Origin of the sequence: Hymenobacter mucosus, assembly GCF_900188255.1 — a bacterium.
Lineage (GTDB): Bacteria > Bacteroidota > Bacteroidia > Cytophagales > Hymenobacteraceae > Hymenobacter > Hymenobacter mucosus.
This window is the reverse complement of sequence record NZ_FZNS01000008.1, coordinates 115,344-171,389: the sequence shown is the minus strand read 5'-3', so window position 1 is coordinate 171,389 and position 56,046 is coordinate 115,344. Positions and strand designations below refer to the sequence as shown.

The window sequence follows — 56,046 nt, the reverse complement described above, 5'->3', positions numbered from 1 at the left end:
GGCAGAGAAGTTAGCTCTGCACCAGACAGATAGTTATTCTTTAGCCCTAGCTAAAGAACGCCTGCTTATGTAGTTCACAGGCAACAGGTCGCACGCAGCCGTCGTTGTTGCTGAGTACGACCACTGGCTTGCCCACCAAATTGGGCTGAAAAACCCGCTCGCAGGACACGTAAAAGTTGTTGCAATCAACTAGGGCATACATGGCAACTGGGACTGAGGCGTATGTTGCGTAGTACCTGTAGCTCTACCATCCAGAAAAGAAGCGTAGCGCCAATCTGTTAGCGCCGCCGCCACTGCCCTAGTGTTTGCGCAGCGGCGCGTCCTTCCAGGGCGTGTATTACGTGCGTTACCACGCCCCAGACCTGTAGCGGATTACCAGGAATAAGCTCTAAGGGCGCATAGGCAGGATTAGCCGCTTCGAGCCACTGCCGCCCAGCTTGCTGACGAAGACGCTTAACCGTGTGCTCGCCATCTACTACCGCCACTACTATACTACCATCGCACGGTACCATAGCCCGATCCACGGCAATTAAGTCTCCGGCGTGGATGCTACTGCCCACCATAGAGTCGCCCACTACGCGTGCGAGGAAGGTAGAGGCCGGATTCCGAAATAAGTGGCGCGTCAAATCCAACGGCGCATCTTGATGATCATCGGCGGGCGAGGGAAAGCCTGCGGGTATTGGGCAACCGTATAGAGGAAGCTCGGCGGGTAGCAGTTGGGAAGCTGGAATGAGGTAGGGCAACAGAAATGTCATAGGAAAGGCGCATACAAGGAAAGAAAGCAAGCCGTGCATATTTACTAATTATTTTAGCAAATATGCAAATAATGCATTCTGATTCCCGTAATATCTAATCCCTACTTCGAGAAATTAGGATGGCCTAAAAAACCTATTTTACCCCACTAAAACCTAGTTTAGAGGTCCAAAATCCAAGTAATATTCTCCCAAATTTTTTAGTCAAATAGAGATAATATTCTTATCTTTGGATATGTCGAAAACGAAGCTTCCTGTTCCGATTCCCGTCCAGCAGTATGCCCGATGCGTGGACGCTAGCCACCGCCCTACCGACCATATTGGTGACTGGCCCGAGGCTGGCCGCGTATATCCCGTGCAAATCCGCCGCAATGCTCATACGAAGCAGCCGCAGGTACACGTACTGGGTTTCTATGCGGAGCGCCCCTATGGTGCTTTTGCCCCTCACCGGTTTGAAACGGTGGCTCAAGTGTGGCTAAACTAGCCACACTTGAGCCCTCTCTTACGCAGCTCCTCGGCTGTTTCTGCTAACCACAGAAACAGCCGCTTTTATTTAAGGGAGTCCTGTAGCCGGTCCGCTTCGTCTTTTGCTTTGCCAATTTGCTCGGCGGGCGAAGAGTCAGCCTCGCCAAACAGGGGCTGCTCGCTCAAGTCATAAATAGCCTGGATGTCGTGCAGGATGTGCTCGAAATCAAGTTTCAAGTCCTTTAACAAGCCACTTTTCAAATCAAATACCCATCCGTGCACTTGGGGGTAGCCATTGCGCAGGTAGCTCTGCTGCAACACAGCGGTTTTGATGACATTAACGCACTGCTCTTGTACATTCAGCTCGACTAGGCGGTCGTAACGGGCCGTGGTGTCTTCTATAGCGTCTAGCTCGACGTGGTGCAAGCGGTATACGTCCCGAATGTTGCGAAGCCACGGGTTCATAATACCTAGGTCTTTAGCCTGCATAGCGGCTTTCACGCCCCCACAGCCGTAGTGCCCGCATACGACGATGTGCTTCACTTTGAGGTGGTCCACGGCGTATTCGATTACCGACATGGCATTCAAGTCAATATTGTTGACCAGATTGGCAACGTTGCGGTGCACAAATACTTCGCCCGGAGCTACTCCCATTAAATCTTCGGCCGTCACGCGGGAGTCACTGCAACCGATGTAGAGGTAGTCAGGGTTCTGATCGGCGGCTAGGCGCTTCAAAAAGTCGGGTGTGGCAGAGGCCACCCATTGCCGGTTGTTTTCGAAGATTTCGTCGTAAGCTGTCATGTGGTGTGGAGTAAGTTAGAACGTGTAGTTGTGGTAAAGATGCCTATTTACGTAACTACACCATATAGGCTTATGCATACGGACGATTTTCCTTGCCCAAACCCTAATTTGTAGATTTAGCGTGTATTAGGCTGGTTATCTTTGCGGCTCCCCATTCGTCTCTATGGAACAGCCAGCCGATCAGGTTTATAGCATCCCCGCGCCCTACCGTCGCATGGAAAACATGCACATTCTATTCTGGCTGCTCAAGGATATTGGCTGGTGCATGATTTGGAAACCTCTGGGTATCAGCATGATTTTCCCTACCCTGCTAATTGCGGTCCTCATCACCTGGCGCACGCGCGACATCAAGGCTGAGTTGGCGCATAATCTTGCCATTGTGTTCTGGATAACGGCCAACTCGTACTGGATGGTGAGCGAATTTGTAGGCTTCGATACTGTGCGAGTGTGGGGCACCATCACCGGCAAGCACTTAGCTCTATTGCCTTTTCTTACCGGCCTCACTATTCTACTCTACTACTACTTGGTGCAGAAGCCCCAAGAGCACCGAGCAACGCACGGCGCAACCTTATGAGGGTAAGGGGAGAATGATCTTCAGTTGAGTTTGCTTAATTCCTTCGTGCATCAATCTAAGGAAGGAAACAACTTAGAGTTGCTATGCCCCTGCCGATACCGCTTTACCAGCCAGTAGCTTCCCAGCATCAGCAGAAGCAGCCACTCCTCCGGCTCCGACATTCGTTGTGTGTCCTCACCTACATCTAAAGCAGAATTTCCGGCCAGCACTTTATCCTGCTTACGACGAAGCGCTGCTTTCTGCGCCTCATTTTCTAGGGCAATGTAGGAGGTTAGGGGAGTCATAATACCCGATTGGAAGCTGGCTCGAATAGAGGCTGCTCGCATAGTTTCCGCAGCGGCGGGGTAGAGTGCCTGATATACTTGATACCCTTGCTGCCATAAGCCGTCTTCCCAGCGGTGGCCCGTGTTGGCAGGTACATGCAGGGTTTGCGTAGCTAGCACTACTGCGGGTTGCCCGTCGTTGGGCAGGTAGGCCAGGGGGTGGGTAGCAGTAGGCCACGCTCGCACCGCCTTTACTGCATCCACCGGCAAGGCAGCCAGGGGTACTTGCGACTGATGTTGAAGCGAATACGCAGTCAGGCGTTCGTTGGTAGTAAGCGAATAGAAGACGGACTGTTCGGGGGTTGATAGCTGCAGGTTAGAAAAATTATCGGGCATTATTGCGCGGGAAAAGTCATCTGTTACCGCAACGAGTATAGGATACTCAGCACTAGGATTCATCTGAGCCTCGGCCAATACTTGGCGTATAGCTCCTTCTAAGTAAAAGCCTCCTGCCCCCGGGGCAGAGGTAAGGGCTACTTGCCAGTTTTGTCCTTTGGCCACATGGCTTACGGTAGCACTTACCATACTATAGCGGGCTGTAGCTGCTGCGTTGGGCCGCTGCTGCAGAAATTTTGCAACCTGCTGGGCGTAAGCCAGTCGATGACCTGCTGACTTAGCCGAGGCGTCGAGCAGAAAATGAAAGTAGGGCCGACGGTGCACCAATGCAAGCTTGCGTTTTGCCTGAGCACTGAGGTATACTACTTCTCCGCCAGGGGTAGTAACTGGAGCACTTACTTCTGAGCGAACAGAATCGCCTAGCACAATGGTGTGGTTAGCTAGCCGCAATGTCACGGCTTCCTTATGAACTATCTCAAAGCCAGTGCGCCGCATTTCCTGTGCAGCAAAGGGAAACACACGCAGCGCTACCCTATTGCTGGTAAGATAATACAGAATTCCAGGGTCTCGCTTCGTGTCTTGAATTTGTGAATACACCCAGGTAGCCGCTTTTTTCTCGGCAAGCAGCCCTTTTTCTCGGCGACCTTGTATGTCTAGGTAATAGCCTTGCACCCAACATCCCGCAGGCAGGTCAAGCGTTGTAGTGAATTCCTCATCGCCGCGAGCAGTACTATTGGTAAGCTCTAGGTCTACCCAACTGGTCCACGCTGCTCGGCTGGAGTCGTAGGCACTGCGGCTGGTGAGCTTCGTGAGTACGGGACTATTCGGTGAGGCGTTGGGTGGTTCTTCGCGCCCATTCCTAGGTGCGCGGGGTAATTTGCCCAGGAATACTTCGTCAATGTGTTCAAGCTTTTCGTTCGACAGGGTGAGGTTATCGAGCACTAGCCAGTTAAAATACATAGACAGGTAAGGCAAGTGGCTACCCAATACATTGAGGCTTGGGCGCTTATGAGCTCGCACCTCGACTAAGGTAGGCGCCAAAGCTGCTGCGTTGATGCGCTGAGATGCGGCGTAATCTGGAGTATACAGGTAAGCTAACGCCTGATGCAGTACGTGGCGACGATATAGGTAAGTGGCTGTGATACCTATAGGCAACAGTAGCGTGCTACCTACTAATACACTTATTACTATCCGACGCGGAAAGTATTGAGCCAATACCCTAAAGTCAGAACTCAGTTCCTGCAGATGCACCAGCAATACAAACAGTGGTGTCAGCATCAGGAAACCAATCCCAAGTGCTACTACTACTAGCACCGATAAGGGTAGAAAGGGCAGAAAGACCAAAAAGAAATAGAGGGTGTAGGCTAGCGTGAGCCCTCGGCCAGCAAACAATGCTAACCGGCTCCACTTCCCCCTAGGACCTGGACAGCACAGCAGCAACCCATTCAACACGGCTAATCCATAAAACCAAGGGCCATCGAAGTTACCAAATATTCCTTCCTGCTCTGTACTTGCCAAGCTGAGAAAGTGCCCATTATTGATAGCCAATCCTACTAAGGGCAACACAAGAGCAATCAGAACTTTCCAGACAGGTCGGTACTTAATCCATATTGTTGTTCTACTAGTAACTAGAATGTAGACGCTACGGGCTAGAAAAAACAGGAAGGCAAGAGTGACAGCTACTAGTAGCACTAGTAGCACATGGCCCATAAACTCTCCGCTAGGAATTTGCCAAAGCGGCAATATCAGCTGACTGAATAAGTACACCAAGGCTGGTATAGCTAGCGCAACACCAAAGTTTGGCAGAGCATGTTGGGGCCGATCGGTGGGCGTGAGCCGGATGAGAAGAACCAGGGCTGCATGCGCCAGAGTTGGCATTAGAAAGGTGCCGGCGTAGAGTGGCATCTCGCTTGGAACTATCCAACGAGGTAGCTGGGCAGGAAATAATTCAGTTATGAAATAGCAGTAGATATAAAGAAAGGCAATGTATACGCCTAGCGCCCCTACCCCATATAGTGCGGAAAGAGAATGATTACGACGCATCTGCCACAGAGCATAACCAGCATGCAGGAACAACAGCACTAATAGGATAGCGCCGAGTCCTAGCCACAGTCGTTGGTTTGGGGTAGGTAGCAAGGTGTGAATGACAGCATATTCGGCGCTAAGCAGAGCTAACAGAACCGCTACAGGCAATGTATGCAGTAGCAGTAGCCATTTCGGGTTAAGCAGATTTTGCATTGCGAAGTATTAGATAGTGACACAAGAGAGTAAAACCAGTGTAGATGAGAAATAGAAAAATCAGATAGACTACTACACCTTCTGCTTGGTGTAGCCAGGTGAGGCGCTGAGCAGCTTCCGGCAAGAGTCGTTGAAGCGCTACCGCCGTGAGAATACGCGAAGTGTTGACCACCACCGTCAGGCCATAGCCTAGCACCGCCAAGGCCAATAGTGCCCAACCAGCCCCTGCGCGCTTTGGCCCCCAGTACTGCAGGCACTTGACGCAGAGCAGGGCACTACAAAGCACCCAGAAGTTGAAGCCCGAGCAGGATTTATCAACACTGATGTGCAGGTCCGTGTGGACAAATCCACGGGACGGATCGAATGTAGAAGGCGACGATAGTATACTACCTATTAAGGCATCTGTAGGCCGCAGGAGCCAAAGCAAATCAGTAGTGGTAGAACCTGCATAGCCAAACTTGAGCGCAATACACGTGATACCCAAAGTGTAATAAAGCAGTGCTTGCCGGGAAAGCTGCATAAGTATACAGTAGATGTTCAATGAACTGTGACAAACATATGTCAAAGAACTTTGTATTGCAAAGTTTAATTCAAAGTTGTACCAGCATTAAGGAAAACAGCTTAGCCTGTAAAACAAAGAGGCCACTTCCCGCAGGAAGTGGCCTCTTTGTTTTACTCAGAATCAGAATTACTTCTGCGACAATTGCGCTTCACCAGACTCCTTCAGGCGAATCAGGTTCAGAGCTGAACCGGCTTTAAACCACTCAATCTGACCTTGGTTGTAGGTGTGGTTTACCGTGATAAGGTCCGTATCACCATCGGCGTGGTGCAGGCGAATCTGCAGAGGCTTGCCAGGGGCAAACTCGGTCAGGCCTAGGATATCGAAAGTGTCGTCCTCTTCAATCAGGTCGTAGTCGGCCTTGTTAGCGAAGGTCAGGGCCAGCATGCCCTGCTTCTTCAGGTTGGTCTCGTGGATACGAGCAAAGCTCTTCACCAAGATTGCACGCACGCCCAAGTGGCGGGGCTCCATAGCCGCGTGCTCACGCGACGAACCTTCACCGTAGTTTTCGTCTCCCACTACAATTGACCCAATCCCCTGGGCTTTGTAGTTACGAGCTACCTGCGGTACAGCCGAGTAGGGTGTACCTTGGGTCATGCCATCCTTCACCGAGTTAGCTTCACCATTAAAGGCGTTGATAGCTCCGATAAGCATATTGTTGGAGATGTTATCCAAGTGGCCGCGGTACTTCAACCAAGGGCCAGCCATGGAGATATGGTCGGTAGTGCACTTGCCCTGGGCTTTGATGAGCAGGCGCAGACCTTTCAGATCGGTACCTTCCCATGGCTTGAAGGGGTCGAGCAACTCCAGACGGTCGGAGGTAGGATCAACGATTACCTGTACACCTGTGCCATCGGCGGCGGGAGCTTGGAAACCGGCGTCTTCTACTGCGTAGCCTTGGGGAGGCATCTCTAGGCCGTGTGGCTCATCTAGCTTCACTTGTTGGCCGTCTTTAGTAGTTAGCGTATCAACCAGCGGGTTGAAGGTCAAATCACCAGCAATGGCGAAAGCCGTCACGATTTCGGGCGAGGCCACGAAGGCGTGGGTGTTCGGGTTGCCGTCGTTACGCTTGGCGAAGTTGCGGTTGAACGAGGTAATGATGGAGTTGCGGCGCTTGGGGTCGTCGGTGTGACGAGCCCACTGCCCGATGCACGGACCACAAGCGTTAGCTAGCACTACACCACCCATTTGGGCGAAGGTATCCAGCAAACCATCACGCTCCACGGTGTAGCGCACCAGCTCCGAGCCGGGCGTTACGGTGAATTCGGCGCTAACTGTCAGGCCTTTCTGTACAGCTTGTTCTGCTACCGAAGCCGCACGGGTAATGTCTTCGTACGAAGAGTTGGTGCAAGAACCAATCAGGCCTACCTCTAGCTTCTCGGGCCAGCCATGCTCACGCACAGCAGAAGCAAACTGAGAAATTGGCCAGGCAGCATCCGGCGTGAACGGACCATTCACGTGGGGCTCTAGTTCAGAAAGGTTGATTTCGATGAGCTGATCGTAGAAAGCCGCGGGGTTGGCGTACACTTCTTCATCGGCGCGTAGGTGCTGACGCACGCCATCGGCCATGGCAGCCACCTCGGCACGCTCCGTACCGCGCAGGTAGTCGCTCATCTTATCGTCGTAGCTGAATACCGACGTGGTAGCCCCAATTTCAGCACCCATGTTGCAGATGGTAGCCTTACCAGTGCACGACATGCTCTCGGCACCTTCACCGAAGTATTCTACGATAGCACCCGTACCGCCTTTTACGGTCAGGATGCCAGCTACTTTCAGGATAACGTCTTTGGGAGCTGTCCAGCCCGAAAGCTTACCAGTCAGCTTCACGCCAATTACTTTAGGGAACTTCAGTTCCCAAGCCATGCCAGCCATTACGTCTACGGCATCAGCACCGCCTACGCCAATGGCAATCATGCCCAGGCCGCCCGCATTGGGAGTATGCGAGTCCGTGCCGATCATCATTCCGCCGGGGAAGGCGTAGTTCTCGAGCACTACTTGGTGAATGATACCAGCACCGGGCTTCCAGAAGCCGATGCCGTATTTATTGGAAACCGAAGCCAGGAAGTCGTATACCTCGCGGTTTTCGGAGTTAGCAATGGCCAAATCCTCGTCGGCCCCTTCTTTTGCCTGAATCAAGTGGTCGCAGTGTACAGTGCTAGGCACGGCTACCTGCGGCTTGCCAGCTTGCATAAACTGGAGCAGGGCCATCTGGGCCGTTGCGTCCTGCATAGCTACGCGGTCCGGAGCGAAGTCGACGTAGGAAACGCCCCGCTCATACGCCTGCGAAACAGAGCCGCCGTACAGGTGAGCGTACAGGATTTTTTCAGTCAGGGTAAGCGGGCGGCCAACGGCGGTACGGGCGGCCTCAATGCGAGAACCCATGCCATCGTACACGGCCTTGATCATTTCTAAGTCAAACGCCATAATGCGAAAGGGAAAAATGTGGAGAGAACATGCCTATGTAAGACAGGTACGCAAATATAGTTGCCAGTCGTTGCGTAGCCCAAATTTTCGGGCCTCTGAGGGCCCTGGTAGCCAGCATTTAGAATCATTCCAAATGCCTCTGAGTGGATGTGGGCTAGGATAGTGCACAACGGGCGCTACATTCGTATCCCTAGGTATTAAACTAATAGTCCCCAGCAGTAGTTTAGCCCCGAACTAACATTTACATTTCCCTATGCCCGTTGCCTTCTCATTTCGCAAGGCCATAGCCGGGGCCGGACTCGCGCTGGCTGCGGTGGCCTGTCAGTCTAACTCTGCTTCGTCGGAAAAACCGGCGCCCGGTGAAACCGCCGGCACAAACTCTAACTACCTGCCCGCTGGTCCGTGGCGGGGTGTACTCTCGGCCCAAGGCCAAGAGATTCCTTTCTTATTTGACATTGAAACGGGTAATAACAACCAGCCCGTAGCCGTAACGCTGCGCAATGGCGAAGAGCGCCTGAAGCTGGACGAAATCAAAACCGTTGGAGACTCTACTACCATTCGCCTCGGCGCATTTGATGCAGCTTTGGTAGTGTACCGCGACGGAGAAACCAACCTGAAGGGCGCCTGGGTGAAGTACGATGGTAAGACGCCTTACCGAGTGCCATTTTCGGCGCGGAAAGGCTCCGGCAGCTTATTCGGCGCAAAATCCGGTCAGGAAAACCAGTCGTTTGACGGCACCTGGAAGGTAACATTTAAGGGTGACGATGGCGAAACCTATCCAGCCGTGGGAGTTTTCAAGCAACAAGACCGCAACATAACCGGCACTTTCCTCACCTCCACTGGCGACTACCGGTACCTAGCGGGCAACGTTGATGGAAACACCATGAGGCTCTCCACCTTTGATGGCAGCCACGGCTTCCTGTTCACCGCTCAGAAGCAGGGCAATACATTGCAAGGTGATTTCTACAGCGGCAAGTCGGGTCACGAAACCTGGACGGCTACCCTCGACCCGAACGCCAAACTGCCTGATGCCAACGCCCTCACCGGTATGAAACCTGGCCAGAAAAAGCTCAACTTTACGTTTCCTAGCATCTACGAGGGAGGCAGCATCTCCCCTTCTGACCCAAAATACAAGGGCAAGGTAGTAGTGGTGCAGATTCTGGGTTCCTGGTGCCCCAACTGCATGGACGAAACCAACTTCCTGGCTCCTTGGTACGAGAAGAACAAGCAGCGCGGCGTAGAAATCATTGGCCTGGGTTACGAGCGTACGGCCGACCAGAAGCTAGCGTCGCAGAAGCTGCTGAAGATGAAGGAACGCATGAAGGTAGGCTACGATCTAGCCGTGGCGGGCCAGGCCTCGGCGGCCGAAGCCAGCAAGTCATTGCCGCAGCTTGCCAAGGTTATTGCCTTCCCTACCACTATTTTTCTGGACAAAAAGGGTGAGGTACGTAAGATTCATACGGGCTATTCTGGCCCAGGCACGGGCAAATACTACGAGCAGGAAGTGGCCGAATTCAACAAGACCATTGACCAGCTTCTTGCCGAGTAAGCAACCCTTGGAGTAACTTAAAGCAGCGCCCTTCTCGTACAAGACCGAGTGGGGCGCTGCTTTTTGTAGGCGTGCCCGTCACCTCGCTCTCCCTATCTCTCCATAACCAACCTCCCTTACTATGTGGATTCAGCAGAAACCCGATGCCCTTGCCCCCATTGACGAATTACAAGGCCACACGGTAGGCTTGAAGTTTGAGTGCAATCAGTGTCATACCGAAGTGTTCACCGACTCCATTGGTGTGCCAGCCCCCGATCATCTGGCCAACTCCATGGAGGACGACGGCCAGTTTGAGAAAGAAGAAATCAAATGCCCAGGCTGTGAAATGACGCACGAAATCACCGTAAAGAGTACCTTCGACGGCGTAAAATTTGATGTATCGGAAGTTGCTCCTGGTAGCGTATCCTACCAAGTACAGCACTAAAATAAACAAATCAACGGTCGGATAGACCGTATGGCTACGAAAACAGAACAGGCGCCTCTCAGGCGCCTGTTCTGTTTTCTGGTAGTAGACGTTGACCGCCTAACCCGTAGGCAAATTTTTACTTTTCCCGCTCGATTGTGTAGTTGATGAGCTGTTCCAGAGAAGTGCGGGAAGGAGAAGCAGGGAAAGTCCGTAGCACTTGCAATGCCTCGTCACGGTAGCGTTCCATTACTTTGATGGCGTAGTTGAGACCTCCCGATTGCTTTACAAAGTCGATAACAGCCTGCACTCGGTCTTTGCGGCCATCGTTGTTTTTCACGTTGTAGATGACGCGGCGCTTAGTCAGCCAATCAGCCTGACTTAGAGCGTAGATCAGGGGCAAGGTCATCTTTTTCTCCTTGATGTCGATGCCCACGGGCTTTCCAATTTCAGCCGTGCCGAAGTCAAACAAGTCGTCTTTGATTTGGAAGGCCATCCCTACCTTTTCGCCGAAGAGGCGGGCCCGTTCAATAGTTTCCTTGTCGGCGCCGGCAGAAGCGGCCCCCACGGCGCAGCAGGATGCAATCAGCGAAGCCGTTTTCTGACGAATGATATCGAAATACACATCCTCCGTGATGTCGAGGCGGCGCGCTTTTTCAATTTGCAGTAGTTCACCCTCACTCAATTCCTTCACGGCATTGCTCACAATTTTGAGCAACTCGTAATCGTCATTTTCCAAGCTCAGGAGCAAGCCTTTGCTGAGCAAGTAGTCGCCCACAAGCACGGCAATCTTGTTTTTCCAGAGGGCATTGATGGAAAAGAACCCGCGGCGGTAGTTGCTCTCGTCTACTACATCGTCGTGCACCAAGGTGGCTGTGTGCAGCAGTTCAATGAGGGCCGCGCCCCGAAACGTAGCTTCGGGCAGAGGGTCGCCCCCGCTTATTTTGGCCGTGAAGAACACAAACATGGGCCGGATCTGCTTACCCTTGCGCTTCACAATATACCCCATGATTTTATCGAGCAGCAGTTGCCGCGTTTGCATGGACTGGCGGAATTTCTTTTCGAATTCCTCCATCTCGGCGGCAATAGGAGCCTGTATTTGGTCCAGCGTAACGGTCATGCGGGTATTTTGGGCGCTGCAATGATACGGGGAAAAAGGTAAAATGGTGAGATGTTGAAAGCGGGAGTTTGATGGGTTGTGGCTTAACACGTGCCCAGAGCCCTAGCTGAACAATAAACTCCTCCTCTCAAGCCGTACCTTCGCCCCTATGCCAGTTCAGCCAGTTCACCTCGATTTCTTACTCAGCAGTTCGCACCATTCCCGGCCATTTGCCGCCGATGCGCACTACCTGCCTACTGGGCAGCCCAAGCCTCTTGTGGTATTTGTACATGGGTTTAAGGGCTTCAAGGACTGGGGGCATTTTAACTTGTTGGGCGAATGGTTTGCTCAGCAAGGCTTCGTGTTTGTGAAGTTGAACCTCTCCCACAACGGGGTAGTAGTGGGTGGCACCGGCGACCTTGAAGATTTGGAAGCTTTTGGGCAGAATAACTTCAGCCTGGAATTGAACGACATTGGCACCCTTCTCGACTGCCTAGAAGCTACCTCTCCCCTACCCGACAGCGAAACGGATTTTTCCCGGCTGGCCCTGATTGGACACAGCCGCGGCGGCGGCTTAGTGCTACTAAAGGCGGCCGAAGACGCCCGTGTAAAGGCCGTAGTAACCTGGGCCGCTATTAGCAATGTGAACCCGGGCTGGACGGAGGAACTCATGCAGCACTGGCAGCAGCAGGGAGTATATCACGTAGAAAATAGCCGTACCAAGCAACAACTTCCCCTTTACTTCCAAATGGTGGAAGACTACCAGCAGAACCGTCTGCGCCTTGATATTGCGCACAACTTACGCCGCAAAATCTCGCAGCCGCTGCTACTGCTGCACGGTGACCAAGACGAAACCGTACCCGTGGGCCGGGCTCACGAGCTGCACACTCACAAACCCGATGCGGAGCTAGCCATCCTCCCCGGCGTGACCCACAATTTTGGGGGTGCCCATCCGTGGTCGGGTAGTACGCTACCCACCCAGGCTCAGCAAGCCGCCGAAGTAACCCGCGACTTCTTACGGCGCGTGCTGTAGCTCTATCATGCCTACTGCCTACCTGCTGCTTGGCTCCAACTTAGGCGACCGGTTTGCGCTGCTACAGGAAGCAGTGCGCCATCTCACCGCCGTAGCGGGTCCCATCGAGGCGCTGTCTCATTTCTACGAAACGGCGGCGTGGGGCCTCGAAGATCAACCCGCGTTTCTCAACCAGGCGGTGCAACTACGCACTTCCCTGCCCCCCGAGCAGCTGCTGGACGCGTGCCTCGCTACTGAGCAGCTCGCTGGACGACAGCGCTTAGTTCGGTGGGGAGCTCGCACCCTTGACGTGGACATTCTGCTGTACGATAACCTTATACTAGATACCCCGCGCCTACAGGTGCCCCACCCGCGCCTACCCGAACGACGCTTTGCCCTGGTCCCATTAACTGAAATTGGAGCGGAGGTAATGCATCCTACCTTAAGGTGTACTGTGGCTGAACTCTTAACAGCGTGTACAGATGCGTTAGAAGTACACCAGGTTGCGGAGGATTATCCTACCTGATAGCAAAACAAGAAGGCCTCCTGAACTGCAGTCAGGAGGCCTTCTTGTTGTACCCAGGAAAGCATGTTTACACCGCAGCTGAGCTAACGGCTGCTTCCGGTGCAATCTTCTTCACAAGTCCCTGTAGCACTTTGCCGGGGCCGCATTCCACAAACTCAGTGGCGCCATCCTGAGCCATGCGCTGCACGCTTTGGGTCCAGCGTACCGGAGCCGTCAGCTGACGCACTAGGTTCTCACGAATTTCATCGGGGTCGGTGTGCGGAGCCGCATCCACGTTCTGATACACTGGGCAGATGCCAGCCGAGAACGTGGTGGAAGCAATGGCCTGTGCCAGCGCGGCCTCGGCCGATTGCATTAGTGGGGAGTGAAACGCGCCACCTACGGGTAGCGGCAGGGCCCGCTTGGCGCCTGCAGCCTTCAGTTGCTCACAAGCCAGCTCAATACCGCGCTGGGAGCCAGACACGACCAACTGGCCGGGGCAGTTGTAGTTGGCTGCTACTACTACATTACCCTCCTGGCTGATTTGCTGACAGATGCGGGCTGTAGTTTCATCGTCGAGCCCCAAAATGGCGGCCATAGTTCCGGGCTGCTCCATGCAGGCAGCCTGCATAGCTTGGGCGCGCTGTGCTACCAGTTGCATGGCGTCCTCGAACTTAAGAACCTTAGCTGCCACTAGTGCCGAAAACTCCCCTAACGAGTGACCTGCCACCATATCGGGGTTGAGGCTAGGTACTACTGCGGCCAAGGCTACTGAATGCAAGAAGATAGCCGGCTGCGTTACGTTGGTACGGCGCAGATCTTCATCAGAGCCGGTGAACATAACGTCAGTGAGCGAGAATCCGAGTAGCTCGTTGGCTTGGTCCATCAAGTGCTTGGCGGCAGGGTGCTGCTCGTACAAGTCGCGGCCCATGCCACTGAACTGGCTGCCTTGGCCTGGAAAAATAACTGCTTTCACTAGAGCGAAGAAAGTATGGCGGGTGGAAGGATAGCAACAGACCTTGCTGCTGCTACGCAGCGAGGCCGTTTAGCCTGCAAGCTGCACAAAATGGCGGGCTCCGGCAAAATAGTCTTGGCTCCTATGCTATTTCAGAGGCACGCCGCTCACTTCTCCGGTAAGCTTATCCACCTCAAACGCGGCCCGATTGGGCATCCGATCAGCCCAGTCTCGGCGTGGCACCAGTATTTGCCACCGTGTTTCTACCTCAAGTACGCTGGCCGAGTCGGGCACGTACAGCGCAGCGTTGGGCTGAGCCTGCAAGTAACGCTTGACGGCCGCCCGCGCTTGTTCTTCAGTAGCGGCGGAATGCACCGTAGTCGGCGCAGTTTGCTGCTGGCAACCTAGTAGGATGCCAACCAGCCCTAGGATAGTGAATAGACGTTTAATCATGTCACAAAATAAAAGGAGCAGACGAATGTACGTCTGCTCCTTTTATTTATGCAGTAATGATAAAAATGGGCTTACCGGTTGATTTGCACCCAGCCTTTGAAGGTACGCTTCGTGCCACCAGCATCACCAAACTCTACGTCGGCCAGATAGTAGTACATACCCTCCGACACCCTCGGACCAGAACCAGATTCAGAAGCGCTTCCGCCGCCATTCCAGTTAATGAATGGGTCTTTGTCGCTTTCATAGATCTTAACACCCCAGCGGTTGAAGATCTGCACTTTCGTGCGCTTGATGGGACTAAACACCTTCGGCCGGAAGGTATCATTCTTGCCGTCACCATTCGGGGTGAAGATATTAGGCAGTAGGAACAGTAAGCAGTCATCCTTGCATTCCTTATTGCTCAAGGCACTGGTAGCGCCCGTGGCATCTACGGCTTGCACTGCATAGCATCCTTGAACTGAGCGCAGCCCAGTATGGGCGTAGCTAGTTTGCGTGCCGGGCAAGGTTGTCAGCACCCGCAACGAATCAGCAGCCGTGGGTGCGTAGTACAGCACGTAAGATGCCACGTTGCGGCTACAATCGGCGGTGGGTTGGTTGCTTAGCGTCCAGCTAACGTTGTTGGTGTAAATTTCACCGTTGGCGGGAGTAGTAGGCAAATCAAACAAACGACTGGCCAAACTGTCGCAGTTTGTGGGCTTGAGCGTAAGTACCGGTGTACACAGAACAGGCTGTAAGGCCACGCACCGCTGCTGACTAAGGTTAATTAAAGAGTCAGGCAGGGCTGGGTTGTAAGTGCCATTCGTTTTTACGTAGTAGCAGTAGGTGGTGCCTACTACCAAAGGATTGGCAGTAGTTCCGCGGTCTACGTACGTGCCACCAGTAGCGGTACCGGTTACTTTCGCAATGGGCAAGAACTGGCTGCCTACCTGCCGGTAGATAGTAGTTGGCCGCCGGGTATTATCCCATGGCACATTGTAGGTCCAAGACAGCGCAACTGTTTTAAGCAACGGATCTGGCGTAGCATTCAGTAGTACACTCGATGCAGGCGCAGCTATTTCCACCAGCACCGGTGCCCCTGGAGTAGGCAGCGAGTTGCTGAAGAATTCCAGCTTATATGTATATGCGTTAGTGAGCGTGTTCAGTCCTACGTTATCAATAAATGTGGTGTCGTTGATATTGTTAATGACGCGAGGGGCATCATACGCAGTAGCAGCCGGACTCTGGCCCACTGCCCGGTACAACCGGTAGCCAGTGGGAGCATTGAAGTTGCTAACCGGAGCCGGACGGGTCCAGCGTACGGTGATCTGGCCGTTGGTGGCAGCCGTGCGGTCAACCGTCACGTTTGTAAAGCGAGCCGAGCGGCCTACTAGCGTCAAGCATGCTTCTTGAGAAGCTATACTAGCACCACCAGCTGGACGTGGGAACTGTACATAGATGCGGTAGCAATACGTCTTACCACGCTCTAAGCCTAGTCCGTTGCGGTCATCAATGTAGTTGCGCGTGCCCACCGATACACTTCCAATTTGCGTGTAGCCAGCCGAAGCAGGAATGCCGGTTTGACACGCATCCGTTGGCACGTTACCGGAGCCTTCCTTACGGAAAATGAGAATCTGGGCGCCTGGCACCTGGCAGATATAACTATCCCAGCTGAGTTGGGCATTGTTACCAGTTTGCGCAACGCGTAAATTTTGTGGAGCAGGGCCTATTACCGTTACTCGCCACGCTCGTTCGTCAATAAGAGTAGCCCCACAGTTGTTGAGAGGCCTGTCTTCCGCTCTAAACAGAATTTGGTGCGGATCAGATTGGATGTTTTCACAAGTAGGCGTCCATGAGAAAGTAGCGCGAGTTGGAGGACCAACTTGAGTCTGGGTGAAAATGGCCGGACGTGGCAAAATACCACCGAAGGCAGTAAGAGTGACGCCTTGATTTTCGGGGTCTGTGGCAGTAATAATGCGTCGAATAGGAGTACCAGCAATAACACAGGTGTCGTTTGGTATCCGGATAGTAGGCCGCAGGTTATTATTAGCTCCTACCGTAATCTGCAGGTCACGAATAACAATGCCAATACGACGAGCCCGCGCCCCCGGTATCCGGCGCCATTCTTCTACTACGTAAGCAATGTTATAGTCTCCAACTTCAAGTGGAGCGTTCCAAACAATTTGGCCCCGAGAGTCAATTTGAAAAATGGCAGGGGCATTCGGAACGCCTACTGGTGGGCCTTCATAGGCTACCTGTCGTGGTGAACTGCCTACTCGCTCAGGCGTTACATATCCTGTACATACTTGTGGCCGCGGGGTGTTGAGGTTAGCACCCGTTTGCGTCAAGACTGCATCTACCCCACCGGGTACCTGTTGGCTGGGGGTTAGGCGGTATACAAGTGAATCCCCATCTGCATCGGAAGCACCTGGGTTCTGCAAAAAAACTTGGTTACGCCCCGCCCGATCATACGCAGGAGCATTGAGCACCGGTGAGTGGTTTACAACCAACGTAGGGTCTATAACAATAGTAGTTGAGATATAGAAAGACTGATTAGCCGACTCAGCCATGTTGCGTACATCTCGGCTACGGTTTTCTCCAATGTAATGCACCGTGTAAGTACCAGTCGCATCATAGGTATGCTCAAAATAGTACACCATGCGGAAGGTAGTACCATCGCAGCCGACGGGAGTTTTGCTTACTCGACGGATAGCATTGCGGCCAGAAGTCTTTCCATCACCATAGAAAATAGTGACTGCCTCTTCATCCACATTCGTGTTTACATTGCTCTGGTAGAGCACCATCTTAAAGAAGATCCGGCGCGGATTGCGGGCAGCAGTGGTATCCGTCTTCGCCTGAATGTCGCCAGCGCGTAAGTGCGTAGCAAACGCACCAGGCGCGAGGCCCCAGGAAGTTAGAACAAGGATAGCAAGTGCCAGCACCAGCCGCACGGCGCGGTTTGGTAACTGAAGGTTCATACTGTCAGGTTATTGGGAGGGCAGAGAAACTAAGAAGAATGTCGGCAGAAGTAGGCTAAAATGCTAACAAAAAGCGAGTGGCTTGGGTTATTACGGTGTCGCAAAGTACTAACGGAGTTGTCAGGGGATAGATTCACTACAACGGTAAAGCTCCGTCCAGATTGTTTCCTATTGGGTTGGACCCTACCTTTGACCGCTATAACCGTCCTTCCCAAACCCTTCAGTAGCTCATATGAGTTGGATTACCAAAACCTTCTCCAGCAGCATCGGCCGTAAGATAATTATGGCCCTTACTGGCCTGTTTCTCTGCTCGTTCCTGGTAGTGCACCTGCTCATCAACTTGCAGATGCTGCGCCACGACGGCGGCGCTTCTTTTAACTTCTGGGCCGAGTTCATGGGTACTAATCCCGTCATCCGTGCCATGGAGGTTGTACTGATGCTAGGCCTGTTGATTCATATTTATCAGGGCCTCGCGCTGGCAGTAAAAAACAAGAAAGCACGCGGCACCCAGGGATACGTAGTGAACCACTCCGAACAGAACTCTCAGTGGGCTTCGCGCAACATGGCTTTGCTCGGCACACTACTGCTTATCTTCCTGATTGTTCACTTGATGAACTTTTGGATCCGTTCACGTTTTGATGCAATGGGCGGACTAGCTGAAGTAAAAGTACCGAACCTAGATCATCCCGTGGGCGACCTGTACTCAGTGGCGGCTGCTTCTTTTAAGATTCCGTGGTACGTAGCCTTATACGCCTTGTCACAAATTGCGCTTGGCTATCACCTGTGGCACGGCTTCCGCAGCGGCTTCCAAACCCTGGGCCTCAACCACCGCAAATACACGCCGGCTGTTTACGCAACTGGCTACGCCTTCTCGGTAATTATTTCGGTTTTGTTCGCAGTGATTCCGCTGATTATGTTCTTTAGCTCCGCTTACCAACCGCGCCCTGCCACTGGCAACACGGTTGAGCGTTCCTTAACTGAGGAGCCTGCTCTCCGCTAGCCATCCCATCTTTTTCTTCTCTGCTTATGATACTGGATTCCAAAATTCCCGAAGGCCCCTTGGCCGAAAAGTGGGATAAGCATAAGTTCAACGTAAAGCTGGTTAACCCCGCCAACAAGCGGAAGTACGACGTTATTATAGTAGGCACGGGCTTAGCAGGCGCATCAGCTGCGGCTTCCTTGGCAGAGCTGGGCTACAACGTAAAGGCTTTCACATACCACGATTCTCCCCGCCGCGCCCACTCTATTGCGGCACAGGGCGGTATCAACGCTGCTAAAAACTACCAGAACGACGGCGACTCGGTGTACCGTTTGTTCTACGATACCATCAAGGGTGGCGACTACCGCGCCCGTGAAGCCAACGTGTACCGTCTGGCTCAGGTATCGGTTAATATCATTGACCAGTGCGTAGCGCAAGGAGTACCTTTCGCACGAGAATATGGCGGACTTCTCGCCAACCGCTCCTTCGGTGGTGCTCAGGTTAGCCGCACGTTCTATGCCCGCGGCCAAACCGGACAGCAGCTCCTGCTAGGTGCCTACTCGGCTTTGTCACGTCAGGTAGCCTACGGAAAGGTGAAACTGTATACCCGGTCCGAAATGCTGGACGTGGTAATTGTAGATGGACAGGCACGCGGCATTATTACGCGTAACCTCATTACTGGCGAGATTGAGCAGCATTCGGCTCACGCAGTAGTACTGGCTACGGGTGGCTATGGCAACGTGTTCTACTTAAGCACTAACGCTAAGTACTGCAACGTAACCGCTCCTTGGCGGGCGCACAAGAAGGGAGCTTTCTTCGCTAACCCTTGCTTCACTCAGATTCACCCCACCTGTATCCCTGTATCGGGCGACTACCAGTCGAAGCTGACACTAATGTCGGAATCGCTGCGTAACGATGGTCGGGTATGGGTACCAGCTTCTAAAGAAACTGCTGAGCGTCTGCGCAAAGGAGAGATTCGGGTATCCGACATTCGTGAAGAGGACCGCGACTACTTCCTTGAGCGCAAGTACCCTGCCTTCGGCAACCTAGTTCCACGCGACGTAGCCTCGCGCAACGCTAAGATGATGTGCGACGAAGGACGCGGCGTAGGCTCTTCGGGGCTGGCTGTGTACCTCGATTTCGCCGATACTATCAAGCGCAATGGTGCCGAATGGGTAAGCTCCAAATACGGCAACCTTTTCGAGATGTATGCGAAGATTACGGGTGAAGATCCGTATGAGCAGCCCATGCGCATTTACCCAGCCGTGCACTATACTATGGGTGGCTTATGGGTAGATTACAACCTACAAACCACTGTTCCTGGCCTGTACGCCACGGGCGAGTGTAACTTCTCTGACCACGGCGCTAACCGCCTTGGTGCCTCGGCCCTAATGCAAGGATTGGCAGATGGCTACTTCGTAATTCCTTATACCATAGGTGATTACTTGGCCCAAACCGCTCCTAAGCCGGTAACTACAGACCACCCAGCTTTCAAAGAAGCCGAGGCTGAAGTGCGCGCTCGTGTACAAAAGCTTATGAGCATCAATGGTACTCGTACTCCCGATGAGTTCCACAAAGCACTAGGCCACATCATGTGGGAGTACTGCGGTATGGCTCGTACGGCCGAAGGACTGCAGCACGCCAAAAAGGAAATTCAGAAGCTGCGCAAGGAGTTCTGGAGCGACTTGAAACTAGTAGGCACTGAAGGCGAAATGAACCAAGCGCTAGAAAAGGCCGGCCGGGTGGCCGACTTCCTAGAACTCGGTGAGTTGATGGTGGATGATGCCTACAACCGCAACGAAAGCTGCGGTGGTCACTTCCGGGAGGAATACCAGACCCCTGAAGGTGAAGCTCTCCGCGACGACGAAAAGTATGCCTACGTAGCTGCTTGGGAATATCAGGGCGACAACCAGCCCGAGAAACTCAATAAGGAAGAGCTGCACTTCGAAAACGTGAAGCTCACTCAGCGCAGCTACAAGTAAGGGAAGCATCCTTGCGGTAATAGGGTCTTGGTTTTGCCCTAGCGCTTCAGGATATCAACACCCGTTTGACAGGTTCAATTTTTAGAAAAATAGGGACGGTGCTGAGGGCTTTTGCCAAGCTACTCAGCGCCGAATCCCAAGACCCATACCACAATGGCTGGAAGTAACCCCAATGCCAAACCGATGAATCTTACCCTGAAAGTGTGGCGGCAGCGTAACCGCAACACCGAAGGTCGCATCGTAGACTATAAGGTGAAGGATATTTCGCCAGATATGTCTTTCCTAGAGATGCTGGATGTGCTCAACGAGGACCTGCTCCGTCAGGGCGAAGAGCCAGTAGCATTCGACCACGACTGCCGCGAAGGCATCTGTGGTTCTTGTAACTTGTTTATTAACGGCCGTGCGCACGGTCCGGAGAAAGGCACTACTACCTGCCAGCTCCACATGCGTAAATTCAATGATGGTGATACCATCACCATTGAGCCTTGGCGTGCTACCGCTTTCCCGGTTAACAAAGACTTGAGCGTAGACCGCTCTGCCTTCGACCGGATTATTCAAGCTGGTGGTTATATCTCGGTAAACACTGGGGGTACCCCAGACGCCAACGAAATTCCGATTCCCAAGGATATTGCTGATCGTGCTTTTGAAGCCGCTACGTGCATTGCTTGCGGCGCTTGCGTGGCATCTTGCAAAAACGCCTCGGCTATGTTGTTCGTTTCGGCCAAGGTAAGCCAGTTGGCCTTGTTGCCTCAGGGCCACGTAGAGCGCAAAACCCGTGTTGAAAACATGGTTGCGCAGATGGACAAGGAAGGTTTTGGTGCCTGCACCAACATCGGCTCTTGCGCAGCTGAATGCCCAGTAGGTATTTCTCTCGAGAATATTGCCATCATGAACCGCGAGTTCATCAACGCGAAGGCTACTTCTAATAACCTCGCGTAAGTTTTCCGGTTATTGGTACAAAAAAAGCGAAACGGCCTGCCGTTTCGCTTTTTTGTTGTTATACCTACGCCGCCACGTATAGCGGCAAAGCCTAGTTCGCTCATTTCTAACTGCTCCCCGTTGATGATAACCATCATTGCTGGTACTAACCGGCCCAATTCCCGTGCCCTACGCCTCGCTCAGTATTACGCCAACCTGCTAGCCGAATTGGGCGAACCGCATCAGATTCTTGATTTAGCCGAGCTTCCCCTAGATTTTACTACCACTGCGCTATATCATAATACCGGCCGCCACGATGAGTTCAATCGGTTGGTTTCACTTGCTGAGCAAGCCTATAAGCTCGTATTTATTGTTCCGGAGTATAATTGCTCATTCCCCGGTGTGCTGAAGGCATTCATTGATGGCCTCCCCTACCCGGGTGGTATCCGGGGCAAGAAGGCAGCACTAGTGGGCTTATCGTCGGGTGGGCAAGGAGGGCAGCTGCCGCTTAACCACCTCACGGATGTGCTGATGTACCTGGGAACCGCCGTGCTACCCCAGCGCGTGCGTCTGCCCTTTATTGATCAACATCTAACTACTGAGGGGCAACTCACCGAGCCATTATATCAACAACTACTTCGTGAGCAAGTAACTCATCTGTTGGCTTTTTAGCACCTCCTTTTTCGCACAGAGAAGGCCAAAGGTCTTTTGACCTAGTAGCCTGTATCTTTAGTAATTCGTAGTTCAGCTCTCTGCTTGTGACGCGCCTTTCAGCCCATTTTGTGTTCTTGTTACTCTTAGTTCAGACGTTTAGTCGAGAACTGGCAGTACTGGGCCACTAGGTGCATAAGGAGCAGATAGTGCAGCTATATTTGCTTCAATAAGGATAACTAGCTTTTCAGTAACCTTGTTTGTGCTCAGTGAAGATGAAACTCCGTAAGATTTCCGCTATTTTCTTTTACCTGCTTTTCTCCAGTGCAGCTCTCACAAGCTGCAAGGAGGATAGTGATATGCAGCCCAAAGTTGGCACGCTAGACGTAGCAATTGACCACGTAGTTGGTACGGCTACTCTGGCTCTCAACACGGGTTCATATGCTACGCCTGCCGGTGACCAGTTCACCGTATCGACGTTCAAATACTACCTGTCCAACTTTACACTCAAGAAGGCCGATGGCACGACGCACCTAGTCCCAGAAAGCTATTATTTGGTGGACGAGGCAGTGCCAGCAAGTAAAACTTTCACTTTATCGGGCATTCCGGCCGGAGACTATACTAGCTTATCTTTTACAATCGGTGTCGATAGTGCGCGTAACGTGGCCGGCGCTCAAACGGGTGCCCTCGACCCGCAGAAGAACATGTTCTGGTCGTGGAACACAGGCTACATCTTCACCAAACTAGAAGGCACTTCCCCACAAGCACCAAATACGGCGTTGGTATTCCATATTGGTGGTTTTAAAGCGCCCCACAATACTATCCGTACCATTTCGCCGTCGCTAAAAGGCGCTACCATTCAAGTCCAGGGCACCCAGACACCCACACTGCACTTGAAAGCGGACGTGTTAAAAATGTTCACCGGCCCTACTACCGTTCGCTTTACCCAACTCTATAACACAATGGGCGGGGCTAACTCAGTGGTGGTTGCCGACAACCAAGCTGCGGGCATGTTTGTGGTAGACTATGTACACGCCAACTAGGCAAGAGCATGGCACGCTATTCTTGGATAGCCCTGCGCTGCGCCATTGCTTTAGCTAGTTTTTTCCTTGTTGGCTGCAATAAGGAAGGAACTAGCCCTGCCTGGGAAGTGCCCGGCGCTACGGTGCCCGCTAACTTTCCCGCTCCCGTATATGCTGCGGCTCAGAACCCGCCTACCCGTGAGGCATACGAGTTAGGTCGTACCCTTTTTTATGATACCCGCCTTTCCCGTACTGGTGCAGTTTCGTGCGGAAGTTGCCACCAGCAGTCGGGGGCTTTCGCTAACGCTGATCATCGCCTCAGTCAGGGGGTAGAAGGCCGGTTGGGTGCGCGAAATGCTCCTGCTTTGCAGAATCTTCGTTGGAAAACTAGCCTGCTCTGGGATGGAGGCGCTACCCACATCGAGACAATGCCTTTGGCTCCTATCACCGACCCACGGGAAATGGATGAGACCCTAGACAACGTGTTACAAAAGCTGAATGCTGACCCCGCCTACCAACAGCGGTTTGCACAAGTGTATGGAGAGCGGCCCATTACTTCCTATCAGTTTCTGCGGACGTTGGCGCAATTCACCGCAGCTCTTACTTCCGCCAATTCTCGCTACGACCACTATGTTCGGCACGAAGCCAATGGCGCACTGAGCGCAGCAGAGCTACGTGGGCTGGCCACAGCACGCCAGAAGTGCGCACCTTGTCACGGCGGCGAGCTATTTACGGACGAGTCGTTTCGCAATAACGGTCTGGACGCTACGTTCCCCGCCGATTCGGGCCGCGCCCATATCACGGGGCGTCCCCAGGACGCAGGTCGCTTCAAAGTACCCAGCTTGCGTAATGTAGCCCTGACGGCCCCTTACATGCACGACGGCCGGTTTCACACCTTAGCACAAGTGCTAAACCACTACGCTAGTGATATGGTCGACTCCCCTACCCTCGACGCCCAATTTCGCCGCCCCAACGGCCGGTTAGGCATTAGCCTCTCCGAACAGGAAAAGAGCGACTTAGTGGCTTTTCTGCATACACTAACTGATAGCGCTTTCTTAGCTGACGCTCGGTTAGCCGAGTAACTGTAAACCAAGGTGACAATGGCTACTCTGCTGCGGCTTTTGAGCGCCTAGCGCTGTAGCACTTCAAGAAAACCTCTGGCTTTACCAGCGCTACACCTCCCGCAGGCGTTTGCCCTGTTGGCGCACCCACAGCCGGTGCTTTGGCTCACCGATAACTTGTGCACTGTAGATGCCCCGATGGCCCGAGAACAAGTAGCTGACGACGCAAGCTATGCCGACATATATCCCGCAACCGTGCCCAAACAACTCTATGGCCATGAGCATGCACGCCAACGGCGTGTTGGCAGCCCCAGCAAACACAGCTACAAAGCCCATACCCGCTAGCAGGGCCATAGGAAGCGGCAATACGAGACCTAGTGCGTTGCCCAGCGTAGCACCCACAAAAAACAGCGGGGTTACTTCTCCACCTTTAAAACCAGCACCCAACGTAAGGGCCGTAAGTAGCAACTTAAGCAAAAAGGCATAAGCGGGCAGGGGCTCGTGAAACGCTGCTACTAGGGTAGGCACACCCAGTCCAATGTAGCGCGTAGTTCCCAGCGCCCACACGGCTAGCGCCACTACCATACCTCCCACCACAGGTCGCAGAGGTGGCCATTGAATAAGATGTTTAAAGGCAGCCCCCATGGCGTGCGTAGTAGCTGCGAACAGCCGCCCTACTACTCCGAATGCAATACCGGCGGCGGCGGCGGCAAGCAAAGACGAAACTGATAGGGTTGGCACGGCCAACAAAGGGTAGGAAGTATGGCCAACGCCCCAAGCTCGCGTAACATAGTCAGCACCAATAGCCGCCAGAAAGCTGGGTAGGATAGCATCATAGCGTAGCCGCCCGATGAAGAATACTTCCAGACCAAACACAGCACCAGCCAGTGGGGTACCAAATACAGAAGCAAAACCAGCGCTAATACCAGCAATAAGCAGTACTATCCGGTCGCGGCGGTGCAAATGTAGCAGCCGGGTAAGCTGATCGGCTAGTGCCCCGCCCATTTGCACCGCCGTACCCTCACGGCCTGCGGAGCCCCCAAAAAAGTGCGTAAGCAGCGTACCCAGCAACACCAACGGGGCCATGCGCAGAGGCAGCACATTGCGCGGTTGGTGAATTTGATCCAGCAGCAAGTTGTTGCCGGCTTCCACTGAGCGGCCAACGTAATAGTACAGCAGCCCTACCAGCAATCCTCCTACTGGCAATAAGCCAATAATCCAGAGATGGGCTTCCCGCCACGCCGTTACCCAGTCCAGCGCTAGTAGGAAGCCTGCCGATGCTGTACCCGCCAAAATAGATACGCTACCACTGATAAGTCCCCACCGCCCGAGGTAGAGCAGCAACAACTTATACTCAGTAAGCAAGGTCAGCAAACGAGACTTCATACGGCGCAGGGTGCGAGGTTACCCGGCAAGCCCCGGGCAAGTAAAAGTACGCAACCCATTTCGGAGCGCTACCCCAGGAACCGATCCTGACACTCCTGGCGTTTGGGCTGCAAAAGTGATACCTTGAGGTTTACTCTTCTGCTTATCTGTGTATGCTCCTGTCCTTTGCGCGCTTATCGTTTCGGTATTTGATCTTGCTGATCCCGGGGCTTCTACTTGGTGCATGCGGCACAGATGGCAGTGGCACTGAGGAAGAAGATAATCCGTATGCCCCTACGCCTTATGCGCTGGCGCTACCCAAAAACCTACCCCAAACCGTAACCATACCCGCTTCTAACCCGCTGACAGTAGAAGGGGTAGAGCTAGGGCGGAAACTGTTCTACGAAGTCAAGCTTTCCCGCACAGGTACACAATCCTGCGGGAGCTGTCACCAGCAAAGCAAAGCCTTCACCGATGGGCTTGCGCACGCGGTAGGGGTAGACGGAGCCCCTCACCCACGGGGGGCCATGTCTCTAGCAAATGTTCTGTGGGAAACCTCCCTAACGTGGGATGGCGCCTCTACCAGCTTGGAGCAACAAGCCCGTACCCCCATCGAGAATGCCGTCGAGATGCATCAACTGCTTGCCGATGGGGTGCGTAAACTTCAGCAGACGGAGCTCTACCCTCCCCTCTTTCAGAAAGCCTTTGGCAGTAGTACCATCACGGAGGATAATGTGCTGAAAGCCTTGGCGCAATTTGAGCGCACACTGATTTCTGCTAATTCCCGCTACGATAAGTATATCCGCAAGGAAGGCACGCTTACGCGCACCGAACAGCTTGGGCTAGCTGTGTTCAACAACCACCCCGGTGAAGTGGGCGGCATCTTTATCCGTGGTGGCACCTGCCATCATTGTCACCTTGATGCTACGGGGCTGTTTAGCTCTCCTGATTTCTTCAACAACGGCCTAGATGTAGCCTTTGCGGATGCAGGACGGGCTAGTGTCACCTCTTTGGCTACCGACCGGGGAAAATTCCGGGCTCCTACCCTGCGTAATATCGCGCTTACGGCTCCTTACATGCACGATGGCCGCTTTCAAACGCTAGAGCAGGTACTGGACCATTATAATGAGCACGTGCTAGTCAATAGTCCTGGCGTGGACCCCAACGTCCTGCTGTCAAACACTCCTGGGGGCACTCACCTTGATCTTACTGCGGCTGAGAAAACTCAGCTTATTGCTTTTCTGCACACCCTTACCGATACGACTTTCATTAAAGACTCCCGTTTTTCTGACCCATTTAAACCATAGATAGTCCTCAGAAAGGGTAGTTATCAACTAGCAGTATAGCAATCTATTACACTAGGCCAACTCATTTGTGCAGGAGTTTACTTGCCTTAGCTTGTGGTAAGAATTATTCTCGCGGTAGCCTAAACGTGCCTATAATATCGGTTATTCGCTTGCCTTACCGTAGAAGCAGTTGCCACTACTCGTTGGCTTTCCTGTATTTCCCCTATTACAGCTAGCTTCGTCCTTTCACTGCACCCTATGAAAATCATAGTCCCGTTTCTACTACTTGCAAGCTTAGCTGCATGTAGTACTGTCTCCTCTACCTCGTCTAGAGGGCGTACGCTTAGCCCTGATCGGGAGATAGGAGAACCCAAACGTCCCTACTCATCTAGTGATACTGTTGTCACTGACACGGCCTCCGTTCCATCCTCAGCTCGTCCGTAGGGCTGCGCTAGTCACTACAACAGAAAAGGCTGCTATGGAAAACCACAGCGGCCTTTTCTGTTGTAGTGATAACAAGACTAGTTAGTCAACGTTGTCGTGCAAGAAGCGGTTGTCGCCCAGCAATTCGTTATCATCAGAGAGATTAAATCGGCTGATGTTCTGCTCTGAAGAAGGTACTACATTTTCCAGTTTCACTTGGCGGCGCAGGTAAGCCGGGGTTTCTAGCTGGTCTTTAATTGCATCATTCGTGAGGCCATTGCTCAGTTCCTGTAGTCGACGACGACGCTCCTCGGCCCGAGCATCCAAGGATGGGCGCGCGAGGGTATGATGCGTGGTAGCAGGAGGAGTAGGTTGCGGCGCGGGCTGAGCCACTGGCTGCTGAAACAAGATTGGATCAGGAGCTGGAGCTGATGGAGCCGACACAACCGGAGGCATATGGGCCACAGGGGCTGGCGAAGTTTCGAGGTCGAACTTAACCGGTTGGGGCTCCGGAACCACCGCAGGAGGCGGGCCAAACGTAGGAACTACGGGCACCGATGGCGCATCTTGACGGTCCCTGTCGAAGATGTTGATTTGGGGGTCAGGCTGAGTTGCAGCAGATTCCGATTCACGAGGAACAACATTGGTGATGTTGTGCGCATCGCGAGCAAAACCAGTGGCAATAACCGTTACGCGGATGCTCTGTCCCAGCGTAGGGTCGATACCGTGACCAAAGATTACTTCAGCATTCTGACCTGCCTTGTCTTGGATGCACTCCGTGATTTCGGTGAGCTCATCCATTTCCAGTTCAGCCTGGTCGCCCGACATGATGCTGAGCAAAATACGCTGAGCGCCGTGAATATCGGTGTTGTTCAGCAGCGGCGAAGCAAGGGCCTCTTCCGCAGCACGCTGGGCGCGGTTCTCGCCTTCCGTGATGCTGCTCCCCATAACAGCCGCTCCCGAGTCCTTCATGACGGTTTTCACGTCTTCAAAGTCCACGTTCACATCGGCCGTTACCGTAATAATCTCGGCAATTGACTTTGCCGCCGTACTCAGCACGTTATCGGCTTTGGCGAATGCTGAACGAATAGGCAAGTTGCCGTAAATCTCACGCAGCTTATCGTTGAGAATTACCAGTACCGTATCGCAGTTATCACTTAGTTCCTTGATACCCTGCTCAGCTTGCTGACGCTTTTTCTTGCCTTCGAACATGAAGGGAGCCGTCACAATACCTACGGTAAGGATACCCAGCTCTTTTGCTACTTTGGCAATAACTGGGGCCGCACCCGTGCCCGTACCACCACCCATACCGGCCGTGATAAAGACCATTTTGGTACCATTGCTGAGCAACTCGCGGATCTGCTCACGGCTTTCAATAGCCGCTTGCTTGCCCCGCTCAGGATTAGCCCCAGCTCCCAGACCTTCGGTCAGGTCAGCGCCTATTTGCAAACGGTTGGGCACCGTCGAGGAAGCTAGCGCCTGCTTGTCGGTGTTGCAGATGATAAACTCCACATCCTTGATGCCCTGGCCAAACATGTGGTTGACGGCGTTGGAGCCGCCGCCCCCTACGCCAATCACCTTGATGATGGATTGGGACTGGGCCGGAATATCGAAAGTAAAATTCATGTGGTGGGGTCTTAGGGTCTTGGGGACTTGGGGTCTTGGCAACAGGTGCTTGAAGTCAGTTCAGTCATCATCAAATCAACAATAAACCAAGACCCCAAGTCCCTAAGACCCAAGTTACCTAATATTGCTTGTCGTCGAAATCATCGATCAGCAGCCCTTTGGTACGGCTGAGGATCTTTTGAAAAAAGTCGCCCGCACCGGAAGGCTTTTTCGGTTCAGGCGCTGGAGCCGGCTGCGGCGCAGCTTGGGCAACGGGAGCAGGCTGGGGTGCCGGGGCGGGCGTATTACGTACTTCCGGAGCCGGACGGTACGCAGGCTGCTCCTGGGGCTCCTCGTAGCCACGCTGGGCCAAACGGTCATCGAGGGACCGGTAGCCCGCTAACACAAGGCCCACGGTAGTAGCAAACATCGGCGACTTTACTGCCTCGATGCGGCTCTTCCCTAGGTGCTCGTTGGGGTAGCCAATCCGGGTATCCATACCCGTTACGTACTCCGTGAGCTGCACCAGGTTTTGCAGTTGCGAGCCACCACCCGTCAGTACGATTCCAGCAGCCAGTTTATCCTGGAATCCTAGCCGCTGAATCTCAGCGTACACGAGCTCCACGATTTCTTCCATCCGAGCCTCAATGATATAGGCGAGGTTCTTCAAGCTGATTTCCTTGGGTGCCCGGTCTCGCAGACCAGGAATGCTTACGATTTCGTATTCGCTGGCTTCCTCGGCAATAGCCTTTCCAAACTTCACCTTCAATTGCTCGGCTTGGTTCTGCATTACCAAGCAGCCCTGCTTGATGTCGCTGGTCACAATGTTACCACCGAAGGGCAGCACGGCAGCATGACGAATGATGCCATCTTTAAAGATAGCCAAGTCAGTAGTACCACCCCCAATATCAATCAGTGCTACGCCGGCCTCTTTCTCCTCGTCGCTGAGAACTGACATAGACGATGCCAAGGGCTCTAGAATCAAGTTATCGATTTCTAGACCCGCTTTCGTAACGCACTTATTGATATTGTTGATAGCTGTGCTCTGAGCCGTAATAATGTGGAAATTGCCCTCCAAGCGCACTCCCGACATGCCTACCGGATCCATAATTCCCTCCTCGTAATCTACCTTGTAATCCTGCGGCATTACATGGATGATTTCTGAGCCGGGTGGCGTTACCAATCGATACATATCGTTGGTAAGCCGGTTCACATCGTCAAGGGTGATTTCGCTATCCTGAGAGGCACGCGTGATGCTGCCGTTGTGCTGCAGACTACGGATGTGCTGACCAGCAATACCCACGTTCACAACACCAATGTTGATTCCTGATTGCTCTTCTGCTTGGCGGATGGCTTTCTTAATGGCGTCAACCGTCTTGTCAATATTCGACACGATACCCCGCACTACGCCCTCCGACACAGCCTTACCCATGCCCAGTATCTCAAGCTTGCCGAACTCGTTTTTTCGCCCCACCAGAGCGCAGATTTTAGTGGTACCAATGTCGAGTCCGACTACAATTTTATCGTTTTGCATGGGAGGAGAGGCGAGGAAGTTGAGGTTGCTTGCAGGTAGGTAGTAGTCGAAAACGCTGATCCTAGGCGTTTTAGAAAGATAATCTTATTCGCAGATGATTTGGTCCTTGAACTCGACGTTGACGCGGTGGTACGTGTCCCAGCCCAGAACCGGAGGAATTTGACGGTAAAATACCATCAGTTTCGCAAATTTCTCCGAAATATTCTCAGGAAAGCCAAATTCTACTCGCTGGTCACCGACCTGTTGAGTGAAGGATAGCTTGCCGTTAGAACCGATGAAAACTTCGGCCACTTGCGCGCGCCAGAACGGTTTCTCATCAATATAACGCAGAAATTCCAGGTAGCGCTGTCCTGTGCTGTCACGGAAGAACCCGGCCGATAGCGGCTGGCCTCCTAATCGAGCTACCGGCACTACCCGGGCCGTAAACAGCGGTGATAGTGGTAGCTTTTCGCCCGCAGCATCGAGGTAGAAGTCTTGGCGGGAATCTGCGTGTACGAGACGAGCGATGGGACGGTTTTGCCGAACATCAGCATGCAGGTTACCGGCTAGGTCGCGGTACACCTGCGCATCTTTCACGAAGCTGTGCGCCTTCAGTCGAGCTTCCAAGGCTTTCAAGTTAAGATCAGCAGGGTCCGCTCCCTCTAGGCGGTCTTCTCCGTGGCGGGTGAGCAGGTTGGTTACTTCCCGCTCACTGATAAAGAAGTTGTTGAACTCGTTGCTAATGCGCACAATCACTCCTCCCACTGGCCGATGAGCCTGCCGTATACCGGCAAACAAGGTTAGCCCTACCAGTAAGGCAAGGCACCCCGTTGCAAACAGCAAGTGGTTGGCTTTACGCTTGAGCTCCATTCCAACGAATGTTCAAAATATTCTTTAATCTAGGCACAAGTTGATCGACGTCTCCAGCCCCAACAGTGGCTAGTACGTCAAAATTCGGGTCGATTTCGGCATTCTGCAAAATTTCTTCCCGTGTTTGCACCGATTTTTGTGGTGCCGTTATTTGGGACAAAATTAATTCAGATGTTACCCCGGGCATAGGGAGCTCCCGGGCTGGGTAAATTTCCATCAGCACTACTTCATCAGCAAGGCTCAGACTTTCAGCGAATCCGGGAGCAAAGTCGCGGGTGCGGGAGAACAAGTGAGGCTGAAAAATCACGCGCAGCCGACGACCCGGGTAGAGGGCCCGCAGGGAACGAAGAAAGGCTTCTATTTCGCGTGGGTGGTGGGCATAATCGTCCACATAAATTTTTGGGGCCATGGCCGAGCCCGTCGTCAGAATGAACTCAAAGCGCCGCTTTACGCCACGGTAGGCCGCTACCGCTATGCGCAGCTGCGCGGGCGTGAGGCCATAAAGCTGCGCAACACAGGCTGCCGCCAGCATATTCTCCACGTTGTGGTAGCCCGGTACAGCAAGCGCTAACTCCTCCACGGTGCCTTGCGGGCCATGCAGTGCAAAACCAAACTGATGCCCCTGGGCAGTTATACTATCAGCATATAACTCTGGCCCCTCCTCCGGCGAAAGCCCGTAGCGAATGACACGCACACCCGTGGGCGCTGCCTGGGCCACGCTGGGGTCGGCCGTATGGTTGATAATTAGCGTGCCGCCGGGTTGAATCTGTCCTACAAATTGCCGGAATGATTCTACCAGTGCGTCCTTGTTGCCATAGATATCCAGATGGTCGGCATCGGTGCTCGTCACGATGGCTACCGTTGGGTGCAGGGTAAGGAAGCTACGGTCGTACTCATCAGCTTCCACCACTACGGGGGTAGTATCGGCGGGTGAGCCGGGAGGCGGTAGTAGCAAGTTAGAACCTAGGTTCACGGAGATACCGCCGAGGAATGCGGCACTAGGCACGCCTGCGTGGTGAAGCAGGTGCGCTACCATGCTACTAGTGGTCGTCTTGCCATGGGTGCCGGCAACGGCAATAGTGGGACGTCCTTGCGTGAGCAGTCCTAGTACTTGGCTCCGCTTACGAATGTCATACCCTTGCTCGCGCAACCAAGCCCATTCCTGATGATCCTTGGGAATAGCGGGCGTGAGTACCACCAACGTCTGGCTGCGATGCTCGCGCACTGCGGCGGGGATATTCTCTACCGCGTCAGCGTAGTGCACCGCAATACCCTCAGCCGTTAGCGCTTCGGTGAGTGGCGTAACAGTTTTGTCGTACCCACTTACCGAGTGACCATTGGCTTGGAACCAGCGCGCCAGCGCCGACATTCCAATGCCGCCTATACCCAGAAAAAAGACGTGGGGAAAAGAGGCTACGGGGCTTGGGCTGGACATTGGATCAGGTGAAAAGGAGAAGTAGAAAATCAGGAGTTAACGGGAGTACCAACCAAGCGTAACAGCTCATCCACGATAGTGGTTGTGGCTTGCGGGCGAGCCAGTTGCCGGATGTTGGCGGCAAGCTTTTGCTGCTGAGATGGAGTAGCTAGCAACCGTAATGCTTCGTCGTACAGAGTGGTAGCTGCCTCAGCATCCGTCACCAGCAGCGCCGCGTCCTGGCGCACCAGGGCCAGCGCATTCTTTGTTTGGTGGTCTTCCGCAACGTTGGGCGACGGCACTAGGATACTTGGTTTACCTGTGAGGCATAATTCCGAAACCGATAGGGCTCCGGCGCGGCTTACTACTACGTCGGCGGCGGCATAGGCAAGATCCATTCGGCCAACAAACTCCAGGGCATTGAGATTGTAAGCCGCGAAAGGAGCCGCCTGTTGCTGCGCCTCTGGGTAATATACCTTACCCGTCTGCCAAAGCAGTTGCACCCCTGCATCGCGCAAGCGTGGCAGAGCCGCCGCAGTAGCTTGGTTGAGTGTACGAGCGCCTAGACTGCCACCAATGACGAGCAGCACCGGGCGGCGGGCATCCAGTCCGAAGAAGGAAAGCGCCTCAGCACGCTGCCCATCGGCTATTTCCATACGAACAGGATTACCGGTCAGCACCAGCTTATCCGCCGGAAAAAATTGCTCCATCCCATCGTATGCCACGCAAATACGCTGGACTCGGCGGGCCAGCAGCTTGTTCACGAGGCCGGCGTAGGAGTTCTGCTCCTGAATCAGGGAGGGAATACCGCGCGACGTGCCCGCCAGCAGTACGGGCGCCGAAGCGTAGCCCCCCACCCCTACTATTGCGTCGGGCCGGAAGTCTTCAATCAGCTTGCCCGCCTTTCGTACGGCGCGCATCACTTTTATAGGGAACAGCAGGTTATCCGGCGTGAGGCGGCGTTGCAGGCCCGCAATATCGAGGCCTACAATCTGGTAGCCCGCCTCGGGCACGCGCGTCATCTCCATGCGGCCGTTGGCGCCCACAAAGAGTATTTCAGCATCGGGCTGACGACGTCGTAGCTCGTTGGCAATGGCCACTGCCGGGAAAATATGTCCGCCTGTGCCGCCGCCACTGATGATTACTTTCATGTGTTAAATGGTGATTGGCAGAAAGCAGATAAGTGCCTGAGCGCTTAGCTGCCTCCGGGCCAGCTTAGGCGTATTGGGATACTCGTGGTATGCGAATCGTATCCTCCGGCTCACCCACCATAGGGCGAATCTCCCGCTCGCCGCGGCTTACAGATAGGATGATACCAATGCTGATACCAGTGAAAATGAGGGACGTACCGCCCATACTCAGCAAGGGCAAAGGCAAGCCCGTAATGGGGCCCAGACCTACAGCTACCCCCATGTTCACCATGGCCTGTAGTACAAGACTAAAGCTCAGCCCCGCAGAAAGCAGCCCCCCAAAGGCGCCGTAGCTGTTCATTACGGTCTTCAGCCCCCGGTACAGGAAGGCGAGGTAGAGGAACAGCACTATTACTCCACCAAACAAGCCATATTCCTCAATAATGATGGCATAGATGAAGTCAGAATATGGGTGGGGCATGATGTTACGCTCCGTGCTCTTACCGGGCCCCTTGCCAAAGATGCCACCGGTAGCCTCCGCTATGTACGCGTGTTCTAGTTGGAAGGGCACTGGTTTAGTAGGATCCGTGAAGTTCTCGATACGAGAAATTACCGTCTTGTAGCGCTGACCGGCTACCAAGCCCACGCCTCCTACTAGCACCCCAATGGCTACCATTACGGCCATCTGCTTGAGCGGCACCCGCCCAATAAACATAAGGAGCAGGCAGGTAGCAAATAGCAGCAACGCCGTGGAAGCGTTGGAAAGAATAATCAACCCGCAGATAACCCCTACCCATAGCATTACCGGCAGTAGCGTGGTCTTAAAGTCGTCGACGTGCTGCTGACGACGGCTCAACATGGAAGCTAGGTGAGAAATCAGGGCCAGCTTGGCTAAGTCCGAAGGCTGGAAGGTTTGGTTGATAACCGGAATGGTAAGCCAGCGCGAAGCTTCGTTGATGTTCGAACCCATCACGAAGGTGAAAATCAGCAGTGGTACCGAGGCCAGCAGGGCGTAGAGCGACAAGCGGGAGTAATAGCGGTAGTCGATGCGATGTGCCAGCCACATAAAGAACAAGCCCACAAAGATGAGCCCGGTGTGCTTGAGCAAATAGTACTCGTTGTAATTGCCCTTCTTGTAGGCCAGCGTACCAGTGGAGGAGTACACGACCGCAATGGAGATAAACGAGAATAGCAGCACGATGCCCCACAGAATAGGGTCGCCCTTCAGGTTCTGCCGCAGCCAGTTGGTGATGGGTTCCATGTGGTGAAGTGATGAAGTGGTAAAGTACGCGCGCAACCGACCAGGGCCGGCCCGCTACTCGTTGGCTTCCGCGTTTGTTTGGTCGTCGGTGAGTGCTGCCACAGCCGCCATAAATTGGTGGCCCCGGTCTTCGTAGTTCCTAAATAGGTCAAAAGAAGCGCAGGCTGGGGACAGTAGCACTACATCGCCGGGAGCCGCCAGAGCGGCGGCGCGCTGCACAGCGTCGGTCATGCTGCGGGTTTCTTCTACATGCGGCACCACCGGCCCAAAGGTGGCCGTCAGCTTCTCGTTGTTTACTCCCAGACAGATCAGGGCCTTCACGCGGGTAGCCGCCAGCGGCAGCAGCGTGGAGTAATCATTTCCCTTATCGGTGCCCCCGGCAATCCAGATAATCGGGCGGTCAATGCCATCGAGGGCGTACCAGGCCGCCTCTACGTTGGTGGCTTTGCTGTCATTGATGAAGCGGGCACCGTTCAACTCGCCTGCTACTTGGAGCCGATGGCTCGCGTTTCGGAAGCTTGCCAGGTGCTTTTCTATTTCCGCACCCGAAATCCCGGCAATGCGGGCGCAAAGCACTGCGGCAAGGGTATTTTGCCGGTTGTGTTGCCCAATCAGTGGTGATGCCGTGGTACTAATTTCTTCGGTTGCGCTGTAGAAACCCGGCAGCATATCAATGCACAACCGGTCTTCCTCCATGTAGTAGCCCGCCAAGTGATAATCAGGGCGCTTGTGCAGGCTAAATGGCATCTGCCGCACAGGGCGCAGGGCGGCCTTGAAGTGCTGCTGGATATTCTCGTCGTCGGCGTTGTACACAAAGTAGCCGCTACTGTCCTGGTTGCGCACTATCCGCAACTTGGCCTGCGCATACTCCGCCATGGAGTAGTTGTACCGGTCGAGGTGGTCAGGAGTGATGTTCAGTAGGACAGATACCCAAGCCTGAAAAGTATACGTGTCGTCTAATTGAAAGGAACTCAGCTCTACCACGTAGTAGTCGAAGACATCCTCAATAACCTGCTCCGCCAAGCTATAGCCCACGTTGCCAGCTAGTCCTACCTTCAGACCTGCTTTCTTCAGCAAATGGTAGGTAAGCAGGGTAGTTGTGGTCTTGCCGTTGGTACCCGTGATGCAAATGCACCGGGCCCGCGTGTAGCGCCCAGCCAGCTCAATCTCTGAAATGATGGGCGTGTCTTGTTCGCGCAGTGCCTGAATAATGGAAGCCTTTTCCGGGATACCCGGGCTTTTTACTACTTCATCGGCGCGCAGGATTTGGTCCAGCGTGTGCTGGTTTTCCTCGAAAGGAATCCCAGCCGCCGTCAGCTTCTGCTTGTACACTTCCTGAATAGGGCTTTTGTCTGACACAAACACGGTGTGCCCTTTGGCCTGCGCAAGCAGCGCTGCCCCTACCCCACTTTCTGCAGCTCCTAGTACGACAATGTGCATAGATGTTCAGATTGCAATCCTCGCCGCAGCGAGAACTTTCATTAGCGTAGTTTCAAGGTTACCAGCGTCAGTACGGCGAGCATAATGCTCACAATCCAGAAGCGCGACACGATTTTAGACTCGTGGTAGCCCAGCTTCTGGTAGTGGTGGTGCAGGGGCGACATGCGGAGCAAACGGCGGCCTTCCCCATACTTGCGCTTGGTGTACTTAAACCAGCTTACCTGCACCATCACCGAGAGGTTCTCAATCAGAAACACGCCGCACAGCACTGGAATCAGCAGCTCCTTGCGCACGATAATGGCTAGCACGGCAATGATACCGCCGATTGCGAGGGAGCCCGTATCACCCATAAAGACTTGGGCGGGATAGGAGTTATACCACAGAAAGCCCACACAAGCTCCCACGAAGGCAGTGCAGAAGATTACCAGTTCCCCAGAGTTCGGAATGAACATTACGTCGAGGTAGTCGGCCAACAGGGCGTTACCACTCACGAAGCAGAAGATAGCCAGCGTGATGCCAATAATGGCTGAAGTACCTGCCGCTAAGCCATCAAGGCCATCGGTGATGTTGGCACCGTTGCTCACCGCGGTGATAATCAGGATGACGATGGGAATGTAGAAGAAGGCGTAGTACTCATTGAAAAAGTCGCCAGCCGTAGCAAACAGGTCGCCGTAGTTCAGCTCATTGTTCTTGAGGAAGGGCACCGTCGTAATCATCAGCTTCACATCTTGGTAGATGCCGCTGGCATCCACGGCCGAGAACGAGCCATTAGCTAAGGCATACTGGCGTACGGTCACGTCGTTGGAAAAGAACAGCACCCACCCCACCGTCACGCCTAACCCTACCTGGCCCAACACTTTAAAGCGACCGGCCAAGCCTTCTTTGTCTTTCTTTACTACTTTAATATAGTCGTCCACGAAGCCAATTAGCCCCAGCCACACGGTGCTGAGCAGCATGAGCACGATGTAGATGTTGTCGAGCTTAGCAAACAGCAGCACCGGCACCAAGATGGCCAGCAGAATGATAAGCCCACCCATTGTAGGTGTGCCTTTTTTTTCATTCTGGCCTTGTAAGCCCAGGTCACGAATAGTTTCTCCAATCTGCTGGCGCTGAAGGGCCCGAATAAGCGGCGCTCCAAAGAACTGGGCAATAATGAGCGAAGTAACTACGGCCAACGCTGCCCGAAACGAAATGTATTGAAATACACCCGCGCCCGGCAGGTGATGCACTTTGTAGAGGTAATTGAAGAGGTAATACAACATGGGCGCGAGGTTCAGCAGTTGGGTTTCAGCGGCATTCCAAACTGCAAAGGTTTCGTTTTTTGGGTTGGGGTCAAAGGTTGTGTTTGTGCTGATTTTAGCCTATCCAAGACCTATCGCACGGTAGCCAGCGCCTTGGGCAGACTGTTTTGGAGCTGTTATTTCCCAAGTAGATCAAACATTTCTGTTAGCACCTGCTTGTCGTCGAACTCGGCCCGCACGCCTTTTACTTCCTGATAGGTTTCGTGGCCCTTACCTGCTACCAGTACAATGTCGCCGGGCTGGGCTAGGGCTACGGCCGTCTTGATGGCTTCGCGTCGGTCGGCAATGGTCAGCACTTTCCCCAAGTCCTCGACGGGCACACCGCCTTGCATTTGGGTTAGAATATCGTTGGGATCTTCAAAGCGGGGGTTGTCGGACGTCAGCACGGCGCGGTTGGAGAGCTGGGCGGCCAAGCGCGCCATAATGGGGCGTTTGGCCCCGTCGCGGTTGCCCCCGCAGCCCACCACCGTAATTACCTGCTGACTAGGCTGGCGAATGTCAGCAATGGTTTGAAGCACGTTTTCCAGCGCATCAGGCGTGTGCGCATAGTCTACAATGCCGGTGATGCGCACTTTAGAAGATACTACCGGCTCGAACCGACCAGGTGCTGATGTCAGGCCCGATAGTACTGTGAGCACTTCCGTCGAATCTTCCCCTAGCAGTACCGCCGCGCCATAAATAGCCAGCAAGTTGTAGGCATTGAATACTCCGATAAGACGAAACTGCACTTCCTGACCGTCAACCTCCAGGTGTAAGCCGTGCACAGCATTTTCTAGCAGCTTGCCCCGAAACGTCGCCGTTCCCCGCAACGAGTAGGATTCGCGGCGGCCTACCACATTCTGCAGCATCACCGGACCGGGCTTATCGTCGGCATTCGTGAGGGCAAAGGCCGTTTTAGGCAGCATGTCGAAGAACCCCTTCTTGGCCTTGAGGTAGGCATCGAAGGTCCCGTGGTAATCGAGGTGGTCGTGCGTAAGGTTGGTGAAGATACCGCCCGCAAACTGCAACCCCGTAATGCGGTGCTGCACTACGGCGTGGGAGCTAACTTCCATGAACACATGGGTGCACCCAGCCTTTAGCATGCGAGCTAGTAACTCGTTCAGACGGATGGCGTCGGGGGTAGTATGCGTAGCTGGAATTACCTGCTCGTCGATTTGGTTTTGCACCGTGCTCAGCAGGCCACAGTGGTAGCCTAGCTCCCGGAAGAGCTTGTGCAGCATAGTAGCGCAGGTGGTCTTGCCGTTAGTACCCGTCACACCCACCAACTGTAGCTTCCGCGAAGGATGTCCGTAGAACTCGGCGGCCATGCGGGCCATTGCCTCCGCGCTGTCGGCTACCTGCACGTAGATAGTAGTAGAGGCCAGGTCGGCCGGCAACTCCTCGGCTATTATTACCGCGGCCCCCTGCTCTACTGCTTTCGGAATAAACTGGTGACCATCGGTAGCGGTGCCGCGCAACGCAAAGAACACGGTGCCAGGTCCAGCCTGGCGCGAGTCTAGCGTGAGGCCACTAACAGAAACATCTGTAGCGCCATGCTGGGCTAGCACAACTACAGGAGCGAGGAGAGCGGAAAGAGCAGTAGCTTGATTCAAGGGTAGGGTGGGGCGATAAGGAAGGCGGGGCTAGCCTTCGCGTTTTTGTGTTGCAATTACCGTATGGGCGGCAAGAATTATCTTCTTCGGGAAACGACGGAGTTTACTAGTGCTTTGTCATTGCTCCCGACTGGGTCTTTCCCCCATGCGATGCCGTAGCCGTGGCGCTGGCCGATGTGGTACGCGGGCCGTGGCTATCAGCCATCGTAGCCATGCCGGGCGTGGGCGGCGCAGCAGGGACCGGAGCAGTTGCCCGCCCGCCAATGGGTTCTAGTTGCAGTAGTACCGTAGCTCCGCGCCGTACTGCCGAGCCAGCGGCTACGGACTGCGTTTTCACTCGGCCAGTTCCGAAAGAACGCACTCGCAGGCCCCGATTCTCTAGCAAAAACAAAGCGTCACGCAGTGTTAGGCCCTGCACATTGGGGACACGCCCAGGGCGCACTGCCAACGGCTTCAAGGACAGCTTTTCCGCTTCCGCGCCAGATGCGGTGCGCACCCAGTCATCGCCCTCGGTGGCTCCTTCGTGGCCAACCCCTAGTTGGGTAAATACCAGTGACAGTTCGTCCTGCATGCCGGCCTGCACCTGCGGCACCCGCGACCTGGCCTTGGGAGCCCGAGCCAGCAAAGGCCGCAGGCTGGCGGCGTCGCGCGCCATGGCTTTGTCGGCCACTTCCTTAAATACGGGAGCTGCTACTTCCGCCCCCGACCAGCCGCCGCGCTTAGGCGAGTCAACTACCACGATGCAGCTGTACTTGGGTTGGTCGGCGGGAAAGTAGCCGCAGAAGCTGGTGGAATACATCTTTGTGTACGCGCCATTTTTGAATTTCCAAGCCGTACCCGTTTTGCCAGCAATAAGGTAGTCGTTGGAGCGGATGCCCCGGGCCGTACCTTCGCTTACTACGCCTTCCATCATGGAGCGCACCTTCTCCAAAGTCTCGTCAGAGCAGATTTTGGGGTTGAGTACCTGAGGCTCAAAGTGTTCCAGCACGTTGTCGGCCTGCTTAATTTCCTTTACAATCATGGGCTGCACCTTCACCCCGTTGTTGGCTACAGCATTATAAAACGCTAAAGTTTGGAGGGGCGCCAGCTTCAGTTCATAGCCAATGCACATGGTAGTCAAGGAAGTACGGCTCCAGCTACGATCCTGAGGGTCTTTGATGTAGGGGCGCGCTTCGCCGGCCATCTGGAAGCCGAGAGGCTTATCAAGGCCAAAGCGCTTTAGGTAGTCCGTGTACCTATCGGGGTTGCGGCTAAACTGTCGGTCCACGAGCACGGCTACTCCAATGTTAGACGACTTCTCGAACACCTGCTTGATGGAGATGCGGCCGTTGGCATGGGTATCGGTCTTTACGGCTCCCCCAATTCGCATGGAACCCGTGTTGCCGGTGTTCACGGTATCGGTGAGGTCTAGGTCGTGGTTTTCCTCAAACACAGCCATCAATGAAGCCAGCTTAAACGTAGAGCCCGGCTCAGTACGGCCCTGGTCGGCAATGGCGTAATTGTAGTCTTCACGGTACACGCCATCAGCTACTTTACCCAAGTTAGCCACCGCCTTAATTTCGCCGGTCTTCACCTCCATGAGAATCACGCAGCCATACTGGGCATCGTTATCTACCAAGGATTTGTAAAGGGCATTTTCGGCCACGTCTTGCAGATTGATATCAAGCGTGGTTTTGATGTCATAGCCCGGTTGAGGCTTTACTTCTGTACCATCATAAATAGGCTTGTTGCCGCCGGGTACTCGCTCGAACAGGGCTTCTCCGTCTTTGCCGGCCAAGTGGCGGTTAAAGGTGAATTCTAGCCCCGCACCGTTCTTGTCTTCATTGATAAAACCAATGGTACGCTGCGCCAGCCCGCCAAAAGGCCGGAAGCGTTTGTCTACCTTTTCAAAAATCACTCCGCCCTTGTTCTTGCCTTCCCGGAAGATAGGCCACTGAGCTAGCTCCTTTTTTTCTTGGAAGTTAATCTGCCGGGAGTTCAGGCGCAGGTAGCGCACCGGCGTCTTGGATTTCTTAGCATTCACCAGCCGACGCCGATACTCCCCTGGAGTTCTGTCCTGGAAGAAGTTAGAGAGCAGGTGTGCCAGGGAGTCTACCTTGCGGTCAAACAGATGGCTATCTACCACGCTGGGGTCCCAAGCTACCCGGTAGAAAGGCAGCGAAGTAGCCATAATGCTGCGGCCATCGGAGGCGAATATGTTGCCGCGGGTGGCAAACACGGGTTGGTATACTACACGCCGCTCTTGCTCCAGGGCACGCCACTGTTCTCCCTGGGCAAATTGAATTTGGGTGACCTTCCACACAATGGCGCACGAAAACAGGCTGACGCCCAAAAACGCCAGCCGAATGCGGGTGACAATACTTTTTTTAACGTTTCCTTTCATTGCGGCGATGGGCAGAACGATTGGAAGATGAAGATTCACTGGAGGGCACCGGGTTGCCGTTCACGTCAACCCCGATGGGCATAGGCGGCGCGGCTTCCGCTACGCTGTCGTCATCGGACAACACGCGCTCAGAAGCGCGACGAATGGAGTCGGCCTTGGCGCGGGCCGACATAGCGGCTACGGAGTCCGCCGTCAGCAATGGCACTTCTTCGAGCCGAGCTTCATCGATGCGGCCAGCGGGCACCGTAATGCGAAACGGAGGCGAGGAGCTTTCCACTAACCCATAAGCGGCCACCTTGCGCGCTACTTCGCTTTGCTTGCTGGCTTCCATATAATCGGAGGAAAGGGTGGTATAATCGGCGCGAAGATCTTCTGTTTCCAGCTTTAGCTTCTGGATGCTGCGGTTCATGCGTGTGGCGTAGTGCGTGTTACCGATGTACACCAGCGTCAGGAACATGATGAACAGCAAGTGGGGCAGGTAGCGCACCGGTAGCCCTTCCCGAAATAGACCATCAACGCGCGTAATGCGCTCTAGCAGCGTAAATACGCTCCATGTAGCCCGCTTTTGGGCCGCGGGCCTAGGGGTGCGGGGTGGCTTGGGCGCCGACGCGGGAGTGGGCTCCGGTTTCGGCTCGGGCGCACGTACCGGTTCAGGCACCACGGCGCGGGGCGCATTGGTACGAGGCTGGCTGGCGACGGGTCTGATCGTATTGGTAGCCACTGGAGTCAGTTATTCGGGGGCTATGGCTGAAGAGACAAGGTGATTAGCTTAGCTCTCCGACGGTTTGCAGTGCAAAACGCAGTTATTCGTAGCCCATTGTTTTTATTCATTTTTTACCGCTATCCGCAACTTAGCACTTCGGGCCCGCGGGTTGAGGGCCACTTCTTCGTCAGATGCTTCTACTGGCTTGCGGGTCAGGGCATCAAAGGGCACATTGGTGCGGCCAAAGAGGTCCTTTTCTACTTCGCCAAAGAATTTACCCTTGGCAATAAAGTTTTTCACCAATCGGTCTTCCAAGGAGTGGTAGCTCATCACCACCAGCCGACCGCCGGGGCGTAGCACCTGGGCCGTTTGGGTTAGCATTTCCTGGAGGGCGGTCATCTCGTCGTTAGCTTCGATGCGCAACGCCTGAAATACTTGAGCGAGGTATTTGTTTTCCTTACCGCGGGGCGTCACCGAAGCAATAGCCTTTTTGAGCCCTGCAATGGTTGAAATGGTTTGACCACGCCGGGCCGCCACCACGGTAGCGGCCAAGGTCCGAGCATTAGTTACTTCCCCGTACATGCCGAAGATGCGGTGCAGGTCGGCTTCGGAGTATTCGTTGATGATGTCAGAAGCCGATGTGTCGCCATCCTCCGCGTTCATGCGCATATCCAGAGGGCCATCGAAGCGGGTGCTGAAGCCTCGCTCGGGCGTGTCAAACTGATGCGAAGACACTCCTAAGTCTGCCAGCAGACCATCAACGGGCAGGGCGCCGCGCTGCTGCAAGGCGGTGTACAAGTCGCGGAAGTTGCTGCGAATAAATGTGAACTGCGGGCGGGCCAGCTTCTGGGCTTCCTGTTCAGCATCGGCGTCCTGGTCGAAGCTGTAGAGATGGCCGGTGGTCAGGCGCTCAAGAATTCGAGCCGAGTGGCCGCCGCCCCCAAAGGTCACATCAACGTAGCGGCCACCAGGCTGCAAGTCGAGGCCTTCTAGGCACTCGCGCAGCATCACGGGGCGGTGGTATGCAGTATCGTTCTGGTAGTCGGGCAAGGTAGTGCTCATGCGGCCAGGGGGCCGCCAAGGCCGTTGTCGGTGGTAAGAAATTTTTGAGCCAGCTTCGAGAAGCTTTGCTGGTCTTTGATGAGGAAGTCATCGTAGCGGGCAGGGTCCCAGACTTCGCAGCGGTTGCCAAGGCCCACAATAATGGCTTCCTTCTCAATGCCGGCATAGCGGCGCATGGAACCCGGCAGCATAAACCGCCCAATGGTGTCTAGCTCCACTTCCGTCATTCCCCGGAAGAAATTGCGCTGAAATTGCCGGTACTCTTCGTTGAACTCATCCAGCGCCATCACCTTTTCGTGAATCACGCGCCACGCTGCCCGCGGGTACAGTACCAAGCAGGGTTCAAATCCTCGCACCAGTACCAATTGATTGCCGGACGCTTCCGGCAGATTGCCCTTTACCTTAGCCGGCAGCACCAGCCGACCCTTGGGGTCGAGCTTGCACTCGTATTCGCCGGAGAGGAGCAAGGACATGGGCAGGAGTAGTCATAGAAGCGGGTTATAGCAAAAGTACGGAACCACTAGGAAAAGGCAACCACCTTTTACCATTTTCTACCACCAACTAAAAAGGCCACTAGCAATGCATAAATGCCCTTTTTGCTGGGTAGCCAAATCGAATAGCGCGGAACGCGAATAGCTTACCATCCACCCTTGACAGAATGTCAGACTTTATTTCTCTGCTTTGGTGGTAAACATCATTCACTAGAATCTTACGCTCAAACTCACGCTGTGTGGTGCTTAGTCCCGCTTGCTATGCCAGCAGTAGTGGCGCTTAGTGTGTATCTTTGCAACTCCATGAAACGCCCGTTGCTACATCGGCTCTTCAGTGTCTGGTTGGCGCTGTTAGTTCTTGCCTCCTCGGTAGGCCTGACGGTGCAGCAGCATACTTGCCGGCAGAGCGGGCAGCACACGACGGCTATAATATTCAGCCCAGCTCGGCATGGCTGCCCGCCCACAACAGCCCCGAACCTACCTGCGTCCTCTCGCAACACGAAAGCCCAGCTCACAAAATCGTGCTGCGAGTTTGGGGCGCATTTCCACAAGCTGGATGCCTCGACGGTAGATGGGACGTGGGCGAAGGCTCCCCTGCCCCTTCTTGCTCCACACTGGCCTGTAGCTTTTTCGTGGGCAGCACTAGCGGTTAGCACCGCCTTACCGGGCACTGAAAAGTGGCATGCTGGTGATACCTCTCCCCCGCTGCGCGCGGGCCGGGCACTGTTATTTTTCGTGTGCACCCTCATTGTATAGAAGAGCTTACTACCGTGTAGTAGTCACTGAGCTACCCTTGGGGTAGCCGGTGCCTCCTTTTCAGAAAGCACTTCTAATGTACTGACAACATGCACGTTTCTTCCGGGTTACGCATGCTGGTTGCGCCGGGTGTTATGCTACTGGCTGCAACGGCAATGGCCCAAACGCCCGACCCATCCGTGGCGCCCATTCGCGGGCAAGTGGTGGACGCTGCCTCCCGAGTTCCCCTTCCGGGCGCCCTTGTGCGGTGGCTAAGCTCTCCTACCGAGGCTACCACTACGGACGCCCAAGGTACCTTTTCCCTGACCCGACCGGCCCGCGCCACCAACGGCCAACTCATCATCAGTTCGCTGGGCTACCGGGCCGATACTGTGGTAGTAGGTGGCAGTGGATACTTACGCCTAACCCTGCGGACAGCTACCGAACTCAACAGTGTGGTGGTAGAAGGCCGGGCTCCATCCTACTCTGGGCTCACACCCACCAACACCCAGGTCATCACCAGCCGCGACCTAACTAAATCGGCGTGCTGCAACTTGGCGGAGAGCTTCGAAACCAACGCATCGGTGGAAGTATCTACCACCGATGCCGTATCTGGGGCGAAGCAAATTCAACTGCTAGGCTTAGATGGCGCCTATTCCCTCCTCACCGTAGATAACCTGCCGGCGCTGCGAGGGTTAGCCACGCCATATCGCCTGGGTTACCTGGCGGGTCCTTGGATCGAAAGCATCGATATCATCAAAGGGATGGGCTCCGTGGTGAATGGTTACGAAAGCATATCGGGGCAAGTGAACGTGCGCCTTAAAGAGCCCGACACTGCCGAGCGCCTGCTATTCAATATCTATGGCAACAACCTAGGTAAGTTCGACGTGAACCTAAACCTAGCCACACCCCTCACTAAGAAGCTCAGCACTACTCTGCTCCTGCACACCGACCATCTGGGTCGCCGCGTAGATCGTAATGATGACGGCTTTCTAGATCTTCCCCTTGCCACGCAGTACAACCTGTTCAATAAGTGGAAGTACAAGTCGGGCACGGGGCTCGTAACAGAAGTTGGCTTGGGTGCCCTGCGCGAAACCCGTCAGGGCGGGCAGGTAGCCTACCGCCAGGATACCCCCGGAGGCTACTACGGCACTACCCAAACAACTAACCGCTACACGGGGTACGCCAAAACTAGCTATACCTGGCCGGGCCGGCCCTACCAAAGTCTGGGGTTGCTTATGAGCGGCACCAGCCACCAGTTTGACTCGCGCTACGGCTTGCGGACGTACGACGGCACTCAGCGTACTGGCTTCGCCACGCTCTTGTTTCAAAGCATTGTGAGTACCACCGCGCATACGTACCGTGCTGGCCTTAGCTACCTCCACGACAACTACCGGGAGGTGTACCAGACTGGATTTATCTCACCTACTGAGACGCCAGCTGAGCGCTACGCCCGCGAACATCGTAACCGTCTGGAGCAGGTGCCGGGTGCTTTTGCTGAATATACTTACCAGAATGCCCGCAACCTGACCGTGGTAACGGGCGTGCGCCTCGACCGCCACAACCTCTACGGCTGGTACCTGACGCCACGGCTGAATGTGAAGTACGACGCAGCTAAGAATACCGTGCTGCGCTTAGCGGCGGGTCGTGGTTTCCGCACGGCTAATCCCATTGCCGAGAATGCGGGTATGCTGGTTAGCTCGCGGGAGTTCGTGATTAGCCCCGCTTTGCGCCCCGAAACTGCCTGGAACTTAGGAGGCTCTTTCACGCAGTACTTCACGTTTTTCAGCCGCCCGGCTACGTTTGTCACCGACTATTACCACACTGAATTTCAGAATCAGGTAGTGGCGGACCCCTACACGGCGGCCGACCAACTGCTGATTGCGAACCTTGAGCCCGGTGGGCGCTCTTTTTCACGCAGCTTCCAGACGGAAGTACAGGTAGAGCCCGTGAAGGGCCTGCACGCAAAGGCAGCCTACAAATACTTGGATGTGCGCACTACCTACGCGGGTGAACTACTACCGAAAGTACTAACGCCTAAGCACCGCGTATTTTTCAATGTCGGCTATGCCACGGCTTTTGATAAATGGCGCGCCGACTTCACAGTACAAGGGTTTGGGAGGCGCCCCCTGGCGCATTCCCCCGCCAGTGCTGGCCACCAGCACGGCGTCACGGAGGGCATGCTTCCCTATGCCCCACGCTATGCTTTGCTCAATACCCAACTAACCCGGGCCTTTAAGCGGTGGGAGGTGTATGCAGGCGTCGAGAATCTGACTAACTACCGCCAGCCCACGCCCATTAGTGGGGCCTACGCGCCCTTCGGACCAGATTTTGATGCAGCCATGATTTGGGGGCCAGTGTACGGACGGCTAGTTTATAGCGGCTTGCGCTTTACCCTCGATTAACCCCACACGACATGTGGGCCCGGCCTAGCTTTGCACGGGCATTTTTTACCTTACTCTGTTGTTTCCCTGGCGTACGCGTCTTCACTCCTTTACCTCATGAAAATCCTTTCATCCCTTCTGCTTGCCTTATTCTTCTTCACCGCGCAGGCTACCCAAGCCCAGCAAGCAAAGCCTAAGGGCACCGCTACTGAGCAAGTGAAGTTCAAGACATCGGCCGTGTGCGATATGTGCAAGGCCCGCCTTGAAAAGAGCCTCGCCTACGAGAAAGGTGTACAAGCGGCTTCCCTTGATGTACCTACTCAAGTCCTTACCGTGACGTACCGCCCGGAGAAAACGACTCCCACCGCGCTACGCACGGCCGTGCAGGCTACTGGCTATGATGCCGATGATCAGCCGGCCAACGCCCGCGCGTACGACCGGCTGCCCGACTGCTGCAAAAAGACCAACGCCGTTCACTCCGACGGCGGCCACTAAGCACACATGTTTTTTGCCAACAGCAAGGCCTGGGGCTCTCGCTCTGGGCCTTGCTGTTGATATCTAGAGGACACAACATCTTGATTCAGGCGGGCAGATCAGGACTAGTCTCCACTTCAAACGATAGAATGGCGGTGAATGCAAGCGGCCGGGTAAGGCGCCGACGGTTGGTTCCGGATACTTCGAGCGTAAACCAATCGGCCCGTAGAAACTCAAGTAGGTTTGGTTGCCCCAGCAGTTCCATGCCAATATGCGTGGTATGTATTTGCCGGGAGGAAAAGGCCGCCACTGGCACCTTCTGATTATTTGCCGTCAGAAAGCAGCTTCCGGTATCAAGTGCGCCGAGCGTTGGGGTGCCCCGCCCAATAGGATAGTTCGGATCGGGCGACCATTCTAAGCGGGCCTCGCGTAGCCACACCGCCGTTATACCCGGGCGAGTTAGTTCCGTCAGGCAAGGTAGCGTGCCCGGCAGCGTAGCCTCGCAGAGAAAGATTAAGTCCATTCCTGGATCAATACGCATGTTGATAGCGCGTGTATTGGTCCCGAAGGCAGAGCGCAAAGAGCGCCGTAGGCCTTCATGATGCGCAATAGTCAGGTCAACCCCTAACACTACTGCTGGTAGTGGGGGGCCAGAACTCGGGAGTAATCGGTTCATACGTGGTGCAACAGGCAGGTGGAGGATCTGACACCACGGCACGAGGTGCTATTTCACCAGCAACAGCAAGCAGAACAGCAAACTCCGGGGTGCCTATTCAGAAGATACATACGTGATATGCAAATACTTGAATGAAATATAGCAAACTAACCTAGGGGTATATTAACGCATACTATAGGTAGGTCAATATTGTTATATTTTTAATAATTCATAGAACAAATTAGATTTACAGAGTATATTCACACCCTCAGTTCTGTGCTTACCCGCTCCTATGAAGATTACTTGTCTACTTCTTGATGACGATCCGCTTGTGCTAGAGCTGTTGCAGGCGTACGCCACCATGACGGACATTTTAGAAGTAAAGGCTGCTTTTACTGATCCGCTTGACGCTCACCGCTTTCTGCTAGAACAGCAAGTGCAAGTGCTGTTTTCAGACGTTACCATGCCTCACCTTTCAGGCATTGACTTAGTGCGCTCCTTGCAGCAGCCTCCTTTGGTAGTCCTCATGACCTCGTACCCCCAGTACGCCATGGAAGGCTTCAACCTTGATGTAATTGATTTTCTGCTCAAGCCTATCTCCCTCGACCGGTTTCTGAAGGCAGTTAATAAGGTAAGCAGCATCTTGCGGGCCAACGCTCGGGAGGCCGTTCCCGCAGTGGATACAAGCGCGGGGCTAGGGTCTTTCTTTATCCGCACTGATGCGCAGTTCGTGCGCCTTCACTACCGGGAAGTGCTCTACATTGAAGCCCTCAAGGATTTTACGAAGATCAACACTTCAGATGGTCGTACCCATCTCACCCTGGTAAACCTGAAAAACATTGAAGAGCAGCTACCACCAGGCTTATTTGTTCGCACGCACCGCTCATATCTAGTCAATGCCGCTCATATTGAAACGGTTAGCAATCTAGAAGTGAAAGTGGGCGGGCACGCGTTACCACTGGGCCAAACGTACCGCGAGCGAGTGACGGAGCGCATTGTGAACCGCTCTCTTATCCGGCGTCAGCATTAAGCTTTACAGTGCAAGTTATTGGCTTGCGGCTTCCTTAGCCCGCCAGAGCCGCCACCACGGTAGGTAAGGCTGATCGTGATGCTCGTAGTGGTAGCCGAAAAAATAACAACTCGCAAAAGCCCACACGTGGTGCCGAAACTGCGTGCGCGATTTGTGCGGGTTATCGACGGCATGTTCACCCCGATGGGGCAGGTAGGTGCCAAAGAAAAACAGCTGCATAGTTGCCAGCACAGCGGGCACCATCCAAAAACCAATCACATTGGCCTGCGGAAACCAGTATTTCAGCAAGTTATAGGTTGCTGCCATCAGTACAATCTGCCATACTGTGACGTAGTTCCAGGCAAAACGAACAAACCAAGCCACGAAGCTTACGTGCTTACCGTCGTGAAAATCCGGGTCGTCTTCCGTAGCCACGTGCCGATGATGTGCATGGTGCTTGGGTAGCATTCGAGGAAACCAGTTGTAGGCAAACAACAAGGCTGTCAGCGTACCAATGGCATTATTCAAGCGCTTGTTGGGGCTTACCACGCCATGCATGGCATCGTGAGCAGTGATAAACAGCCCCGTATACAGGTGGGTTTGCAGTAAGGCCAACAGATAGGGCCAAGGGGTACGCCAATTGGGTTGGTAGAAAGCCAGCAAAAACACAAGCAGCCCAGCCCAGGCTCCTAGCACCAAGCCTGCCATTAGTACTCCTTTGCTTCCCAGAGGGGCAGGCTTCACCCGCTGCATGGGCGAGGCGACTTGCGAATGAGCAGAAGTAGTAAGCATTGAGCTAAGAAACGCGGGCGACACAGAAAAAGGTGCCAGTAAAAGTACGCAGGCCTTTTGCCAGGTACGGGCTATAGTGCTACTAGCGCATCCCGCACCTGCTCCATTTGCCACATGGGTGTGCTAGTAGCACCACAAATTCCTACCGACTGCCCTGGGTAGAACCAGTTGGCACAGATTTCATCTACTTTAGAAATAAAGTGGGTGTTCGGGTTTGTGTCTTTGCACACTTGGTAAAGCACTTTGCCATTTGAGCTTTTGGTGCCCGACACAAACACTACCTGGTCGAATTGCGCGGCGAAGCGCCGCAAGTCTTTGTCGCGGTTGCTTACCTGCCGACAAATGGTATCGTTGGCATTTACTTGGTAGCCGCGCTGTTCTAGCTCATCTTTAATGCGGTAGAATGAATCGGTACTCTTGGTCGTCTGGCTATAGAGCGTGATATTTTCGGGTAGCTCGTGGCGCAAAAGCTCCTCAAAGCTCTCAAACACCACTGCCTCGCCGCTGGTTTGCCCTAGCAGCCCACGCACTTCGGCGTGGCCATGTTTGCCGTAAATGAAAATGCGCTCCTGCTTATCGTAGCTGGTTTTAATGCGGTTCTGGAGCTTCAGCACAACTGGGCAGGATGCATCAACCAGAGTCAGTCGGTTTTCCAGGGCTTTCTGATAGGTGCTGGGTGGCTCTCCGTGGGCCCGGATGAGCACGGCCTCATCACGCAGCTCATTGAACTGCTCATAGCCGATAATGCGCAGGCCACGCTGCTCTAGGCGTTCTACTTCCTCATCGTTGTGCACAATGTCGCCGAGGCAATACAGGTAGCCCTGCTCATCCAGAAGGTCCTCCGCCATCTGGATAGCATAAATAACGCCGAAGCAAAAGCCGGAATTGGGGTCGATACGGACGCTCAGATGGTGCGGCATAACGGCGAAATAACCAGAGAAATGGGGAGAAGGTTGCAGATTAGGAAGGGAGCTACGTGTACTTATACGGTTCGGCTTGACTCAGGATAGCCATTAGCCAACTCTGCGTACTAATAAAGTTAGATTATTCTCTATTGTTCAGATTCAACTTCTATATTATTCTACTACTCAACTTATTTGCTAAGCTGCCCGCTGAGAGCTTTGCGCTAAAAAATACGCAGGGCAAGCCTGCAGAAAGCCTGTGTTGTGCAGTCTCCCGTTGGCTTGCCCTATACTAGGACGAGAATCTAAACATTCTGTTACGTCCTGCCTACTTAGCTACTTACCTTGCAGGGGCCCAAATGCCTTGCGGGCCTCCAAGTCTCGAATGACTTTCTCTTCTACAGGGCTGGCGCGTAAGATGGCCTGTTCGCGCCAGAACTGCGCATTGTACGGCTGCTTCATTACCTTCTTCAGGTCATCGTAATTGACGCCCGTGGTACGGTAGGCGCGGCCCGCCGGCTTACCCGTGTAGTCGTACACGAAGAAATTGCCTTCCACGTGCGTCGTATCTGCCTTGTTTTGAAAACGCAGCACAATGGTTTCCTCCGCGCGAGTAGACGACAAGCGCGTGAGGGAATCAGCCACCGGTACGAAATCGGAAACCATGCGGAAGGTCTGCGAGTCAAGGGTAGTACCCTCCCCAAACTGGTAGCTGGTTAAATTACCAATGGGCACCCGCGACTCTAGGCGCCGTAGCGCAGCGGTGTTCAGGTCGAGGTACAAGGTGCCTTCAGAAGCGGGCTGGCCCAGGCTGGGGCGCGGCGCGTAGTCAATGACGGCCGTTTCCTGTCCCCTTTCTTGCAACACCTCCCGCAGCCGGAAGGTAAACTGCTGGGTGGCCAATGGGCTTAGAGGTACCGCCAGCGTACGACGGCTAGGCTTGGGCTCGAATACCGGAATCAGCCGCACTGCGGCCGAAAAATTTATCATATCAACGCCCTGCTTGTTGGGCACGGTGCCGTAGCGAGCCTGCTCTAGCTGCCAGCCTTCTACGTGCTGGTTGCTAAGGCGCACGGTGTAAAACGCATCCAGAAACTCGTTGTACTGACCGTTATGGCGCTGTTTCTGGCGGTAGAAAGCTTTGCCGTAATGCTCGTCGCGGGCGTGGCGCACTAGCTTGGCATAAGCCCGCTGCACCAGTTCTGCTGCTACCTGCTCGGGGTTGCGCACCCGCACTTCGGGCAGGGCCACCGTGCTGGCTTTCAATACAATATTTAAGGGGGCAGCACCAGCAGGAACGGGTACAACAGTTGTTTGGTACCCCATGCTTAGCACGACAATCTCGCGGGGTTGGGTGGCGAGCCGTAACGTGAACTCGCCCGCTTCGTTGGTAGAAGTGCCGGGCTCATTGCCTCGCAACCCAACCGTAGCATACGGTACCGGCCGCTTTTGCTCGTCGGTGACGCGGCCCGTAATGCGAACTTGCTGGGCCTGTACGGCAGTAGTGGTAGCGAGAAGGGAAAGGAGAAAGAGTTGTTTCATCTGCCGGGAAAAGGATGGACGACACGTTGGCTCGTTTAATACCGTGCCGAAGTGCTACCTGAAACGTTGACGGCGGGATTTTGTATATACAGCCGCCCCAACTTCCCCGCTATGTAGCCGCAGATCAGAATTTTCCGAATGTATTTCTACCCTCGAAATCCCGAATTACCTCTTGCTCTACGGGGCTAGCCAGCAATACTTCATTCTGCTGCCAAAACTGGGGATTGTACGCATTGGCTTTTACCTGCTCCATATCATCGGAGTGCCTACCCACATCCTCGTAGGCATGGCCTGGCAAGCGCCCGGTATACTGGTAGAAAAAGAGGTAGGCTGATATGCGGGTACTATCTGGCTGCCCCCCGGCCCGGCCCATAACGATGGTAGCCTCAGCGCGGGTACTCGTCAGCCGTGAGAGGGAATCGCCCACGGGGGTGAACTCCGCCGCCAGCCAGAATTTGTCGCTCAGGCGCTGATAGTCGCCGTTGCTTTTCATAGTAATCATGCTAGTCAGCGGCAGGGCTTGTTCCTGGCGGCGCACCACAGCCGTTTTCATGTCAATGTAAAGTGTGCCTGAGCTGGCCGGCTTGTGCACTTCCGGGCGGGGTGCAAAGTCGATAACCGCCGTTTCGCGGCCTGCTTCACTGAGTATGGTGCGCAACGTGAAGCGAAAGTTGCTGGTAGGATCTTGCCCTAGGGGCACGAGCAGCTTCTCGCGAAAGGCGTGGCGACTATATACCGGCACCCGACGGATAATAGTCGAAAAGTTGCGAAACACGAAGCCTCCCGGCACATATGCATAGCGCGACTCACCTAAGTCCCAGCCTTCAATTACGCGGTTAGAAAACTTTACGTCGTAAAAGGCATCGAAGAATTCTCGGTAGCGCCCATTCTGCCGGGTTTTTTGGCGGTAGAAGGCTTTGCCGTAATACAAGTCTTGCTGATGGCGTAGCAATTTAGCGGCGGCCCGCATTACTAGTTCCTCCGCTACTTTGTTGGGGTTACGCACTGTTACTTCGGGTAGAGCGACAGCGCTGGCCTTCAGCACTACGTGTACTGGAGTTTGGGCTGTGGTCACCACAGCTTCAGCCCGGCCGTAGCCCATGCTTAGCACCACCATGCGCTGGGGCAAGGCCGGAGCCTGCAAGCTAAACTCACCTACTTCATTGGTAGCTGTCCCCGTGGAGCCATCTACCCACCCTACAGTAGCATACGGAACGGGCTGCTGTTGTTCATCTACTACTTTACCTTTCACCACTGTTTGGCTTAGCCCCGGCAGCTGTAGTAGGAGCAGCAATATCACACTCAGAATCGTACGCATCGGTTGAATAGCACTTACAGTATAGAGCCTGCTAGATATAAAAAAAGCTCCCATAACGGGAGCTTTCTTCAATTAAAACTACGCTAAGTGTAAAGGCAACCTTGGCCGTCTTACAGTTGCGTCAGCTTCTGAGCATCGGCCTCTGATACGTGGCCGCGGTCTACCATAAAGTTGCGTACTAGCGCAAACGATTCGGCATCGAGGCCCGACTTAGGATGCTGTAGTAGCATGCTCACCAAGAACTGGCGGTCTTCCTCTACATGCGGGCTCAAGCCCAAGAAAGCGGGCAAGTTGCTTTCTACACTTAAGCGCAGAAAGCGGATTTCCGGATTATCCGCGTCTAGCTTCACAGCTTGGTCAAACAGCTTATTTGCGTTTTGCACGTAAGTGAGCTTGTTGAACATAGAAGCATCGCGGGCCCGAATGGCTTCGGCGGCAGCTTTGTATCCTAGCACCACGGCATCCTGCTTGTCGTAGGCGGCCATAAGCTTGTAGAACTTCTCGCCAGCCTCTTTACTCGTAGCGGCTTGCTGATACTGGCGGCGGAGGTTAGTGACGGAATATGGATTGGCGTCTGACACGAGGGTGGAAAGGAGCAAAAACAGTGTAAGGAAAAAAGAAAGGAGCAGCTTCACAGATGGAGGAATTCGTGACGAGATGAGCACAGCAACATGCCGGCAGTACACCGGAACTGCTGGAATCGTGCCCAAAATTCACACTCCCCTACTCATCTACCAAACCAGGCCGTTAGATGGCGCGCATTCGGTAGCGGAAGTATGACCCCAGCAACAACAGCAGTTTCGTGTTGTCTGGTACGCGCACCCGCTGGCCAAGGATATGTTGAGCTGGCAGCTGGCGAATCTTATGGAAGAGCTTGAGGTAATACACGTAAGCCAAGTAAACGCCCAGCCGAGCTGCTCGCGGCAGTTGCACAATGCCCGCGTAGCCCGCCTCAAAATCAGCCCGAATATCAGCTTCAATTTCGCGCTTTACTTGGTCATCAAAGGCCTCGTACTGTACTCCGGGGAAGTACACCCGGCCGCGCTCTTCGTAATCGGAGCGGATATCGCGCAGGAAGTTTACCTTTTGAAAAGCAGCTCCCAGCCGGCAAGCCGACGCGCGCAGGTGGGTAAACATGGCCTCGTCGCCCTCGCAGAAAATGCGCAAGCACATCAGTCCTACTACTTCCGCCGAGCCGTAAATATATTTTTCGTACAACGACTGATTGTAGCTGCGGTCGTCAAGGTCCATCTCCATGCTATAGAGAAAGGCATCCAAAAACTCCCGGTCGATCCGGTACTGGTGTACGACGTGCTGAAACGCGTGCAACACGGGGTTTAGGCTGAACCCCGTAGCCAAGGCGGCATCCGTTTGCTGTCGAAACTCGGCAAACAGAGCCGCTTTGTCGCGGTCATGAAAGGTGTCCACAATTTCATCGGCCCAGCGCACCCATCCATACACGGCGTACACGGGCAGATGAAACCGCCGGTCGAGGGTCCGGATGCCCAGCGTGAAGGAGGTACTATAACGCGTAGTAATTAGCTTACTGCACGCTAAACTGGTTTCCGTAAATAGCTGAACGTGGTCCACTTGATGGTAATTAAAAACAGAGAAGCATACGGGGTGAAGTGCTACTGATAAGCCCCTCAATAGGAAGAAATGTCAAGCAGCTAATATCAACGCCTCACGGCAGGGATATGCGGCGGCGGTTACTTCCTGAGAGAGAACTCCTTCTCTACTTCCTGGGCCACTACCTGGCCGGAAATAAGCGAAGGTGGCACACCTGGTCCGGGTACGGTAAGCTGGCCAGTAAAATACAGATTCCGCACCTTTTTACTTTTGAGCGTGGGCTTTAGCACCGCCGTCTGGCGCAAGGTATTCGCCAGCCCATAGGCATTGCCTTTGTAGCTGTTGTAGTCCTGCACAAAGTCCTGGTGGGCGTAGCTGCGCTTGTACACTACCGCGTCGCGGATGGTGGTGCCGCAGTGTTGCTCCAAGCGGGCCATAATCAGGTTGTAGTAGTACTCCCGGGTTTCTTCCGGATCAGACAAGTTGGGAGCTACCGGAATCAGCAGAAATAGATTTTCGCAGCCCTCCGGCGCCACCGTAGAGTCGGTTTGCGACGGCGCCGAAACGTAGAACAGCGGGCGGCTGGGCCACTTAGGGTCATCGTAGATTTCCTGAGCGTGCACGGTCAGGTCTTCATCGAAGAACAAATTGTGGTGGCGCAGCTTGGGGAGGCGCTTGTTTACGCCCACGTAAAAGAGCAGCGACGAGGGCGCCATCGTGCGCGAATCCCAGTAGGATTCGTTGTAGTGACGCCACTGGGGTGCCAGTAGGTGCTGCTCGGCGTGATGGTAGTCGGCCCCGGCTACTACCAC

The 56,046-nt window shown here is 54.2% G+C and carries 48 protein-coding genes and 1 pseudogene (1 of these 49 cut by a window edge); 17 read left to right on the top strand and 32 right to left on the bottom strand.

Annotation, left to right across the window (positions count from 1 at the left end; genetic code table 11):
- Window positions 1-91: 91 nt before the first annotated feature.
- Together CHB83_RS17775 and CHB83_RS17770 are read right to left on the bottom strand one after the other, a co-directional pair.
- Window positions 92-202 (bottom strand): annotated as a pseudogene (locus tag CHB83_RS17775) (Y-family DNA polymerase); the annotation flags it as partial.
- Between the two features lie 76 nt (window positions 203-278).
- On the bottom strand, window positions 279-755 hold the full coding sequence (locus CHB83_RS17770; protein ID WP_045687792.1) for a LexA family protein: 477 nt from the start codon (window positions 753-755) through the stop codon (window positions 279-281).
- 232 nt (window positions 756-987) lie between these two features.
- Between CHB83_RS17770 and CHB83_RS17765 the strand changes: the two genes are divergently transcribed.
- On the top strand, window positions 988-1,236 hold the full coding sequence (locus CHB83_RS17765; RefSeq protein WP_055562169.1) for a hypothetical protein: 249 nt from the start codon (window positions 988-990) through the stop codon (window positions 1,234-1,236).
- Window positions 1,237-1,301: 65 nt separating this feature from the next.
- On the opposite strand, the gene CHB83_RS17760 is transcribed toward CHB83_RS17765, so the two are convergent.
- Window positions 1,302-2,018, bottom strand: a complete 717-nt coding sequence (locus tag CHB83_RS17760; RefSeq protein WP_045687770.1) for a carbonic anhydrase — start codon at window positions 2,016-2,018, stop codon at window positions 1,302-1,304.
- Window positions 2,019-2,181: 163 nt separating this feature from the next.
- Here CHB83_RS17760 and CHB83_RS17755 point away from each other — a divergent pair, with 163 nt between their 5' ends.
- Window positions 2,182-2,592 carry a hypothetical protein gene (locus CHB83_RS17755; protein WP_201783245.1) on the top strand — a complete coding sequence of 137 codons (411 nt, stop codon included), beginning with the start codon at window positions 2,182-2,184 and terminating at the stop codon, window positions 2,590-2,592.
- Window positions 2,593-2,642: 50 nt separating this feature from the next.
- On the opposite strand, the gene CHB83_RS17750 is transcribed toward CHB83_RS17755, so the two are convergent.
- The 3 genes from CHB83_RS17750 to CHB83_RS17740 all read right to left on the bottom strand — a co-directional run bounded on the left by CHB83_RS17750 (window position 2,643) and on the right by CHB83_RS17740 (window position 8,472).
- On the bottom strand, window positions 2,643-5,489 hold the full coding sequence (locus tag CHB83_RS17750; protein WP_089333587.1) for an MSEP-CTERM sorting domain-containing protein: 2,847 nt from the start codon (window positions 5,487-5,489) through the stop codon (window positions 2,643-2,645).
- Entirely contained in the window at window positions 5,473-6,009 is a 537-nt protein-coding gene (xrtK, locus tag CHB83_RS17745) for an exosortase K (protein ID WP_089333586.1), read from the bottom strand. Before xrtK ends, CHB83_RS17750 begins: the two co-directional genes overlap by 17 nt.
- A 168-nt stretch (window positions 6,010-6,177) precedes the next feature.
- The gene (locus CHB83_RS17740) at window positions 6,178-8,472 is read right to left on the bottom strand and encodes an aconitate hydratase (protein ID WP_045687771.1); all 2,295 of its coding nucleotides are present in this window, start codon (window positions 8,470-8,472) and stop codon (window positions 6,178-6,180) included.
- Between the two features lie 253 nt (window positions 8,473-8,725).
- Between CHB83_RS17740 and CHB83_RS17735 the strand changes: the two genes are divergently transcribed.
- Both CHB83_RS17735 and CHB83_RS17730 read left to right on the top strand, forming a co-directional pair.
- Window positions 8,726-10,021, top strand: coding sequence for a peroxiredoxin family protein (locus CHB83_RS17735; protein WP_082455337.1), 1,296 nt, complete (start codon window positions 8,726-8,728; stop codon window positions 10,019-10,021).
- 121 nt (window positions 10,022-10,142) lie between these two features.
- On the top strand, window positions 10,143-10,445 hold the full coding sequence (locus CHB83_RS17730) for a hypothetical protein (protein WP_045687772.1): 303 nt from the start codon (window positions 10,143-10,145) through the stop codon (window positions 10,443-10,445).
- Window positions 10,446-10,563: 118 nt separating this feature from the next.
- On the opposite strand, the gene CHB83_RS17725 is transcribed toward CHB83_RS17730, so the two are convergent.
- On the bottom strand, window positions 10,564-11,544 hold the full coding sequence (locus CHB83_RS17725) for a polyprenyl synthetase family protein (RefSeq protein ID WP_045687773.1): 981 nt from the start codon (window positions 11,542-11,544) through the stop codon (window positions 10,564-10,566).
- 148 nt (window positions 11,545-11,692) lie between these two features.
- Between CHB83_RS17725 and CHB83_RS17720 the strand changes: the two genes are divergently transcribed.
- Together CHB83_RS17720 and folK are read left to right on the top strand one after the other, a co-directional pair.
- On the top strand, window positions 11,693-12,556 hold the full coding sequence (locus CHB83_RS17720; protein WP_045687774.1) for an alpha/beta hydrolase family protein: 864 nt from the start codon (window positions 11,693-11,695) through the stop codon (window positions 12,554-12,556).
- A 7-nt stretch (window positions 12,557-12,563) separates the two neighbouring features.
- Window positions 12,564-13,061, top strand: coding sequence for a 2-amino-4-hydroxy-6-hydroxymethyldihydropteridine diphosphokinase (gene folK / locus CHB83_RS17715; protein WP_089333585.1), 498 nt, complete (start codon window positions 12,564-12,566; stop codon window positions 13,059-13,061).
- A 67-nt stretch (window positions 13,062-13,128) separates the two neighbouring features.
- Here folK and fabD read toward each other — a convergent pair whose 3' ends face one another.
- The 3 genes from fabD to CHB83_RS17700 form a co-directional block, all read right to left on the bottom strand.
- Entirely contained in the window at window positions 13,129-14,016 is an 888-nt protein-coding gene (gene fabD, locus CHB83_RS17710) for an ACP S-malonyltransferase (protein WP_089333584.1), read from the bottom strand.
- A gap of 126 nt (window positions 14,017-14,142) precedes the next feature.
- Window positions 14,143-14,448: a hypothetical protein gene (locus CHB83_RS17705; protein ID WP_089333583.1), complete on the bottom strand. Its 306-nt coding sequence runs from the start codon at window positions 14,446-14,448 to the stop codon at window positions 14,143-14,145.
- Between the two features lie 71 nt (window positions 14,449-14,519).
- Window positions 14,520-17,402, bottom strand: a complete 2,883-nt coding sequence (locus CHB83_RS17700) for a T9SS type B sorting domain-containing protein (protein WP_089333582.1) — start codon at window positions 17,400-17,402, stop codon at window positions 14,520-14,522.
- 232 nt (window positions 17,403-17,634) lie between these two features.
- Here CHB83_RS17700 and CHB83_RS17695 point away from each other — a divergent pair, with 232 nt between their 5' ends.
- The 6 genes from CHB83_RS17695 to CHB83_RS17670 all read left to right on the top strand — a co-directional run bounded on the left by CHB83_RS17695 (window position 17,635) and on the right by CHB83_RS17670 (window position 24,036).
- Window positions 17,635-18,402 (top strand): succinate dehydrogenase cytochrome b subunit, encoded by a 768-nt coding sequence (locus CHB83_RS17695; protein ID WP_045687779.1) that lies wholly within the window; start codon window positions 17,635-17,637, stop codon window positions 18,400-18,402.
- Between the two features lie 26 nt (window positions 18,403-18,428).
- Window positions 18,429-20,363: a fumarate reductase/succinate dehydrogenase flavoprotein subunit gene (locus CHB83_RS17690; RefSeq protein ID WP_089333581.1), complete on the top strand. Its 1,935-nt coding sequence runs from the start codon at window positions 18,429-18,431 to the stop codon at window positions 20,361-20,363.
- 183 nt (window positions 20,364-20,546) lie between these two features.
- The gene (locus CHB83_RS17685) at window positions 20,547-21,302 is read left to right on the top strand and encodes a succinate dehydrogenase/fumarate reductase iron-sulfur subunit (RefSeq protein WP_045687796.1); all 756 of its coding nucleotides are present in this window, start codon (window positions 20,547-20,549) and stop codon (window positions 21,300-21,302) included.
- A 123-nt stretch (window positions 21,303-21,425) separates the two neighbouring features.
- Entirely contained in the window at window positions 21,426-21,953 is a 528-nt protein-coding gene (locus CHB83_RS17680; RefSeq protein ID WP_089333580.1) for an NADPH-dependent FMN reductase, read from the top strand.
- A gap of 338 nt (window positions 21,954-22,291) precedes the next feature.
- Window positions 22,292-22,975 (top strand): MbnP family protein, encoded by a 684-nt coding sequence (locus CHB83_RS17675; protein ID WP_143437181.1) that lies wholly within the window; start codon window positions 22,292-22,294, stop codon window positions 22,973-22,975.
- An 8-nt stretch (window positions 22,976-22,983) separates the two neighbouring features.
- Window positions 22,984-24,036, top strand: coding sequence for a cytochrome-c peroxidase (locus CHB83_RS17670; RefSeq protein WP_089333578.1), 1,053 nt, complete (start codon window positions 22,984-22,986; stop codon window positions 24,034-24,036).
- Window positions 24,037-24,126: 90 nt separating this feature from the next.
- Here the strand turns inward: CHB83_RS17670 and CHB83_RS17665 are convergent, their stop codons facing one another.
- On the bottom strand, window positions 24,127-25,401 hold the full coding sequence (locus CHB83_RS17665; protein WP_089333577.1) for a voltage-gated chloride channel family protein: 1,275 nt from the start codon (window positions 25,399-25,401) through the stop codon (window positions 24,127-24,129).
- 152 nt (window positions 25,402-25,553) lie between these two features.
- On the opposite strand from CHB83_RS17665, the gene CHB83_RS17660 reads away from it, so the two are divergent.
- Window positions 25,554-26,687: a cytochrome-c peroxidase gene (locus tag CHB83_RS17660; RefSeq protein ID WP_089333576.1), complete on the top strand. Its 1,134-nt coding sequence runs from the start codon at window positions 25,554-25,556 to the stop codon at window positions 26,685-26,687.
- A 504-nt stretch (window positions 26,688-27,191) separates the two neighbouring features.
- Here CHB83_RS17660 and ftsZ read toward each other — a convergent pair.
- From ftsZ to mraZ, 13 genes are all read right to left on the bottom strand, one after another.
- Entirely contained in the window at window positions 27,192-28,715 is a 1,524-nt protein-coding gene (ftsZ, locus tag CHB83_RS17655) for a cell division protein FtsZ (protein ID WP_089333575.1), read from the bottom strand.
- A gap of 118 nt (window positions 28,716-28,833) precedes the next feature.
- Window positions 28,834-30,228 carry a cell division protein FtsA gene (ftsA, locus tag CHB83_RS17650; protein ID WP_045689111.1) on the bottom strand — a complete coding sequence of 465 codons (1,395 nt, stop codon included), beginning with the start codon at window positions 30,226-30,228 and terminating at the stop codon, window positions 28,834-28,836.
- An 84-nt stretch (window positions 30,229-30,312) separates the two neighbouring features.
- Window positions 30,313-31,077, bottom strand: coding sequence for a cell division protein FtsQ/DivIB (locus CHB83_RS17645; protein WP_045689110.1), 765 nt, complete (start codon window positions 31,075-31,077; stop codon window positions 30,313-30,315).
- Window positions 31,061-32,512, bottom strand: coding sequence for a UDP-N-acetylmuramate--L-alanine ligase (gene murC / locus CHB83_RS17640; protein WP_089333574.1), 1,452 nt, complete (start codon window positions 32,510-32,512; stop codon window positions 31,061-31,063). The genes CHB83_RS17645 and murC overlap by 17 nt, the downstream gene beginning before the upstream one ends.
- Window positions 32,513-32,541: 29 nt before the next feature.
- Window positions 32,542-33,642 (bottom strand): undecaprenyldiphospho-muramoylpentapeptide beta-N-acetylglucosaminyltransferase, encoded by a 1,101-nt coding sequence (gene murG / locus CHB83_RS17635; RefSeq protein WP_089333573.1) that lies wholly within the window; start codon window positions 33,640-33,642, stop codon window positions 32,542-32,544.
- 64 nt (window positions 33,643-33,706) lie between these two features.
- Window positions 33,707-34,882: an FtsW/RodA/SpoVE family cell cycle protein gene (locus CHB83_RS17630; RefSeq protein WP_089333572.1), complete on the bottom strand. Its 1,176-nt coding sequence runs from the start codon at window positions 34,880-34,882 to the stop codon at window positions 33,707-33,709.
- Window positions 34,883-34,936: 54 nt separating this feature from the next.
- Window positions 34,937-36,322 (bottom strand): UDP-N-acetylmuramoyl-L-alanine--D-glutamate ligase, encoded by a 1,386-nt coding sequence (murD, locus tag CHB83_RS17625; protein WP_089333571.1) that lies wholly within the window; start codon window positions 36,320-36,322, stop codon window positions 34,937-34,939.
- Window positions 36,323-36,363: 41 nt separating this feature from the next.
- Complete coding sequence (mraY, locus tag CHB83_RS17620) at window positions 36,364-37,584, bottom strand: phospho-N-acetylmuramoyl-pentapeptide-transferase (protein WP_045689106.1); 1,221 nt, start codon at window positions 37,582-37,584, stop codon at window positions 36,364-36,366.
- A 155-nt stretch (window positions 37,585-37,739) separates the two neighbouring features.
- Entirely contained in the window at window positions 37,740-39,215 is a 1,476-nt protein-coding gene (locus tag CHB83_RS17615) for a UDP-N-acetylmuramoyl-L-alanyl-D-glutamate--2,6-diaminopimelate ligase (protein ID WP_089333570.1), read from the bottom strand.
- Window positions 39,216-39,321: 106 nt separating this feature from the next.
- Window positions 39,322-41,598, bottom strand: coding sequence for a penicillin-binding protein (locus tag CHB83_RS17610; protein WP_089333569.1), 2,277 nt, complete (start codon window positions 41,596-41,598; stop codon window positions 39,322-39,324).
- On the bottom strand, window positions 41,582-42,319 hold the full coding sequence (locus CHB83_RS23860; protein ID WP_072144721.1) for an FtsL-like putative cell division protein: 738 nt from the start codon (window positions 42,317-42,319) through the stop codon (window positions 41,582-41,584). The genes CHB83_RS17610 and CHB83_RS23860 overlap by 17 nt, the downstream gene beginning before the upstream one ends.
- Window positions 42,320-42,421: 102 nt before the next feature.
- Complete coding sequence (rsmH, locus tag CHB83_RS17600) at window positions 42,422-43,363, bottom strand: 16S rRNA (cytosine(1402)-N(4))-methyltransferase RsmH (protein WP_089333568.1); 942 nt, start codon at window positions 43,361-43,363, stop codon at window positions 42,422-42,424.
- A complete protein-coding gene (mraZ, locus tag CHB83_RS17595) occupies window positions 43,360-43,836 on the bottom strand; it encodes a division/cell wall cluster transcriptional repressor MraZ (RefSeq protein WP_089333567.1) in 477 nt (158 codons plus the stop codon). The genes rsmH and mraZ overlap by 4 nt, the downstream gene beginning before the upstream one ends.
- A gap of 321 nt (window positions 43,837-44,157) precedes the next feature.
- Here mraZ and CHB83_RS23595 point away from each other — a divergent pair, with 321 nt between their 5' ends.
- The 3 genes from CHB83_RS23595 to CHB83_RS17585 all read left to right on the top strand — a co-directional run bounded on the left by CHB83_RS23595 (window position 44,158) and on the right by CHB83_RS17585 (window position 47,468).
- Window positions 44,158-44,610, top strand: coding sequence for an HYC_CC_PP family protein (locus CHB83_RS23595; RefSeq protein ID WP_143437180.1), 453 nt, complete (start codon window positions 44,158-44,160; stop codon window positions 44,608-44,610).
- An 89-nt stretch (window positions 44,611-44,699) separates the two neighbouring features.
- Entirely contained in the window at window positions 44,700-46,994 is a 2,295-nt protein-coding gene (locus tag CHB83_RS17590; RefSeq protein ID WP_089333566.1) for a TonB-dependent receptor, read from the top strand.
- Window positions 46,995-47,090: 96 nt separating this feature from the next.
- On the top strand, window positions 47,091-47,468 hold the full coding sequence (locus CHB83_RS17585; protein WP_045689103.1) for a heavy-metal-associated domain-containing protein: 378 nt from the start codon (window positions 47,091-47,093) through the stop codon (window positions 47,466-47,468).
- An 85-nt stretch (window positions 47,469-47,553) separates the two neighbouring features.
- On the opposite strand, the gene CHB83_RS17580 is transcribed toward CHB83_RS17585, so the two are convergent.
- Window positions 47,554-48,123 carry a hypothetical protein gene (locus CHB83_RS17580; RefSeq protein WP_143437179.1) on the bottom strand — a complete coding sequence of 190 codons (570 nt, stop codon included), beginning with the start codon at window positions 48,121-48,123 and terminating at the stop codon, window positions 47,554-47,556.
- 271 nt (window positions 48,124-48,394) lie between these two features.
- Here CHB83_RS17580 and CHB83_RS17575 point away from each other — a divergent pair, with 271 nt between their 5' ends.
- Window positions 48,395-49,132, top strand: a complete 738-nt coding sequence (locus CHB83_RS17575; RefSeq protein ID WP_089333564.1) for a LytR/AlgR family response regulator transcription factor — start codon at window positions 48,395-48,397, stop codon at window positions 49,130-49,132.
- A gap of 15 nt (window positions 49,133-49,147) precedes the next feature.
- On the opposite strand, the gene CHB83_RS17570 is transcribed toward CHB83_RS17575, so the two are convergent.
- The 7 genes from CHB83_RS17570 to CHB83_RS17540 all read right to left on the bottom strand — a co-directional run.
- Window positions 49,148-49,864 (bottom strand): fatty acid desaturase, encoded by a 717-nt coding sequence (locus tag CHB83_RS17570; RefSeq protein WP_089333595.1) that lies wholly within the window; start codon window positions 49,862-49,864, stop codon window positions 49,148-49,150.
- Window positions 49,865-49,974: 110 nt separating this feature from the next.
- Window positions 49,975-50,823, bottom strand: a complete 849-nt coding sequence (locus CHB83_RS17565) for a 4-hydroxy-3-methylbut-2-enyl diphosphate reductase (protein WP_089333563.1) — start codon at window positions 50,821-50,823, stop codon at window positions 49,975-49,977.
- A 318-nt stretch (window positions 50,824-51,141) separates the two neighbouring features.
- The gene (locus CHB83_RS17560; RefSeq protein ID WP_089333562.1) at window positions 51,142-52,347 is read right to left on the bottom strand and encodes a carboxypeptidase-like regulatory domain-containing protein; all 1,206 of its coding nucleotides are present in this window, start codon (window positions 52,345-52,347) and stop codon (window positions 51,142-51,144) included.
- A 124-nt stretch (window positions 52,348-52,471) separates the two neighbouring features.
- A complete protein-coding gene (locus tag CHB83_RS17555) occupies window positions 52,472-53,665 on the bottom strand; it encodes a carboxypeptidase-like regulatory domain-containing protein (RefSeq protein ID WP_179225556.1) in 1,194 nt (397 codons plus the stop codon).
- A 110-nt stretch (window positions 53,666-53,775) separates the two neighbouring features.
- The gene (locus CHB83_RS17550; protein ID WP_052695307.1) at window positions 53,776-54,300 is read right to left on the bottom strand and encodes a hypothetical protein; all 525 of its coding nucleotides are present in this window, start codon (window positions 54,298-54,300) and stop codon (window positions 53,776-53,778) included.
- 112 nt (window positions 54,301-54,412) lie between these two features.
- Complete coding sequence (locus CHB83_RS17545) at window positions 54,413-55,255, bottom strand: phytoene/squalene synthase family protein (RefSeq protein WP_045689097.1); 843 nt, start codon at window positions 55,253-55,255, stop codon at window positions 54,413-54,415.
- Between the two features lie 119 nt (window positions 55,256-55,374).
- Window positions 55,375-56,046 carry the 3' portion of a phytoene desaturase family protein gene (locus CHB83_RS17540; protein ID WP_245855379.1) on the bottom strand. It continues 831 nt past the right edge of the window, so the window shows 672 of its 1,503 coding nt (coding positions 832-1,503); its start codon lies beyond the right edge, outside the window; it ends in the stop codon at window positions 55,375-55,377.

Excerpts from the sequence above, each read along its gene's own strand:
- CHB83_RS17630 (WP_089333572.1), bottom strand. The coding sequence starts at position 34,882 with ATGGAACCCATCACCAACTGGCTGCGGCAGAACCTGAAGGGCGACCCT.
- CHB83_RS17570 (WP_089333595.1), bottom strand. The coding sequence starts at position 49,864 with ATGCAGCGGGTGAAGCCTGCCCCTCTGGGAAGCAAAGGAGTACTAATG.
- CHB83_RS17770 (WP_045687792.1), bottom strand. The coding sequence starts at position 755 with ATGACATTTCTGTTGCCCTACCTCATTCCAGCTTCCCAACTGCTACCC.
- ftsZ (WP_089333575.1), bottom strand. The coding sequence starts at position 28,715 with ATGAATTTTACTTTCGATATTCCGGCCCAGTCCCAATCCATCATCAAG.
- CHB83_RS17675 (WP_143437181.1), top strand. The coding sequence starts at position 22,292 with ATGCAGCCCAAAGTTGGCACGCTAGACGTAGCAATTGACCACGTAGTT.
- CHB83_RS17565 (WP_089333563.1), bottom strand. The coding sequence starts at position 50,823 with ATGCCGCACCATCTGAGCGTCCGTATCGACCCCAATTCCGGCTTTTGC.
- mraY (WP_045689106.1), bottom strand. The coding sequence starts at position 37,584 with ATGTTGTATTACCTCTTCAATTACCTCTACAAAGTGCATCACCTGCCG.
- CHB83_RS17700 (WP_089333582.1), bottom strand. The coding sequence starts at position 17,402 with ATGAACCTTCAGTTACCAAACCGCGCCGTGCGGCTGGTGCTGGCACTT.
- CHB83_RS23595 (WP_143437180.1), top strand. The coding sequence starts at position 44,158 with ATGAAACGCCCGTTGCTACATCGGCTCTTCAGTGTCTGGTTGGCGCTG.
- CHB83_RS17680 (WP_089333580.1), top strand. The coding sequence starts at position 21,426 with ATGATAACCATCATTGCTGGTACTAACCGGCCCAATTCCCGTGCCCTA.
- CHB83_RS17560 (WP_089333562.1), bottom strand. The coding sequence starts at position 52,347 with ATGAAACAACTCTTTCTCCTTTCCCTTCTCGCTACCACTACTGCCGTA.
- CHB83_RS17665 (WP_089333577.1), bottom strand. The coding sequence starts at position 25,401 with ATGAAGTCTCGTTTGCTGACCTTGCTTACTGAGTATAAGTTGTTGCTG.
- CHB83_RS17670 (WP_089333578.1), top strand. The coding sequence starts at position 22,984 with ATGGCACGCTATTCTTGGATAGCCCTGCGCTGCGCCATTGCTTTAGCT.
- CHB83_RS17690 (WP_089333581.1), top strand. The coding sequence starts at position 18,429 with ATGATACTGGATTCCAAAATTCCCGAAGGCCCCTTGGCCGAAAAGTGG.
- CHB83_RS17730 (WP_045687772.1), top strand. The coding sequence starts at position 10,143 with ATGTGGATTCAGCAGAAACCCGATGCCCTTGCCCCCATTGACGAATTA.
- CHB83_RS17755 (WP_201783245.1), top strand. The coding sequence starts at position 2,182 with ATGGAACAGCCAGCCGATCAGGTTTATAGCATCCCCGCGCCCTACCGT.
- CHB83_RS17580 (WP_143437179.1), bottom strand. The coding sequence starts at position 48,123 with ATGAACCGATTACTCCCGAGTTCTGGCCCCCCACTACCAGCAGTAGTG.
- ftsA (WP_045689111.1), bottom strand. The coding sequence starts at position 30,228 with ATGCAAAACGATAAAATTGTAGTCGGACTCGACATTGGTACCACTAAA.
- CHB83_RS17555 (WP_179225556.1), bottom strand. The coding sequence starts at position 53,665 with ATGCGTACGATTCTGAGTGTGATATTGCTGCTCCTACTACAGCTGCCG.
- xrtK (WP_089333586.1), bottom strand. The coding sequence starts at position 6,009 with ATGCAGCTTTCCCGGCAAGCACTGCTTTATTACACTTTGGGTATCACG.
- CHB83_RS17585 (WP_045689103.1), top strand. The coding sequence starts at position 47,091 with ATGAAAATCCTTTCATCCCTTCTGCTTGCCTTATTCTTCTTCACCGCG.
- CHB83_RS17735 (WP_082455337.1), top strand. The coding sequence starts at position 8,726 with ATGCCCGTTGCCTTCTCATTTCGCAAGGCCATAGCCGGGGCCGGACTC.
- CHB83_RS17750 (WP_089333587.1), bottom strand. The coding sequence starts at position 5,489 with ATGCAAAATCTGCTTAACCCGAAATGGCTACTGCTACTGCATACATTG.
- CHB83_RS17590 (WP_089333566.1), top strand. The coding sequence starts at position 44,700 with ATGCACGTTTCTTCCGGGTTACGCATGCTGGTTGCGCCGGGTGTTATG.
- mraZ (WP_089333567.1), bottom strand. The coding sequence starts at position 43,836 with ATGTCCTTGCTCCTCTCCGGCGAATACGAGTGCAAGCTCGACCCCAAG.
- CHB83_RS17575 (WP_089333564.1), top strand. The coding sequence starts at position 48,395 with ATGAAGATTACTTGTCTACTTCTTGATGACGATCCGCTTGTGCTAGAG.
- CHB83_RS17645 (WP_045689110.1), bottom strand. The coding sequence starts at position 31,077 with ATGGAGCTCAAGCGTAAAGCCAACCACTTGCTGTTTGCAACGGGGTGC.
- CHB83_RS17660 (WP_089333576.1), top strand. The coding sequence starts at position 25,554 with ATGCTCCTGTCCTTTGCGCGCTTATCGTTTCGGTATTTGATCTTGCTG.
- CHB83_RS17740 (WP_045687771.1), bottom strand. The coding sequence starts at position 8,472 with ATGGCGTTTGACTTAGAAATGATCAAGGCCGTGTACGATGGCATGGGT.
- rsmH (WP_089333568.1), bottom strand. The coding sequence starts at position 43,363 with ATGAGCACTACCTTGCCCGACTACCAGAACGATACTGCATACCACCGC.
- murG (WP_089333573.1), bottom strand. The coding sequence starts at position 33,642 with ATGAAAGTAATCATCAGTGGCGGCGGCACAGGCGGACATATTTTCCCG.
- CHB83_RS17695 (WP_045687779.1), top strand. The coding sequence starts at position 17,635 with ATGAGTTGGATTACCAAAACCTTCTCCAGCAGCATCGGCCGTAAGATA.
- CHB83_RS17705 (WP_089333583.1), bottom strand. The coding sequence starts at position 14,448 with ATGATTAAACGTCTATTCACTATCCTAGGGCTGGTTGGCATCCTACTA.
- folK (WP_089333585.1), top strand. The coding sequence starts at position 12,564 with ATGCCTACTGCCTACCTGCTGCTTGGCTCCAACTTAGGCGACCGGTTT.
- CHB83_RS17610 (WP_089333569.1), bottom strand. The coding sequence starts at position 41,598 with ATGAAAGGAAACGTTAAAAAAAGTATTGTCACCCGCATTCGGCTGGCG.
- CHB83_RS17725 (WP_045687773.1), bottom strand. The coding sequence starts at position 11,544 with ATGACCGTTACGCTGGACCAAATACAGGCTCCTATTGCCGCCGAGATG.
- murD (WP_089333571.1), bottom strand. The coding sequence starts at position 36,322 with ATGCACATTGTCGTACTAGGAGCTGCAGAAAGTGGGGTAGGGGCAGCG.
- murC (WP_089333574.1), bottom strand. The coding sequence starts at position 32,512 with ATGTCCAGCCCAAGCCCCGTAGCCTCTTTTCCCCACGTCTTTTTTCTG.
- CHB83_RS17760 (WP_045687770.1), bottom strand. The coding sequence starts at position 2,018 with ATGACAGCTTACGACGAAATCTTCGAAAACAACCGGCAATGGGTGGCC.
- CHB83_RS17720 (WP_045687774.1), top strand. The coding sequence starts at position 11,693 with ATGCCAGTTCAGCCAGTTCACCTCGATTTCTTACTCAGCAGTTCGCAC.
- CHB83_RS17765 (WP_055562169.1), top strand. The coding sequence starts at position 988 with ATGTCGAAAACGAAGCTTCCTGTTCCGATTCCCGTCCAGCAGTATGCC.
- CHB83_RS17685 (WP_045687796.1), top strand. The coding sequence starts at position 20,547 with ATGAATCTTACCCTGAAAGTGTGGCGGCAGCGTAACCGCAACACCGAA.